Annotated in this window: 49 protein-coding genes and 1 pseudogene (1 of these 50 running past the window's edge); 3 read left to right on the top strand and 47 right to left on the bottom strand. The window is 48.8% G+C overall.

Features of this window, described 5'->3' with window-relative positions:
• The 6 genes from V8Q34_RS24270 to eda all read right to left on the bottom strand — a co-directional run.
• Window positions 1-469, bottom strand: partial view of an alpha-N-arabinofuranosidase gene (locus V8Q34_RS24270; protein ID WP_103731711.1) — the beginning only. Its footprint begins 1,034 nt before the window's first position; only the first 469 of its 1,503 coding nucleotides appear in the window; it begins with the start codon at window positions 467-469; its stop codon lies beyond the left edge, outside the window.
• 136 nt (window positions 470-605) lie between these two features.
• The gene (locus V8Q34_RS24265; RefSeq protein WP_335836479.1) at window positions 606-2,138 is read right to left on the bottom strand and encodes a glucosyltransferase domain-containing protein; all 1,533 of its coding nucleotides are present in this window, start codon (window positions 2,136-2,138) and stop codon (window positions 606-608) included.
• A 78-nt stretch (window positions 2,139-2,216) separates the two neighbouring features.
• Window positions 2,217-2,471, bottom strand: coding sequence for a YlmC/YmxH family sporulation protein (locus tag V8Q34_RS24260; protein ID WP_018598391.1), 255 nt, complete (start codon window positions 2,469-2,471; stop codon window positions 2,217-2,219).
• Window positions 2,472-3,001: 530 nt separating this feature from the next.
• The gene (locus V8Q34_RS24255) at window positions 3,002-4,024 is read right to left on the bottom strand and encodes a sugar kinase (RefSeq protein ID WP_335836478.1); all 1,023 of its coding nucleotides are present in this window, start codon (window positions 4,022-4,024) and stop codon (window positions 3,002-3,004) included.
• A 195-nt stretch (window positions 4,025-4,219) separates the two neighbouring features.
• Window positions 4,220-5,245: a sugar kinase gene (locus V8Q34_RS24250; RefSeq protein WP_148393319.1), complete on the bottom strand. Its 1,026-nt coding sequence runs from the start codon at window positions 5,243-5,245 to the stop codon at window positions 4,220-4,222.
• A 73-nt stretch (window positions 5,246-5,318) separates the two neighbouring features.
• Window positions 5,319-5,954 (bottom strand): bifunctional 4-hydroxy-2-oxoglutarate aldolase/2-dehydro-3-deoxy-phosphogluconate aldolase, encoded by a 636-nt coding sequence (gene eda, locus V8Q34_RS24245; protein ID WP_103732364.1) that lies wholly within the window; start codon window positions 5,952-5,954, stop codon window positions 5,319-5,321.
• 250 nt (window positions 5,955-6,204) lie between these two features.
• Between eda and V8Q34_RS24240 the strand changes: the two genes are divergently transcribed.
• Window positions 6,205-6,960 carry an IclR family transcriptional regulator gene (locus tag V8Q34_RS24240; RefSeq protein ID WP_335836477.1) on the top strand — a complete coding sequence of 252 codons (756 nt, stop codon included), beginning with the start codon at window positions 6,205-6,207 and terminating at the stop codon, window positions 6,958-6,960.
• Between the two features lie 176 nt (window positions 6,961-7,136).
• Here the strand turns inward: V8Q34_RS24240 and V8Q34_RS24235 are convergent, their stop codons facing one another.
• The 5 genes and pseudogenes from V8Q34_RS24235 to aroD form a co-directional block, all read right to left on the bottom strand.
• The gene (locus V8Q34_RS24235; RefSeq protein WP_256139434.1) at window positions 7,137-7,541 is read right to left on the bottom strand and encodes a PD-(D/E)XK nuclease domain-containing protein; all 405 of its coding nucleotides are present in this window, start codon (window positions 7,539-7,541) and stop codon (window positions 7,137-7,139) included.
• Between the two features lie 621 nt (window positions 7,542-8,162).
• Window positions 8,163-8,749, bottom strand: a pseudogene (locus V8Q34_RS24230) (AAA family ATPase); the annotation flags it as partial.
• 83 nt (window positions 8,750-8,832) lie between these two features.
• Entirely contained in the window at window positions 8,833-9,537 is a 705-nt protein-coding gene (sigE, locus tag V8Q34_RS24225) for an RNA polymerase sporulation sigma factor SigE (protein ID WP_225305410.1), read from the bottom strand.
• Between the two features lie 113 nt (window positions 9,538-9,650).
• Window positions 9,651-10,517: a sigma-E processing peptidase SpoIIGA gene (locus V8Q34_RS24220; protein ID WP_256139380.1), complete on the bottom strand. Its 867-nt coding sequence runs from the start codon at window positions 10,515-10,517 to the stop codon at window positions 9,651-9,653.
• A 198-nt stretch (window positions 10,518-10,715) separates the two neighbouring features.
• A complete protein-coding gene (gene aroD, locus V8Q34_RS24215; protein WP_227211760.1) occupies window positions 10,716-11,477 on the bottom strand; it encodes a type I 3-dehydroquinate dehydratase in 762 nt (253 codons plus the stop codon).
• Between the two features lie 399 nt (window positions 11,478-11,876).
• On the opposite strand from aroD, the gene V8Q34_RS24210 reads away from it, so the two are divergent.
• Complete coding sequence (locus V8Q34_RS24210) at window positions 11,877-12,743, top strand: shikimate dehydrogenase (protein WP_033139053.1); 867 nt, start codon at window positions 11,877-11,879, stop codon at window positions 12,741-12,743.
• A gap of 385 nt (window positions 12,744-13,128) precedes the next feature.
• Here V8Q34_RS24210 and V8Q34_RS24205 read toward each other — a convergent pair whose 3' ends face one another.
• The 33 genes from V8Q34_RS24205 to V8Q34_RS24045 form a co-directional block, all read right to left on the bottom strand.
• Entirely contained in the window at window positions 13,129-14,280 is a 1,152-nt protein-coding gene (locus V8Q34_RS24205; protein ID WP_033139054.1) for a DUF4179 domain-containing protein, read from the bottom strand.
• A gap of 12 nt (window positions 14,281-14,292) precedes the next feature.
• Window positions 14,293-14,787 carry an RNA polymerase sigma factor gene (locus tag V8Q34_RS24200; protein WP_033139055.1) on the bottom strand — a complete coding sequence of 165 codons (495 nt, stop codon included), beginning with the start codon at window positions 14,785-14,787 and terminating at the stop codon, window positions 14,293-14,295.
• A gap of 263 nt (window positions 14,788-15,050) precedes the next feature.
• A complete protein-coding gene (locus tag V8Q34_RS24195) occupies window positions 15,051-15,542 on the bottom strand; it encodes a MogA/MoaB family molybdenum cofactor biosynthesis protein (RefSeq protein ID WP_033139056.1) in 492 nt (163 codons plus the stop codon).
• Between the two features lie 57 nt (window positions 15,543-15,599).
• Entirely contained in the window at window positions 15,600-16,082 is a 483-nt protein-coding gene (gene moaC, locus V8Q34_RS24190; protein WP_033139057.1) for a cyclic pyranopterin monophosphate synthase MoaC, read from the bottom strand.
• A gap of 175 nt (window positions 16,083-16,257) precedes the next feature.
• Window positions 16,258-17,445, bottom strand: coding sequence for a cell division protein FtsZ (gene ftsZ / locus V8Q34_RS24185; RefSeq protein ID WP_033139078.1), 1,188 nt, complete (start codon window positions 17,443-17,445; stop codon window positions 16,258-16,260).
• Window positions 17,446-17,812: 367 nt separating this feature from the next.
• The gene (locus V8Q34_RS24180) at window positions 17,813-18,793 is read right to left on the bottom strand and encodes a cell division protein FtsQ/DivIB (RefSeq protein ID WP_054352284.1); all 981 of its coding nucleotides are present in this window, start codon (window positions 18,791-18,793) and stop codon (window positions 17,813-17,815) included.
• A 12-nt stretch (window positions 18,794-18,805) separates the two neighbouring features.
• A complete protein-coding gene (gene murA, locus V8Q34_RS24175) occupies window positions 18,806-20,053 on the bottom strand; it encodes a UDP-N-acetylglucosamine 1-carboxyvinyltransferase (RefSeq protein ID WP_033139058.1) in 1,248 nt (415 codons plus the stop codon).
• Between the two features lie 61 nt (window positions 20,054-20,114).
• Window positions 20,115-21,176: an FtsW/RodA/SpoVE family cell cycle protein gene (locus V8Q34_RS24170; RefSeq protein WP_052098752.1), complete on the bottom strand. Its 1,062-nt coding sequence runs from the start codon at window positions 21,174-21,176 to the stop codon at window positions 20,115-20,117.
• A gap of 142 nt (window positions 21,177-21,318) precedes the next feature.
• The gene (gene murD / locus V8Q34_RS24165; RefSeq protein ID WP_103732707.1) at window positions 21,319-22,689 is read right to left on the bottom strand and encodes a UDP-N-acetylmuramoyl-L-alanine--D-glutamate ligase; all 1,371 of its coding nucleotides are present in this window, start codon (window positions 22,687-22,689) and stop codon (window positions 21,319-21,321) included.
• 16 nt (window positions 22,690-22,705) lie between these two features.
• Window positions 22,706-23,665, bottom strand: a complete 960-nt coding sequence (mraY, locus tag V8Q34_RS24160; RefSeq protein WP_033139081.1) for a phospho-N-acetylmuramoyl-pentapeptide-transferase — start codon at window positions 23,663-23,665, stop codon at window positions 22,706-22,708.
• 120 nt (window positions 23,666-23,785) lie between these two features.
• Window positions 23,786-25,510 carry a peptidoglycan D,D-transpeptidase FtsI family protein gene (locus tag V8Q34_RS24155; RefSeq protein WP_033139060.1) on the bottom strand — a complete coding sequence of 575 codons (1,725 nt, stop codon included), beginning with the start codon at window positions 25,508-25,510 and terminating at the stop codon, window positions 23,786-23,788.
• A gap of 100 nt (window positions 25,511-25,610) precedes the next feature.
• Entirely contained in the window at window positions 25,611-27,731 is a 2,121-nt protein-coding gene (locus V8Q34_RS24150; protein WP_335836476.1) for a peptidoglycan D,D-transpeptidase FtsI family protein, read from the bottom strand.
• Between the two features lie 28 nt (window positions 27,732-27,759).
• Window positions 27,760-28,242 carry a septum formation initiator family protein gene (locus tag V8Q34_RS24145; RefSeq protein WP_033139062.1) on the bottom strand — a complete coding sequence of 161 codons (483 nt, stop codon included), beginning with the start codon at window positions 28,240-28,242 and terminating at the stop codon, window positions 27,760-27,762.
• Window positions 28,243-28,271: 29 nt separating this feature from the next.
• Window positions 28,272-29,216: a 16S rRNA (cytosine(1402)-N(4))-methyltransferase RsmH gene (rsmH, locus tag V8Q34_RS24140; RefSeq protein WP_033139063.1), complete on the bottom strand. Its 945-nt coding sequence runs from the start codon at window positions 29,214-29,216 to the stop codon at window positions 28,272-28,274.
• A 22-nt stretch (window positions 29,217-29,238) separates the two neighbouring features.
• Window positions 29,239-29,670, bottom strand: coding sequence for a division/cell wall cluster transcriptional repressor MraZ (gene mraZ / locus V8Q34_RS24135; RefSeq protein ID WP_033139064.1), 432 nt, complete (start codon window positions 29,668-29,670; stop codon window positions 29,239-29,241).
• 275 nt (window positions 29,671-29,945) lie between these two features.
• A complete protein-coding gene (locus tag V8Q34_RS24130; protein WP_118593809.1) occupies window positions 29,946-30,116 on the bottom strand; it encodes a Spo0E family sporulation regulatory protein-aspartic acid phosphatase in 171 nt (56 codons plus the stop codon).
• Between the two features lie 2 nt (window positions 30,117-30,118).
• A complete protein-coding gene (gene lgt, locus V8Q34_RS24125; RefSeq protein ID WP_033139065.1) occupies window positions 30,119-30,985 on the bottom strand; it encodes a prolipoprotein diacylglyceryl transferase in 867 nt (288 codons plus the stop codon).
• Between the two features lie 15 nt (window positions 30,986-31,000).
• Window positions 31,001-32,098, bottom strand: coding sequence for a redox-regulated ATPase YchF (ychF, locus tag V8Q34_RS24120; protein ID WP_033139082.1), 1,098 nt, complete (start codon window positions 32,096-32,098; stop codon window positions 31,001-31,003).
• 131 nt (window positions 32,099-32,229) lie between these two features.
• Window positions 32,230-32,880, bottom strand: coding sequence for a thiamine diphosphokinase (locus V8Q34_RS24115; protein WP_227246518.1), 651 nt, complete (start codon window positions 32,878-32,880; stop codon window positions 32,230-32,232).
• 30 nt (window positions 32,881-32,910) lie between these two features.
• A complete protein-coding gene (gene rpe / locus V8Q34_RS24110) occupies window positions 32,911-33,582 on the bottom strand; it encodes a ribulose-phosphate 3-epimerase (RefSeq protein ID WP_103731676.1) in 672 nt (223 codons plus the stop codon).
• A gap of 1 nt (window position 33,583) precedes the next feature.
• Window positions 33,584-34,462 (bottom strand): ribosome small subunit-dependent GTPase A, encoded by an 879-nt coding sequence (gene rsgA / locus V8Q34_RS24105; protein ID WP_033139068.1) that lies wholly within the window; start codon window positions 34,460-34,462, stop codon window positions 33,584-33,586.
• The gene (gene pknB / locus V8Q34_RS24100) at window positions 34,462-36,579 is read right to left on the bottom strand and encodes a Stk1 family PASTA domain-containing Ser/Thr kinase (protein WP_148393328.1); all 2,118 of its coding nucleotides are present in this window, start codon (window positions 36,577-36,579) and stop codon (window positions 34,462-34,464) included. The genes rsgA and pknB overlap by 1 nt, the downstream gene beginning before the upstream one ends.
• Entirely contained in the window at window positions 36,573-37,319 is a 747-nt protein-coding gene (locus V8Q34_RS24095) for a Stp1/IreP family PP2C-type Ser/Thr phosphatase (RefSeq protein WP_033139070.1), read from the bottom strand. Before V8Q34_RS24095 ends, pknB begins: the two co-directional genes overlap by 7 nt.
• 1 nt (window position 37,320) lies before the next feature.
• Window positions 37,321-38,367 carry a 23S rRNA (adenine(2503)-C(2))-methyltransferase RlmN gene (rlmN, locus tag V8Q34_RS24090; protein WP_103731675.1) on the bottom strand — a complete coding sequence of 349 codons (1,047 nt, stop codon included), beginning with the start codon at window positions 38,365-38,367 and terminating at the stop codon, window positions 37,321-37,323.
• Window position 38,368: 1 nt separating this feature from the next.
• Window positions 38,369-39,721, bottom strand: a complete 1,353-nt coding sequence (gene rsmB / locus V8Q34_RS24085; RefSeq protein WP_033139072.1) for a 16S rRNA (cytosine(967)-C(5))-methyltransferase RsmB — start codon at window positions 39,719-39,721, stop codon at window positions 38,369-38,371.
• A gap of 12 nt (window positions 39,722-39,733) precedes the next feature.
• Entirely contained in the window at window positions 39,734-40,669 is a 936-nt protein-coding gene (fmt, locus tag V8Q34_RS24080) for a methionyl-tRNA formyltransferase (RefSeq protein ID WP_335836475.1), read from the bottom strand.
• Window positions 40,666-41,145, bottom strand: a complete 480-nt coding sequence (gene def / locus V8Q34_RS24075) for a peptide deformylase (protein WP_033139074.1) — start codon at window positions 41,143-41,145, stop codon at window positions 40,666-40,668. Before def ends, fmt begins: the two co-directional genes overlap by 4 nt.
• Window positions 41,146-41,176: 31 nt before the next feature.
• Entirely contained in the window at window positions 41,177-43,402 is a 2,226-nt protein-coding gene (priA, locus tag V8Q34_RS24070; protein ID WP_335836474.1) for a replication restart helicase PriA, read from the bottom strand.
• Between the two features lie 29 nt (window positions 43,403-43,431).
• A complete protein-coding gene (locus V8Q34_RS24065) occupies window positions 43,432-44,892 on the bottom strand; it encodes a UDP-N-acetylmuramoyl-L-alanyl-D-glutamate--2,6-diaminopimelate ligase (RefSeq protein WP_033139076.1) in 1,461 nt (486 codons plus the stop codon).
• A gap of 762 nt (window positions 44,893-45,654) precedes the next feature.
• Entirely contained in the window at window positions 45,655-46,590 is a 936-nt protein-coding gene (gene arcC, locus V8Q34_RS24060) for a carbamate kinase (protein WP_335836473.1), read from the bottom strand.
• Window positions 46,591-46,835: 245 nt separating this feature from the next.
• Window positions 46,836-47,312 carry a threonine/serine exporter family protein gene (locus V8Q34_RS24055; RefSeq protein WP_081960510.1) on the bottom strand — a complete coding sequence of 159 codons (477 nt, stop codon included), beginning with the start codon at window positions 47,310-47,312 and terminating at the stop codon, window positions 46,836-46,838.
• Entirely contained in the window at window positions 47,309-48,094 is a 786-nt protein-coding gene (locus tag V8Q34_RS24050; RefSeq protein WP_033143127.1) for a threonine/serine exporter family protein, read from the bottom strand. Before V8Q34_RS24050 ends, V8Q34_RS24055 begins: the two co-directional genes overlap by 4 nt.
• A gap of 31 nt (window positions 48,095-48,125) precedes the next feature.
• Window positions 48,126-49,667, bottom strand: a complete 1,542-nt coding sequence (locus V8Q34_RS24045; RefSeq protein ID WP_158587229.1) for a helix-turn-helix domain-containing protein — start codon at window positions 49,665-49,667, stop codon at window positions 48,126-48,128.
• A 185-nt stretch (window positions 49,668-49,852) separates the two neighbouring features.
• On the opposite strand from V8Q34_RS24045, the gene V8Q34_RS24040 reads away from it, so the two are divergent.
• Window positions 49,853-51,832, top strand: coding sequence for an oxidoreductase (locus tag V8Q34_RS24040; RefSeq protein WP_103732097.1), 1,980 nt, complete (start codon window positions 49,853-49,855; stop codon window positions 51,830-51,832).
• Between the two features lie 111 nt (window positions 51,833-51,943).
• On the opposite strand, the gene V8Q34_RS24035 is transcribed toward V8Q34_RS24040, so the two are convergent.
• From V8Q34_RS24035 to V8Q34_RS24025, 3 genes are all read right to left on the bottom strand, one after another.
• A complete protein-coding gene (locus V8Q34_RS24035; protein WP_054352278.1) occupies window positions 51,944-52,816 on the bottom strand; it encodes an undecaprenyl-diphosphate phosphatase in 873 nt (290 codons plus the stop codon).
• Between the two features lie 110 nt (window positions 52,817-52,926).
• Window positions 52,927-56,124 carry a carbamoyl-phosphate synthase large subunit gene (gene carB, locus V8Q34_RS24030; RefSeq protein ID WP_033143131.1) on the bottom strand — a complete coding sequence of 1,066 codons (3,198 nt, stop codon included), beginning with the start codon at window positions 56,122-56,124 and terminating at the stop codon, window positions 52,927-52,929.
• Entirely contained in the window at window positions 56,124-57,197 is a 1,074-nt protein-coding gene (locus V8Q34_RS24025; protein WP_033143132.1) for a carbamoyl phosphate synthase small subunit, read from the bottom strand. The genes carB and V8Q34_RS24025 overlap by 1 nt, the downstream gene beginning before the upstream one ends.
• Between the last annotated feature and the right edge of the window lie 474 nt (window positions 57,198-57,671).

Raw genomic sequence — 57,671 nt, 5'->3', positions numbered from 1 at the left:
TTTCTTTTCTCAGGTCTGCCATGGGAGAAACACCGTCAAAGGTCATATACTCCACCCACTCTGACATTTCCTGCACAGTTCCGCTCCCCACATTTCCGTTTACATAGGCCTCACAGCCAAGCTGGCGGCACAGTTCAAAAAACTCATGGGTTCCAAAGCTGTTGTCCTCCACAACACCACCCCAGTGGGTATTGATAATTTTCTTCCTGCTCTCTTTCGGCCCGATTCCGTCCTTCCAGTGATACTCATCCGCAAAACATCCCCCCGGCCAGCGCAGCACCGGAATCTTCATTTCCTTCAGGGCTTCCACTACATCCGTCCGCATACCGTTCACATTTGGAATCGGGGAATCCTCTCCCACATACAGCCCCTCATAGATACATCTTCCCAGATGTTCAGAGAAATGTCCGTAAATCTCCTTATGTATTTTACTCTTCTTTACCTTTGGGTTAATCACCAGTTTTGTCATCCTGAATGCTCCTTTTCCTCATAAAGTTCTTACCTATAGAGTATCACTTGTATGCACTTCAATACAATTTGTTTTTTATTCATTTCCGAAAAAAATAACCGCAGTGCGTTTGTTCTTCACACTGCGGTCATCCGCATTATTCTGTCACTACATTATTTACACTGTACCATTTTTCCGTGGGCTGTGAGAATTTTACAATGATCATGTCATCCACTTCCCGGATACTGCCCTCCTGCGGCCATGAGGTCATGGATTCCGCCTCCGCTGCGGCTCTTCCGATCATCTCTGCAGATGCCGCTGTCACTGCGTACCCCTGTGTTCGGAGAAAGTCCTTCATTCTGGATACATTTCCCTCATCCCAGGCGAAAATGGAGCCGCCCAGTGTATCCGACTTCTGAACAGGCAGCTCGTCCGGCTGTACCATCCCCACAAAAGCTATGGGCTTTGCATGGTAGTCCATGCCTGCTCTCTGGATGTCATACATGAGCTGGGACGCTGTGGTCACATCCCTCTGATAGGCAATACTTCCATAATAATAGATCATATTCATATTCCTCGCGTTCAGAAACAGCAGATAAGACACAAGCACGATCATGGCCTTCTTTACCACATTTCTTCTGATCGCACTGAATATAAGATAAATCTGCACAGCACCCGCCAGGGGAATTGCCAGAAGCATCCTGCCATGGGTCTTGTAGGTTGCCAAAAGCAGATACATAACAAAGGGTGCAATACAAAGAGCAACCGTATAGAAAAATACCCCAAGCTTATCCTTTGCCCCTCTGCGCCTAAAAAACAGCCAGACAGCATAGATTACAAAGAGCACTGTCACACAGCGGATCACCTCTCCGCCGTAAATATATTCTCCCTCATAGGGAATGGAAAAAGAGACCCTGCCCACATTGAGAACGGAAGCCGCGAACATTGCCTTCCAGTTCTCACTGAACCAGCCGATATAATTCTCCTCCAGATACCCGGCAGTCCCTGAAAAATGCCAGATGATCATATCAATCCCATAATATACCGCAGCAGCCGCAGCGCAGAGCACCGCACAGGTCACAATAAACCGCAGCAGCCCCTTCTCTTCCCTCTTCACAAATTTCAGAAGACAATAAGCCACCACCCCTGTCACATACACACAGATCAATGCCTGATAAATAGCAAAACTGTACAGCAGCAGCAAAAATGCAAGACCTGCATCCTTTTTCCCCCTGCCCTCCACAAACCGGATACTGTACACAAACCCAAAAGCCACAGCCACCATTGCTGTACACACCTGCAGATTGAACATGGAAAAAGAAAGAATCTCTCCCACCACAAACGGCAGTGACGCATAATAGGCCGTAAAGAAAAACATCTGCCACTCTTTGACCTTTTCCTTACCCAGCAGCGCATAGACAAATACAACCCCTGAAAAATGCCAGCACACCACCGAAAGGAAATCCCAGAGAAACGGAGCAAAATTCCCTTCCCTTGTAAAAACCAGATCAAACAGCCAGACTGAAAATCTCCCCTGCAAAAGCCACAAAAGCGACGGCTGATTTGCCAGAATCCAAGTTTCCTCATCGATCGTTATGGTAAAATGCGTCAGCATAAACCCAAAACAGACAAGAGAAAACACCAGTGAGAACAGAAACGCTCTCTTATACTTCACCAAAAATCCCTTCATTGGTTCCCCTCCTTATTACTGCCCTCTATCATACTTCAACAGAAAAAGCGTGTCAAGGAACCACCTCCGCGTAAATTCTTATTCTTTCTTTAGAAACTTATCCTCCTTGATCTCCACCAGAATGATATCCTCCCCAATCTGCTTAATACACTGCCAGGGAATCACATACTCACTGGCCGGCCCAAACAGTCCGCAAAGCTTCCCCGGCACCGGCACAATGATCGCCGTCAGACACCCCGTCTTAGGATCAAACTCCACATCCAAAGGACACCCCAGACTCTTACAAGTACAGATATTAATAACTTCCTTCTGCCTCAAATCACAAACCCGCATAATCCCACCAAAATTCACCCTTATTACCTATCCTATGCCCCCCACCCCGTCCAATTTCCACCTTTTTCTCCCGAATAACGCTCTCTCTTTTCCTTCCGAACGGTTCTCCGACTTTTCCTTCCAAACGACGCTCTCTCTTTTCCTTCCAAGCGACGTTCTCTCTTTTCCTCCCGAACGACGCTCTCAGGCCAAAGGGGAAGACCGGCAGGGGCAGCAGGCCCGCAGGGGGTTCTCCGGCTGGTGTTCCGTAGGAGGCGTAGACTTGCTTAGGAAAAAATGAAGCCCCGGACAAGGAGAAATTTCGGTTACCATCCGAAATTTCAGGGCAGTTGAGCAGTTCAGCCATAAAGGCTGGACTGCGGTTCTGCCCGGTGCCTTGTCCGGGGCTTCATTTTTTTCTTAGCAAGACTAGCCGACGAAGGCATCAGCCGGAGAACCCCCTGCGGGCCTGCTGCCCCTGCCGGTCTTCCCCTTTGGGCGTCCCCCTTCGACCATCTTTCGTTTTGTGTCTCCTTTTATACGTCCCTACATCATCGTTCCATTTCCACCTGCGCCCCCATCCCCATATGATTCCGAATAATCCGATCAATCTCCTTCAAATCACAAGAAGGCAGATCCCCCGGAATCGTATTCTTCACAGAACTGGTCGCATTCCCATACTGAAGCGCCTTCTGACAGTCAAACTCATGTGCCAGCAGCCCATAAAGCGCTCCGGAAATATAAGCATCCCCACTCCCAATCCTGTCCACAACCTCAATATCCCGATACGGCTCCTCCTCATAGCATCTGTCTTCCTTCGCATTATAGATCACAGACCCAAACGTATGCACCTTAGGACTATGCACAATCCTCTGCGTAGAAGCCACAATAGAAATCGGATATTCCTCCGTAAAACTCTTCATCATAGACTTCACATCCCCATCTTTCAAAAATGTCAGCCTTGCCGTATCCTCAGAACAGAAGAAAACATCCACATAGGGCAGAATCTTCTCAATACATTCTTTCGCCTCCGCCCCGGTCCAGAGATTTCCCCTAAAATTCACATCAAAAGAAATAATCGCCCCATTCTCCTTAAACTTCCTGATCATCTCCACCGCTGTATTCCTGGTATTCTCCGCCAATGCCAGTGTGATCCCGCTGGTATGGAAACACCTGGTGCTTGCAAACATCTCCTGCGGCAGCTCTTCCACCCCAATCTTACAGAAAGACGCATGCCGCCTGTCATAAACCACACTTGGTTTCCTGGGATATGCTCCGTTTTCATAATAATAGATACCCAGCCTTGCATCCGGCTCCTCGTCATACACCAGATAGTCATCACTGACTCCGCAGAAACGAACCCTGTTCTTGGCATAAACACCCAGAGCATTATCCGGCAGCTTGGATATGATTCCTGTCCTGAGGCCCAGAAGAGACGCACCTGACACCACGTTTAACTCAGCGCCGCCCACCTGCTTCTGAAATGTCTCACCGCGCACGATCCTCTCATTATCCGGCGGTGACAGCCTCAGTAAAATCTCTCCTAATGAAAGCAAATCAAAATCTTTTTTCATCCTAAAACCCTCCCTGATTCTCTTATCTATCAATAACCATAAAACTGCTGTCCAGCCCAATCTGCTTCAGCAGAGAATACTTTCCAAATGGTCTGCTGTTATAAACAATGGGATGCTGTTTTCACAACATCCCATTTTTATTTAAATGTTCACCCATGGCAAAAGGGCTATCATTTATAACTATTTATTCTGTCCTTATCTCTGCACACGTCCTGAACCGTCTCCGCCTGCAAGTTTGGAAACCTCATCCATAGAAACCATGTTGAAGTCACCTTCGATCGAGTGCTTCAGGCAGGAAGCTGCCACTGCGAACTCGATGGTGGCCTGTGCGTCATAGCCGTTTAAGCATGCGCAGATCAATCCGCCGCCAAAGCTGTCGCCGCCGCCTACACGGTCAACGATGTGCATTTTGTATTTTTTGCTGAAGAAGTAATCATTTCCGTCATATAACATAGCGGACCAGTTATTGTCATTTGCAGACAGGGACTCTCTCAGTGTAATGGCAACCTTTGAGAAGCCAAAACGGTCAGCAAGCTGTTTTGCAACATCTTTGTATCCCTCGTGGTTTACAGTACCTGCAGTAACATCTGTGTTGGCTGCTTTGATGCCGAATACATCGGCAGCATCCTCTTCGTTTGCGATGCAGACATCCACATATTTGCAGATCTCACCCATAACCTGTCCTGCTTTTTCCTTGGACCACAGTTTATTTCTGTAGTTTAAGTCACAGGAGATGGTCAGGCCTGCATCTTTGGCTGCTTTGCAGGCTTCCAGACAGATAGCTGCTACTTCATCATTTAAGGCCGGTGTGATTCCCGTAAAATGGAACCAGTCAGCGCCGTCGAAAATGTGCTTCCAATCGAAGTCAGAGGATTTTGCTGTAGCGATAGAGGAGCCAGCACGGTCATAAATAACCTTAGAGGGTCTCTGGGATGCACCTTTTTCAAGGAAATAAATTCCCACACGGTCGCCGCCGCGTGCGATTTCCGTTGTATCTACACCATATTTTCTTAAAGAATTGATAGCAGCCTGTCCGATTTCATGTTTTGGCAGCTTTGTAACAAATGCTGCGTCGAATCCGTAGTTAGCAAGGGAAACAGCTACGTTAGCCTCTCCTCCGCCGTATGTTGCGCCGAAAGTATCTGCCTGTACAAAACGATAGTATCCTTCCGGAGCCAGTCTTAACATGATTTCACCAAATGTGATCACTCTTTTTGCCATTTTTTTAATTCTCCTTTGAAATAATATATTTCCGTAACTGTCAGGGTAATGGACAGTTACATATCTCCTGTATTTATCTTACTTCCTTTACCAGGGCAACGGCTTCCTCGGTCAGGGATTTGATCTTGTCAAACTCTCCTGCTGCGATCAGATCACCTTTTACCATCCAGCTTCCGCCGCATGCGAAGATTTTGTCGCAGGTCAGGTAATCTTTTACATTCTTAGGATTGATGCCGCCAGTAGGCATGAATTTGATTCCCACATAGGCTGCTGCCATAGCTTTGATCGTGGATACTCCGCCGTACTGCTCAGCCGGGAAGAATTTCAGAACTTTCAGGCCGCGTTTCACGCCTTGTGCCACTTCAGAAGGAGTTACGCATCCGGGCAGAACCAGAATGTCTTTATTCAGGCAGTAGTCCACAATCTCCGGATCAAATCCCGGGCTTACAATGAATTTGGCGCCTGCTGCAACTGCACGGTCCACCTGCTCTGTGGTCAGGACTGTACCGGCACCTACCAGCATCTCCGGAAATTTCTCTGTCATGGTACGGATAGATTCCTCGGCTGCCGCGGTACGGAATGTTACCTCCGCACAGGGAAGTCCTCCCTCACATAATGCTTTTGCCAGCGGCTCTGCATCTTTGACCTCGTTTAATACGACTACCGGTACAACACCGAATTTTGAAAGCTGTTCTAAGATTGCGTTCATAACTTCCTCCTTGAAATGAATGATTGATTTTTCGTTTTATGGGCCTTGCTGTGTTTGCCTATTCGTGTTTATTCATTCCACATTATGAAACTCCGTTTCGTATTGTGGTATCTTTATCTTGAATTATACTCTTCTCGCTCAGATTGTCAAGAGTAAAATGAAAAAAAATTCCGGTTGTTTCCTGAATGGGAAAGTGTTACAATAACGCCAAAGCCTATTCGTGAAAAATAACCAAAGGCAGGAATATATTATGGAAGAAAAGAATCCCATCCAGGTGGCTGACAGGCTGTTTCTCGTCCTGGAAACCCTGGCATCTGACGGCCCCATTGCGCTGGCAGACTTAAGCCGGCAGCTTGCGCTCAACAAAAGCACAGTGCACCGTCTGCTCTGCTCCCTTATCTATATGGGATATGTAAAACAGGATACGGACACACAAAAATATGACTTGTCCCTGAAATTATTAAGCCTCTCCAACCGTCTGTTAAGCCGTATGGACATTTTGGAGGTTGTGCGCCCTCATCTGAAAAAGCTCTCCGAAAAGACAGGGGAAACCGTGCATTTTGTCCAGCTTGACGGCGCGGAAGCTGTATATATCTATAAAGAAGAATCCTACCAGAATTCTGTCCGCATGGTATCCAAGGTAGGCAACCGAATTCCCCTTTACTGCTCCGGTGTTGGAAAAGCCATGGCTGCTGATATGGACGAGGAACAGATACGCCGTTTCTGGGATGCAAGCAGTATTGAGCGCCTGACCCCCCATACGATTACGGAATTTTCCCGTTTTCAGGAAAAAATAGAAGAAGTGAGAAAAAAAGGCTATGCCCTGGACGATGAGGAAAATGAGCTTGGTGTGCGCTGTATCGCGGTAAGTCTCCCTGATTATAAGGGACGTGCCCGCTACGCCTTCTCCATCTCCGCCCCAGCTGCCAGAATGTCCGATGAACGGATTGCCCAGCTCGCAGAGATCATTTTGAAAGAAAAACAGGAGATACAGCAGAATATGTAATTCAGCAGAATCATTAAATATATGATTTTGATGAACAGCAGTATATATGATTGCAGAAAAACGCATTAAAAATGAACGCAAATAAAACAGCCGTCCCATAACCGGAAGCTGCAAATCCCATTGGATATGTCTCCCCGTGTTACCAGACGGCTGTTTTATATTTTAAAATTTATCCCCTAAATATTTTCCCTCACGGCCTGCCCGCTGCCCGTGACAGTTATAGATTCCCACGTAAGCGCACACTGCTTTTTGTCATGTGCAATGCCTACACACAGGACTTCTCCTGTCAGACCGCTGTAATACTGCTTTTTTAGTATTTGTTTCAATGCAGATTTTTTCAGTGTCTCCACATCACTTCCCTGCTTAAATTCCAAAATGATATGCGGACGTCCCGGTTCCAGAGCCTTCAGCGTAATATCACTGCGTCCATGCCCCTGTTCCAGATTACTGCTCACCTCGTAGATTCCTCTTACACTGATACACATTCCCAGAAACAGCATATGATAGGCATTCTCCCTGGCATCAAAATAGCTGGTACAGGATATGACAATATCCCGATAAATTTTCAGGAATCCCTCCATATCTTTTTCCAGCAGGCAGCGGAACATTCCCTGCAGGTCCATATCGGAAATATTCGCCTGCTCCGCCAGGATTTTACGAAACTCAGCGCACACCTCCTCATTCGGAATGCGGACTTTCATAAAACTTTCGTCCTCCACATCCTCCACGGTCACATATCCTGCGTTTACCAGCAGGCCCCACAAACTGTAATTATCCTGCAGTTCTATAAATGAAGTCTCCAAATTAATTCCAACCCGTACGGTTTTCTTTTCGATCAGCTCATCAAATTCCCTGCGAAACCGTTCATCTGCCTTTTTCACAGCCTCTTTTACCAGATAATTGGTGGAGGTATTCACCCAGAAATTCTCAGCCCTGCCCTTCCTGATATAGCATAACAGGGACCACGGATTATAAATGTCATATCTCCCAAACCGATATCCATCATACTTTTCTTTCACCACTGCAGACAGTTCCATGCCAAAATCACAGAGCAGTTTTTCTGCCTCTCTTTTTGTGATGCCGAATTTGTCAGAATAACATTCATCTATCACTGTATAGATACTGATATTATTCAGTTTGGAAAATATACTCTCTTTTGCCACTCTCTGGATTCCTGTAAGCAGCGCCTGGTCCATGTACTCATTTCCCTTCAGGGCAGACCCGTAAAAGCTGGAAAAGAAATCTCCCAGTTCCTTTCTGTATCCATTTTCATAGCTGGATAAAACCGGCTGGTCATATTCATCGATCAGCAGAATCGGAGCAGCCCCATAATGATCATGTACCACCCTGATAAGTTCTTCCACATAGGCAGACAACTCTGCAAATGACATAGAACATGAAATTAGTTTTTCAAGATTGTTGTAGAATATCCTTACATATACATCTCTTTTATCCTGGCTGCCGCTTTCAAAAATGACTGCATATCTCTGATATTCTTTTAGGATTTCCTTCGAGAGACGCACCTTCAGCTCATCCTGTGTCTTACCACTGCAGTCTTTAAAGGAAAAATAAATGACAGGAGATTTCTGCTGTCTCTTGTGATATCAAAAAATTCCCGGAGCATGGTCATATTTAGTGTTTTCCCGAATCTTCTCGGTCTTGTGATCAGGGAAGCCGTATCCCTCAGCTCTAAAAATTCTTTTATAAGAAGTGTTTTGTCAATATAATAATAATCTTTTTCTCTTACTATACGAAACTGGTCATTTCCGATTGGCAGAGCCTTCTGCATCCTCATCACCTCATTATCAACTCTTCGTGTTGTCACTAGTAAGTATAGCCTTAATGAGGTTCCCCAGTCAACCCGGTAATGTGTTATTCGTATCTTACGATCTCTTTTTTCAGTCTCTTCATGATCCGCTTTTCCAGCCTGGATATGTAGGACTGGGAGATTCCAAGAAGGTCAGCGACTTCCTTCTGTGTCTTTTCCCTGCCATCCGGCATATTGATGCCGAACCGCAGCCGCACAATGGTCTGTTCCCTTTTGGTCAGCTTGCCGATCGCCTTCCCCAGAAGGGACCGCTCCACTTCACTTTCGATTCCCCTATAGATCACATCCTCATCCGTCCCCAGAATATCGGATAAAAGCAGTTCATTTCCATCCCAGTCCACGTTCAGCGGCTCATCAATGGAAACCTCCATCTTAGTCTTGCTGTTGCGCCTGAGATACATAAGGATCTCATTTTCAATACATCTGGATGCGTAGGTTGCCAGCTTGATCTTCTTTGTGGGGTTGAATGTATTGATGGCTTTGATCAGGCCAATGGTTCCAATGGAGATCAAATCCTCCACCCCTACCCCGGTGTTGTCAAATTTCTTGGCAATGTAAACGACCAGACGCAGGTTATGTTCGATCAGACGTGATTTTGCGTCTGCATTGTCCTCTGTCTGTAATTTTCCTATCATTTCCGCCTCTGCTTCTGCGTCCAAAGGCGCCGGAAGGACCTCTGCTCCTCCGATATAATGAATTTCTTCCCCTCTTCTGAATATAATATTGGAAAACCCCGAAAAAACAGGCATCTGTACTTTTCTCTCTGCTGCTGCTTCCATATTCATTTATGCTCCTCCCTAAAACTGTCAAAGCAAATCCTGACTTTTGCTCTGCTGTGTGCCCGGAAATGCAGAATACCATTCTATTCTGCGTTCACAATGCACGGATTGACGATTATCTGAAAGTTTCCGGCAGTGGAAAGCTGGTTCCCTGCAAGCCCTAAAACTGCATGTTTTACCACACTGCCTTCTTCTCCTGCTGATACATATAGTTCATCTACAGTGACGGCAAGCATTAGTCCATTATCCTGCCCCACGCTGCGATAGGAAATGTAATGAGGATGAAACTTAAGCACCGATTGGGCACAGATGTCCTCCGTGCTCCCGGTTCCGCTGAGAAGCCTCTCAAAAGAAGCCTTTTGGTCCTCGCCAAGAAGCTCCTCAAACCTCCCGTATTCCACAACGCTCACCGGTTTTCTGGTGAGTGTGTCACGCAGCCTGTTGCCAGTATCATACAGTCCTTTGACTTTCACTGATTTGCCGCCCGCGCGAATGATAACTTCGCAAATGGCGGAGCTTTTTCCTTTTAAGTATTCCAAGAGTCGCATTCCTAAGATGAGAATCCAGTAAGTGGCTGTGGTGATGAAACAAAACGTAAGTAAGCCTTCCTTTGTGCCGCCCGGCAGGGCCGTAAGTATCCCTCCTGTGAGAAAGGAAAAACCGTACAGAAGTAAAATCCCTGTAAACAGTTTTCTCCATGACCTGCAGCAGCAGCCCACCCACACCATGAGGATGCCCAGGACGCCGTGTGAAAGCAATACCCTTATGTAGGGGGACGATAAAGGCAGCAGTGTGATCACACAGATACCGGCAGCTCCCAGCACTGCACCTGCCAGAGAACGAAGAGGAGTGGCAGTCCCCTTCAGCACCCGGTTCACCAGACGCAGCAGCAAAAAATCCATTACCAGATTGACTACGAAAAAAACGTCAATGTAAAATTCGTAGTACACAAAACACCCCCTAAACCTTGTATGACTCATTCATGTCAGCAGAAAATCCGCTAAGTGCGTTTTCTGCTGCATACTTATCTGGAATAAGTAATGTTCATTATAGGTGATAGGGGGTGTTTATTTTGTCAAAACCGCTTGGACGAATCAAAAATCTTTTCGACAGTTTTGGTCCCGTTTTTTCTTGTTATGTTATCCTCTTTATGTAAAGCTTTCATGGAGAAGCTGCAGGGTTCTGCGCATCCTTTCCGCCGGGATCTGGCCCGGTGCAGAGGCCTTGATGCCCGCCGAAAATGTGACGGCTGAGCCTGACGCCTCTCCGCAAAGACGGCTCAAAACTCCTGTTTTTCCCATGGACATAGTGATGACCGGTTTCTCTGTTCTGCGCTTCATCATGACGGTTGCTGTCAAAAGAGACATGAGGTCCTCGTCACTTTTTGGCATAACAGCCAGTTTCAGAATATCTGCCCCGAAACGGTCCATGGTCTCCATCCGTTTTACCATCTCTTCTATAGAAGGTGTCCTGTCAAAATGATGGTTGGAAGCAGCCACATAAACGCCGCATTCTTTCAATCTTTTCATCAGAGATTCTGTCCTGTCCGTGTCAAAAAAAGCTTCCACGTCAATCAGGTCCACAAAGCCGGTTTTGGCGGCATTTTCCAGAAGATTTACATAATCCTCACAGGTAATGGACTGACTGCCTCCTTCTTTGTCGGTTCTGAAGGTAAAAAGAAGGGGAATCTTGTCTAAAACGCAGTGAATGGTTTTCAACATTTCCAAACTATTTTCGCTGTTCTTTCCCTCCTCATAACAATCTGCGCGCCATTCGACGAAATCCGGTTCCATGTTTTTCACTGTTTCTGCTTCTTTTATGATTTCTTCTCTTGTTTTTCCTGTGAGGGGAATACATATTTTCGGAATTCCCTCCCCGATCTTTATGCCTTTTATCTCTACGGTTTTCATGTTCCTTTTTCCTCCTGGTAAATGTTACTGTTCACTGCGTGCCCAGCAACACGCTTCGTGATACACGGATATGAAGCATTCTGCTCCATATCGCGCTGGCTGCCTCGGGATTTTCATGCTTTTGGTCTGAAAACACCCGGCGGGACAGTGGTGTGTGAACAGTAACTGATAAATTACTGCCGCTATTATAACACACTTTTTCTCTTGACACCACGAAAGTTTCCTTTTACACTTTAAATTAATGCAGGTGCAGGTTATGGTTCGGTTTTATTGAATCATTACGGGTGGCGGCCTGCGAAAAAAGGCGGCGGACTGCATGGATTCATGTGACAGGCAGAAGACTGTTCAGATTCATGTAACAGAAAGATGGCCGCCAGGTTTCAGAAAGGATGAAAAATCATGATACCAATTACGGGACAAACACAGCTTACCGGACTGCTTGGAAGCCCGGTGAAACACAGTATTTCACCTATGATGCATAATACAGGCTTTCAGGCTCTGGGGCTTGATTTCGTTTATCTTTGTTTCGATGTAAATGAAGGAACTTTAAAAGACGCCGTAAAAGGACTGCGCGCACTGGGTGTAAAGGGATTTAATCTGACTATGCCCAATAAAAATAAGATATTGGACTATCTGGATGACTTGTCCCCCGCTGCAGGTCTGATCGGAGCTGTGAATACTGTGGAGAACAGGGATGGGAAACTGGTCGGGCATAATACGGACGGAATCGGATTTATGCGGGCTGTGAGGGAGCAGGAAATCGATGTAAGAGGAAAGAATATAACACTTATGGGTATCGGAGGAGCCGCCACGGCTATCTGTACACAGGCGGCGCTTGACGGGGCAGGAAAAATTGATGTGTATGCCAGAATGACGAGCAGGTTTCTGCCTCGGATGAAAGACTTGATCGGGCGGCTGGAAAAGGAAACCGGATGTGTGATCTGTCTCTGTGATAATGAGGATAAGGATGGGCTGAAAAGGAGTCTTGAGGATAGTGTGCTGGTTGTGAATGCCACTTCTGTGGGGATGGCACCGGATGAAGATGGTTGTATTCTGCCGGGAAAGGATTTTCTGCATGAGGGGCTGGCTGTGGGGGATATTGTTTATAATCCATGGGAGACAAAGCTGCTGCGGATGGCGAAGGAGATGGGATGTAAGGGGTTTAATGGGTATGCCATGTTGTTGTATCAGGGGGCGGAGGCCTTTCGGATATGGACGGGGCGGGAGATGCCGATGGAAGTAGTCAGAGAACGGCTGGGGAAATAGGTGGCTTAGCGGACGGGGAAAGAAAGGGCCGGAGGCCGGGATGCCTCTTTCGTCCTGCTCGAGGCTCCGTGCGTCTCAGCTAACCTGCTCCCAGTCACTAGGTTCGTCAGCAATGGCTTCCTCACCAAGTGTCTGGGGCAGGTGGATCTTCGACTCACTCCGCTTAACCTCGCCTGACGAAAGAGGCATCCCGGCCTCCGGCCCTTTCTTTCCCCTGACAGTGGCAGCGGTTATTTTTCTTATTGTTCTGTTGAAATTTACTCCCACAGAGCATTGTTAATGATATTGCAGGCGGAAGGTTATATAATTTAAGATGAGCTGTCTCCCGGAAATAGGGGACAGCTCATTTTTAATAAAACTGTTGGTTCGTTTGAATTGTTGTTGGTTATTCGTTTACATCGTAAACGTTGTCGTTGATGAGGATCTGGGTGATGTCTTCCGGGTTTACGATGCGGTTGTAGGTCAGGCGGAATTCGGTGTCTACGCCGCAGATGTAGCCTGTGTTGTCGAGTTCGTCCTGATCGTAGATGACGTAGCTGGTGCCGTCTTTGTATTTGAGTTCAATGTATTTGATGCAGTACGGGTCCTGGGCCTCTTCTTCGGGGGCCTGAGCGGACATGTTGATGTTCATGGAGATGGGGGAATAGGAACATATCCAGGTATCATCCCGGGACAGGGACTGCATGGAGACGGTTTCGCACTGGGGAAGGTCCACGTAATCTTCTGTCACTTCTATCTGATTTCTCTTTTCCGGGTCTGTCTCGTTCATCTCCTGAAGCTCGCCGAAGGTAACGGGATAGGTGTAAATGTGCAGTCTGGGCTGGTTTGAGGTGTTTTCTGCACTGCCCCATATCATGTAATCATAAATATAGTATTTATCAGGTGTGCTCTTTTCTGTGTCTACATACATGAATTCACCGGCAGGGTTTCCTTCCTGATCTTCAAAACAGAAGGAGAAGTTGGATTCCTGGGAGAAATAGGCACCTTTTGTGCGGTTTGTCTCGTCATCCGCGTACAGTGCAGTGACTCCTCCCTGTCTTTCCAGGGTCATAGACATGAGCATGCCGTTGCCGTCTGTGACAATGTTCTCTATGGTAAGGGTGTGATCACCAATCTCTTTGGTGATGTTCACCTCGGTTATATTGCCGCCTATGAGGGCGTCAGCTTTTTCCTCATCTACCGGAACGTATTCTTTGCCTGGGAGGTCAGCCATCATGCCGTCCTCTTTATCCGGGTCCGCAAGAATCTGGGTGTGTTCCTGGGAAGATTTTGTGGTGTTTCCGAACATGCCCTGGAAGAAATCCGTGTGCTCGGAAAGGTAAGCTGCCGCTGCTGTGCCGCCGGTTACGGTGAGGGTGAGGACTACGGCTGCCGCTGCTGCCGTGATCTTGCGCCAGGACTTTTTGGCATAGTTGGTTCTTGTCTTGTTCTGGCTGCGGATCCGGCTGTAAGTGTCCTGCAGGCGTTCATCCACTTTTTTCGGTATCTCTACTTCCTGTTCCAGGATCTGTTTCATTTCATTTTCTGTATAATTCATAGTGTGCCTCCTTTATTGATGCTGTAAGATATCACTTAACTTCATCCGTCCTCTTCTCAGACGGCTTTTTACTGTATTTTCACTGATGTCGAGAAGTTCTGCTATCTCTCTGGTACAGAAACCCTCCCCATAGTACAGGACAAAAATCATCCGGAAATCCTTCGGAAGCTCCTGTATCAGATCTGTGAATCCACTGTTGCTCTGCATCTCTTCCACCGCTCCTTCTTCAGGCACCTGTTCCACTACGGTGCATCTGCCCTGCTGCCGCAGGATGTCTTTGCAGCAGTTGATCAGGATTCTGGTAAGCCAGGTTTTGAAATACGCGGCGGACTTAAGCTCTGCCAAATGCTCATAGGCAGAAAGCACTGCCTCTGACATGGCGTCGGCAATATCTGCCTCACAGCTCAGATAGCTTCTGGCTACTTTGTACATTGCCTGTTTGTTCTGCTCGATCAGCTCCACAAAAGCATCGGCGTCCCCTCTCTGGGCCTTTTTTACAAGCCACATGCTGTTCTCCTCTCTGTCAGCGTCCTGCCTAAGCATTTCCCTTTTGGGGAGTGGTACACTGGCTGTATATTTTGAACCGGTTCATTGTCTTTTACATACATTAGACGAATCCGAAGGGTATTTGGGTGCACATATGAAATAATTTTAAATTTAAAAAGGGACGTTCTACGGCTGATCCTGGTCTCCGTATCACATCCCTGTCTGTTTTCAAGCTTATTATACCGTTTTGTTCTGACCGTCCTGCAGATGCCTGTCCTCTATGGTCACGTTCTGGCACAATTGTGTGCGGTTCCCTGCAGGATATCCAGGCCGTGTTCCAGTTCCGGCAGAATATACTCCAGGCATTCTCTCACCGCCTTCGGGCTCCCCGGAAGATTGATGATCAGTGCCTGTTTTCTGATGCCTGCTGCCTGACGGCTCAGCATGGCCCGTTTCGTGATCTGCATGCTGTATGCCCGCATAGCCTCAGGAATACCCGGTACCTGTCTTTCACAGATGTCCATGGTAGCCTCCGGCATGCAGTCTCTGGGCGAGAAGCCCGTTCCGCCTGTGGTGAGGATCAGATCTGCGATGTTCTCATCTGCCAGCCTTGCCATCTCACGGCTCAGCATGCCCCTCTCATCAGGGAGCAGTATCTTGTATGTAATCTGATAGCCGGCTTTCTCCAGAATCTCACAGATGACAGGCGCACTCATATCCTCTCTCTCTCCTGCATATCCGCTGTCACTCGATGTTATCACTGCTGCTCTTCTCATAAAAATTCCCCCAATCCTTTTGATTGCAATAAAAAGCATGTTTATATGGAATATTTGTCATTTGAAATAAAAATCCCCGCTTTTGCCGCCCTTTTTCTCCACCAGATGAATCCCCGACAGGACCATGCCTTTGTCAATGGCCTTGCACATATCATAGATGGTGAGAAGCGCCACACTGGCTCCTGTGAGAGCTTCCATCTCCACACCGGTCCTTCCTTCCACTTTTGCTGTGCAGATGGCTGTAATGGTCAGGTTTTCCTGGTCTGTCTCAAAGTCCACACTGCATTTGCTGATCAGCAGTGTGTGGCACATGGGAATCAGGGATGACGTCTGTTTCACTGCCATGATGCCGGCCACACGGGCCACACCCAGCACGTCACCTTTTTTTGCTGTGTGGTTCACCACCGCGTCCATGACTTCACGGTTTACATGAATGCTGCCCTTTGCTGTGGCTGTACGGCTTGTCACATCCTTGCCGGACACATCCACCATGATCGCATTTCCTTCCCCGTCAAAATGGGTCAGTCCATTATTATCCATAACTGTTCTCCTCTACTGTATCGTTATACGGTCCACGCCATGCCCGAAAGCACCATCTACGGTGAACAGTACCCTGTATCTGCTCTCCCGATGCAGAAATACAGCTCTTTTGATACACGAAAGGCAGTCCGCAATAATTCCCGGACTGCCCTTTTATCCTGTGTAATTTTAACGCTTATCTTCTGTTTTTCAGGAAATCCGGAATCTGGATATCCTTTTTCGGCACATTGCTTGTGAATGTACCCTGCTGTGTACTTCCGAAGCCCTGCTGCGGCTGGAAGGACGGCATCTTGAATGCCGGCTGCTGCTGAGGCTGGCTGTATGCCGGTGCCTGCTGCTGCGGCTGTACCGGTGTCTGCTGCTGTACCGGTTCTTCCTGTCTCGCTGCTTTCTTATCTCTGCTCACGCTTGGTTTCCTTGCTGTCTCATCATCAAGTCCTGTAGCGATCACAGTGATTCTGACATAATCAGCTTCTTTATCATCATACAGGGCACCGAAGATAATATTGGTATCTTCTCCGGTAAGATCCTGTACATAGCTGGCTGCATCGTTGGCATCCATAAGAGAGATATCTCCGGATACATTGATGATAACATGGGAAGCGCCCTCGATAGTGGTCTCCAGAAGCGGACTGGATACGGCTTGCTGTACAGCTTCCATAGCCTTGTCGTCGCCTTTTCCTTCACCGATACCGATATGTGCAATGCCCTTGTCGATCATGACGGTCTGAACATCCGCAAAGTCGAGGTTGATCAGTGCCGGCAGATTGATCAGGTCAGTGATGCCCTGTACGGCCTGCTGCAGAACCTCATCTGCTTTTCTGAGCGCTTCCGGCATGGTTGTCCGGCGGTCTACGATCTCCAGCAGACGATCATTTGGGATAACGATCAGTGTGTCCACATTCTCTTTTAATTTTTCAATACCTGTCAGTGCGTTTGTCATACGGGTCTTAGCTTCAAAACGGAAAGGTTTTGTGACAACGCCGACGGTCAGGATACCCATTTCTTTTGCCAGGCCTGCCACGATCGGTGCGGCACCTGTTCCGGTTCCGCCGCCCATACCGCAGGTAACGAATACCATATCTGCGCCCTGCAGTACCTGTTTGATCTCTTCGATGCTCTCCTCAGCCGCTTTCTCGCCGATCTCCGGCTTAGCGCCTGCACCAAGACCTTTTGTCAGCTTCTCACCGATCTGCACTACAGTCGGTGCCTTGCATAAGGTCAGAGCCTGTTTATCTGTATTGACTCCGACGAATTCCACTCCGCCGATAGCCTCTTCCACCATTCTGTTGACTGCGTTATTACCAGCTCCACCTACACCAATCACTATAATTTTTGCAGATGATTCAGCTTCGTTTGTCATTATCTCTAACAAAGTACTTCCTCCTTTAGCTTCCCTCGTATGTTGTAAAGCGGGTTGTTGTATCCACTTCGCTGCTTCTTCATGAACACAGATATCTGCATCTTATCCGCATTCGGATACACTGACGTGTATGATTTTCTGTAATCAGGTTTATCTGTCTTTGTTTCTTTTCATGTTCTCATGGGTATTTATGATAAATACCCGAAAACCCAGGTACTTTAATTCTAAGTACCTTTATGATGCATATAGATATATAATATAGTCTTTTGGAAAATTAATCAACTGGTAAATTTATTTTTTCACAAAAAATTTAAAAAAATTATCAAAATTTCCCGATTTGTGTCCCATAAAAAACAAAATTCCTCTGTCATTCTTCCCCGGAACCATCATCTGAACCATAGTCTTCATACCCGGAACCGTCCCCGTAGCCGGAATCTTCCTCGTTATAATCCATATCCCCGTCTCCTGAGTCCTCATATCCGGTGTCATACTCCTCATAACTGCCCTCATCCGAATCCTCATAGCCGGACTCATCATCGGAACCGTCAGAATCCTCATCACCGGTATCCGATTCATCTGTGCCATGGCCGCTTTTGTTCTCCTTGTCCTCCAGCGCCTTTTGCTCCGCCTCACTCAGAACCTTGTCAAAGACCACGTTTTTTGAAGTCTCGTCCACATTTTCCAGATGAAGGACACCTTCCATTCCCTCAAGCTGAGGTATGATTCCCATAAGTCTGCTCATTTTTTCGTCCATATTTTTGTCAGAGCCCATGCGGGCTTCCACCTTGCCGTAATAGAGCACAAGCTGTCCTTTTTCATCCAGTACCAGCCTGTCCGGCTTCCTGTCCCCCTTCTCCATCATCTTGGTGACGCTTAAGATCAGGCTCAGACTGCCTTTTTCAAGCCCGGGAATTTTCTCGCCTACCCCTACCTTGTCAAGCGTAAGGCCCTCCACATTCGGTATATTCTCCAGTTCCTCTGTGGTACTCACCTGCACGATACCGTTTCTGTCAAAGTATAAGTTGCCGTCCAGAAATTTCACATAGCCGATCAGTTCTTTTTCCCTGACATGGATCACAAGACTGTGACGGCCTGTCCTCTCCAGCCAGACTTTATTGATAAATTCCTCATCTTTTGTTCTTTCATCAGGATTGAGAAACCGCACCAGCACTGAATTGCCCGAAAGCGGGCCTGACAGCACCATTTTTTTGATTTCATCTTCCGTATAATTCTGATTTCCTTCTACTTTAACACTGGTAATCTGAAAGCAGGTAAAGAATACCGCAATGGCTATTAACACGGCCGCTGCCAGGCAGCCCCAGAATATCCTGTGTTTTTTCCTGTCCATACATGTTCCCCTTTAATCTCTCTCAATTACGGCGCCGAGCTGTGACAGATCACGGCAGATATCCTCATATCCCCGCTCAATGTACTGCCTGTTTCTCACACGGGTCTCCCCCTGCGCCGCCAGCCCTGCAATGACAAGGGCTGCTCCGCCTCTCAGTTCCTGTGCCTCCACAGCCGCGCCCCGAAGCGTCCCGCCGCGGATAACAGCTTTTCTGCCGTCCACCCGGACATAGGCTCCCATGCGCAGAAGCTGTGATGCTGTCTTAAATCTGTCCTCAAAAATCGTTTCCACCAGGCAGCTTTCTCCCGGTATGGTACACAGCACCGCCATGAGCGGCGACTGCAGATCCGTGGGAAATCCCGGATATACCTCCGTACACTGCCTTCTTAACGGAACCTGCACCCATTTGCTGCACAAAGACAGTTTACCACCGATTGCTTCATATTGTCCACCCATTTTCTCGTACACTCTCATGAGGGCTTCCATTTCCTCCAACGGCGCGCCGTCCAGGATAATCTCTCCTCTGGTAGCCGCGCAGGCGCACACATAAGTACCTGCCACAATCCTGTCCGCAGGCACAGTGAACTCTGTCCCATGCAGTTCCTCCACTCCTGTGATGGTCAGGGTATCACTGCCTGTTCCCTCGATTCTGGCACCGCAGGCATTTAAAAAACGGCACAGCCATACCACTTCCGGCTCCCTGGCACATCCCTCCAGGTGTGTGGTTCCTCTTGCAAGCACAGAGGCCAGCACTGCGTTCTGGGTAGCTCCCACACTTACCTTTGGAAAATGAATGGTGCTGCCCACAAGCCCATCTGTCCTGGCAGTGAGAACACCCTCTTTCTCCTCGAATACGGCACCCAGCCGCTCCAGAGCGTACAGATGCAGGTCAATGGGGCGTTCCCCTATGACACAGCCTCCCGGATGAGGCACGGACGCGTTTTTGAATCTGCCCAGCAGACTTCCCAACAGAATGACAGAGGAGCGCATTTTCTGGCCCTCACAGCAGTCAATCTCTGTTTTCTCCACATGGGCAGGGTCCAGCGTCAGGGTATCTCCCTCATGCCGGATCTGCATGCCCAGTTCCCGCAGGATTTCTTCCATAACAAAGACATCTGCGATCTTCGGGCAGTGATGCAGTACACTTTTCCCTTTATGCAAAAGAGCGGCAGCCATCATTGGCAGCGCCGCATTTTTAGAACCTTGTATCCTTACTTCGCCTGTGAGCGGATTTCCGCCTTCTATCCTAATTTCATTCAAGTCTTACCTTTCCTCCCGCCTCCTGGCTATACACTATTGTATGCAGAGAGGCGAAAAAGGTTCAGGGCGAACGCGTCCGGCTCACAGACAGCGCCAGACCCATCTCTCCCATCAGAAACAGTACAGAGGTTCCGCCGTAGCTGACAAAGGGAAGGGTAATTCCCGTGTTAGGTATGGTGTTAGTTACAACCGCTATGTTGAGGATCACCTGGATTGCCATATGCCCCATGATCCCCGCAGCGATCAGAGCACCGCACAGATCTCTGGCATGTGTAGCAATCACCATAAGCCTCCAGATCAGCAGGGCGAAGACCAGGATCAGCAGGCAGGCACCGATAAGACCTGTCTCTTCACAGATAATGGAAAATATCATGTCATTCTGCGCCTCAGGGACAAATCCCAGCTTCTGCAGGCTGCTCCCCAGACCCTTTCCGAAAATGCCGCCGCTTCCAATGGCGTACAGACCCTGGATGGTCTGAAAACCCTTTTCATATTTTTCGGGGTTTCTCCAGATGGCGATACGCTCCAGGCGGTAGCTGGCCATACTCAGGAAAATACCGATAAAAAGCACCCCCACCCCTCCGATTCCCACAAACGGAAGGTATTTGGGATTGGATACAAAAATCAGAATTACGCCAATGCCCAGAATGATTATGGCAGTGCTTAAGTTGTTGGTCCCCACAAGCCCCACAATAGGGAGGAGCAGGGCCATGGTTCCCGCCATATGCAGAAGACTGTCCTGCCGCTTTTCGGAATTTGTTATCACATAGGTGAGCAGCAGGATGACTGCCACCTTGGCAAACTCCGAGGGCTGGAACGACAAAGGTCCAATAGACAGCCAGCGTTTGGAGCCGTTATATTCATCTCCGAACAGAAGCACTGCCAGGGACAGCCCCATGGATACCACATAGAGAAATGGCGCCATCCTGGTAAGGATATGATAGTCCATACAGGATACCAGATACATGCCCATCATTCCCAGGGAGGTTGCAAAAAGCTGCTTTTTAAAATAATAGGCAGGGTCATGAAACTTCACCCTGCCATTATATGCACTCGTGCTATATAGAAAAATCAGACCGCAGACCACCAGCAGCAGTACGAGAATCAAAAGCGTTCCATCCATGCGTCTTTTCTGCCCGTTTACCTTATCATCCGCAGCACTTGCTGCCGCACCCGCCACGGGATGCTTTTTCAGGTATCTCTTCTCCACACGCATTTCCCTTTCCTTTTTGCTCATACTGCATTATATTGTCTGACGGTTTATATTATTCCTTACGATTTCTCACGTATTCTTTGAACTTATCGCCCCTCTGCTCATAGTTGTCAAACTGGCCCCAGCTTGCGCAGGCCGGTGAGAGAAGGACCGCGTCTCCGGGATTTGCCTTCTCCGCACAGATTTTAACGGCTTCCTCCAGATCCTCCGCCAGAATGGTACTCATAAAGCCGCAGCTGTGGGCAGCTTTTTCAATCTTCTCTTTTGTCTGCCCAATGAGGACCAGGTACCGCACCTTGCCGTCAAATGCCCGGATCCACTCCTCATAGGAGGACTCCTTGTCGTAACCGCCGCCGATCAGCAGGGTAGGCCGGTTCATGGCCTGAATACCCTTGATGGCCGCATCCGGGTTGGTTCCCTTGGAATCATTATAATAGGCCACACCGTCAATCTCATCCACAAACTCAATCCTGTGGGGCACTGCTGTAAAGCTTTGTATCACCTGCCGGATGGTTTCCATGGGAACACCTGCACAGTAGGCCATAGCAACAGCCGCCATGACATTTTCATGGTTATGGCGTCCCAGCAGCTTAAGCCCACTGGTCTCTGCCACCAAAATCTCCTCCGTCCCGGTGCGCAGGATGATCTGCCCGCCGTCCAGGAAGATTCCATGATCCAGCTTATGTAAGCTTGAGAAGAAGAGAGTCTTAGCCGGACATACCTCTGCAAACCGGCGAAGCTCCTCATCCTCATAGTTGAGAACACAGAAATCCTCTTTTGTCTGGTTTCCCGCGATCATCTCCTTCACCCGGATATACTCCTGCATGGTGTGATGGCGGTTTAAATGGTCCTCTGTAATGTTCAGGACAGCAGATACCTTGGGGCGAAATGATATGGTGGTCTCAAGCTGAAAGCTGCTGATCTCCGCTACGGTATAACTCTCTTCTGTCATGGAGAGAGCTGCGCCTGTATAGGCATTTCCGATGTTGCCTACCACAAAGACGGATTTGGCATACGCCCGCATGATTTCTCCCAAAAGTGCCGTGGTCGTGGTCTTTCCGTTGGTGCCTGTTATGGCAAGAACCGTGCCCGCTCCCATGCGGTAAGCCAGCTCCACCTCGCCCCATACCGGAATGCCCGCGCGCTTAAGGGCCTCCACAGGTGGAATGTCAAGAGGCACCCCCGGACTCATCACTGCCAGGTCAAGGGTTGACGGCAGGTCTTGGGGCATATCTCCCAGAACAATATCACACAATGAATGTTCCGGCAGGCGTTTTTTAATCTCCTCTTTGTCCAGCTTTTCATTTCCGTCATATAATATCACATCAGCCTGTACTGCCTCCAGCAGGCGCACCGCGCCGATGCCGCTGATTCCCGAACCAAATACAAGCACACGTTTTCCTTTTAACTCTGTTCTGTCCATTTCTCTTTTTCCTTTCTTATAATGCCAGCAGTGCGATCAGGCACAGGATGGCTGTAATAATGGAGAATACGGCAACGACCCTTGTCTCGGACCAGCCGCACAATTCAAAGTGATGGTGGATAGGCGCCATCTTGAAAATTCTTTTGCCGTGGGATATCTTGAAGTACGTCACCTGCATCATGACAGAGAGCACTTCCACCACATAGATCAGTCCCACGATCAGCAGGAATAAGGGCATCTGCAGCATATACGCCGTGCCTGCCACAAATCCGCCCAGGGCCAGGGAACCGGTATCTCCCATAAAAATCTTGGCGGGATAGACATTGAACAGCAGAAATCCCATGAGCGCACCCACTACCGCACAGGTGATGGGTTCAATGCCGCTCTTTGTACCAATGGCAACCACGGAAAAGAAGGTGGCAACCATGATTGTGACCGAGGAGGCCAGTCCATCCAGACCGTCCGTAAAATTCACACCGTTCACTGTGCCGATGACCACAAAAAATAAAAGCGGAACCGTAAGAAATCCCGGATTTATCTCATATCCTGCCGCAAAAGGCACCTTGATCGTCATGGATACATCCGTGAATTTCATCAGATAAAAGGCAAAGATTCCCGTCACCACAAGCTGGCACAGCATCTTCTGCCAGGCCAGAAGCCCGTCCGACCGTCTAAGGACTACTTTCAAATAGTCATCCCAAAAGCCGATCAGTCCGAATCCCAGCGTCAAAAACAGTACAGGGATGATTTTAGGGTAATCCTTCACATAAAACAGGGATGTGACCACTGTGGAGAGCAGAAAAATAATCCCTCCCATGGTAGGCGTCCCCGCTTTTTTCAGATGAGACTGCACACCGTTTTCCCGCTCAGTCTGTCCCATTTTCAGCTTTCGTAAATAGGGAATGATAATAGGTCCCAGAACCACACTGACTATGAATGCTGCCAGTACAGGCAGCACCATCTTATACTCTGTCATAACACACCTCATTTTTATGTATTTTTGTATCATGCCCGGCAGCCCGGCAAAAGACAGGGCTGCCGCCATATGCCTGTGTCGGCAATACTGGTTATAGTATAAAGCTTTTATAATCAATTATCAACCTTCAATCCCCATGTAAGGGAGGATATTCTCATAGATATCCCGGATGACAGGAGCTGCTATGGTGCCTCCGTAATAGACCCCCTGAGGATCATGGATCAGGCAGATTCCCAGTATCTGTGGCGTCTCAGCCGGTGTAAATCCCAGGAAGGAGGAGATATACCGGTTGGCACTTCTCGGCAGTGTCTGGGACGTGGCTGTCTTGCCTCCTATGGTCCTGCCCTCGATTGCCGCGTTCTTGCCGGACCCCTCAGAGACTACCTTTTCCAGGATGTAGCGCACTTCCCCGGACACCTCTTCTGTCACCACCCCTTTCTCCACAGGGTACTGAAGGGTCTCCACCAGATTTCCGTCCTCATCTGTCACCTTCACTCCAAAGTGGGGCGTGATCCGGCTGCCGCCGTTGATGATGGAGCTTACCGTTGTGGCAAGCTGGATGGGGGTGATCTGGAAGGACTGACCGAAGGAAATAGTTGCAAGCTCCACCTGCCCGATGTTTGATTTTTTATGCATGATGGTTGCAGCCTCCCCGGGTAAGTCAATCCCGGTTTTTTTGAGGAGTCCGAATTGCTTGAAATATTTATAGTAATTATCCACGCCAAGCCGCAGCCCCACCTCGATAAACACCGGGTTGCAGGAATTCATCGCTCCCTGTACAAAGTTTTCCGCGCCATGTCCTGTCCTTTTATGACAATGGATCCTACGGTCCTCCACGATTTTAAATCCCGGACAGGAAAAGGTGTCATTCATGCTGACCACTCCCTCGGAAAGCCCTGCCGCCATGGTGATGATCTTAAATGTGGAACCGGGCTCATAAGTATCGTTGATGGTCAGATTTCTCCACATCCGGTTGCAGGCATCCTGTTTCTCCTTATCTGTCATACCGGAAGTATCTGCGTCTGTGTTCAGGGTAAAGGGTTCATTCAGATTGAATTCCGGTACGTTCACGTCCGCGTAAATCTCCCCGTTTTGGGGATTTATGAACAGGATGGAGACGGCATCCGCCTGCTTTTCCTCCATCACCTTCTCCGCGGCCTGCTGAGCGTACATCTGAATGTTTTTATCCAGACTGATGTGCAGGTCATATCCCGCCACCGGCTCCACACGGCTTTCCCCAAGCTCGTCGATCTCTACACCCCTGGCATCCGTGGTGGTGAGGATCTTGCCGTCTATGCCTTTTAAGATATCATCATACCACACCTCCAGCCCGATGATACCCTGGTTGTCTCCACCGGTAAACCCAAGTACCTTGGAGGCCAGCTCATTGCATGGATAATAGCGCTTGAAATCCTCATCCACCTTGACCCCTGCAAGACCGTATTCTCGAATCCTGTCTCCCACCTCCTTCTCCACATTGGTCTTTACCTTTTCAATGGAAGAAACTTTCTCCACTCTTTTTCTGGCAGTCTCCTCGGAAAGCCCCAGCTCTTTTTGGAGCATGGCAATGATCTTATCCGGTTCCTTTACCTGGCTGTGGATCACAGATATGGTACAGACTGCCTTGTTGTCGGCCAGTATCTCCCCTTTTGCGTCGATGATCCTGCCCCTGGCTGCCTTAATGTCACGTTCTCTCTCGTGGAGCTGTTCCGCCTTCTTTGCATAGTAGTCAGACTTTATCACCATGAGATAGACCATACGGCCCATAAGCCCTGCAAGCATCAGCACACAGGCGGCAAATACGATCACGGTTTTCTTCTTGTGGTATGTTCTGTTTTTCTTCATTCCCGGTTCCCCTGCAGCTTATCCTTATAAATATATGCAAAGCCCTGTGGAAAAAAGAAGGGAATGCTGCACAGATTTCTCATCTGTACAGCATTCCCGCTTATTCTTCCATATCATCCTCGTCGAACCCGGCATCCTCATTGGTAATGCCGTCGCTCTCCGCATTGTTGCTGTCAATCCCTTCTTCTTCCGAATCATCCTGGGGCGGTTCCGGCATATCCGGATTCTCTGTGCCGTCAATGACTACACCGGAGGGGCCGTTGCCATCCTCCCCGTTGACGCTCTCATCCATCCTTGTGGTTCCCGTGAATTCATCCCAGAGCTGAAGCTTCTGGTCTGTCTCCTGGTCCGGATATATGTTCAGATACGGAAAGATTTCTGAGAGGATCGCCTGTGCAATATACTGGGCATATGTGCTGCTTGCCTGTTCCTCCACATTCGGCTCATCCACCACAACATAAATCACAACCTCAGGATTATCAAGAGGGGCAAATCCCACAAAGGATACCAGGTATTTATGATTCCCCCTGGGCACCTTCTCAGCAGTTCCGGTCTTGCCTCCCATGGAGTAACCCGGTATCTTTGCTGTCTGGCTGGTACCGCTCTCCACACTCATTCCCATATATTTTCTGATATCCGCGGAGACCTCCTGGGAAATCACTTCCTTTAAGACATTTCCGCTGATACTCTTTATGGTATTGTTGTCCTGGTCCTTGATCTCTTTCACCAGATGGGGCTGATAATAAGTGCCGCCGTTGATGCAGGCACTGATTGCCGCAACCTCCTGGATCATGGTACAGGTAAATCCCTGTCCAAAGGTGGTGGTTGCAAGTTCTGTGTCAAACATGTTGTCCAGGCTGAACAGGATTCCTGTCCCCTCGCCCGGAAGGTCAATCCCTGTCCTTGTCCCGAAATTAAACTTATCCTGGTAGGAAAGCAAGGTCTCCTTCCCCATTTTCCGGCCGATGGCCATGAGGGCATCATTGCAGGAATTCTGGATGGCCTCCCCCACGGTCTCCGTTCCATGGGAATCCGGATAGACCGCGCAGTTGATATACCGGTCTGCCACCTGTTCCCCGCCGTCACATACAAAGGTGTCCTCCTCTGTGATGCTGCCGGACTCCAGAGCGGATGCCACGGTGATGGGCTTTACCACAGATCCCGGCTCGTAGGCATCTGTTATGCAGTAATTCCTCCACATTTTGTAGAGGGCTTCTTTTGTCTGTTCATCATTCATGGCTTTGAGCTCACTGTCGGAATACCGGGAGGTGAGATCTCTGGGTTCATTCAGGTCATAGGGATCGTTGCTGCCCATAGCCAGGATTTCCCCGTTCTGGGGATTTGCCACGATCACACCTATATTCTTGGCACCGCGGTAATCGGTATTGGGGCCGTCCTTCAGGTTCTCCATAAAAGCCTCAATATATTTGTCCACCACACTCTGGATATTCACATCCAGGGTAGTGACCAGGCTGTTTCCGTTGACCGGGTCAATGATGTTCTGTTCCAGGGAAGCGTCATCGTTGAAATAACCGATCTTTCTGCCGTCTGTACCATTCAGGGTGCTGTTGTAGTAGCCCTCCAGTCCCCAGTCCGCGGTGTTCCCGGAATAAGTAAAACCTATCACATCACAGGCCAGCTCATTGAGGGGATAGGTTCTCTTGTAATCCTCCTCAAACCACACGCCCTGTGTGTTATTCCTGTGGACTGTTTCCTCCTCGGAGAGTGCCTCTGCCTCCTTCTTATCCGCCGGAATTTCTGTCATCTTTTCAAAATTCTTCTTTTCATCCATGGAGATCTGCTTCTTTAAGATCTGGTAAGGGCTCTCTTTTGTCTCCGCGCTGGTGAGCAGATCTTCCACCGTATCCTCATCAATCCCCAGATACTCGGACAGTGCTTTTTTTGTGGGCTCTTTGTAATTCTCATTGGAGTTCACCACCTGGCAGTCCAGGATCACATTGTAGACCTTTATGCTGGTAGCCAGGATATTTCCGCTTCTGTCCAGAATATCTCCCCGTTTGTAGGGGATGGTGGTGCTGTCGTACTGCTGCTGGGACTGGGCCAGCACCTGTTTGGTGTATTTGTCACCACTCTTGGCATTGATAATGGTAATCCCGATAACCAGAAATACGAAAGCCAGCAGAATCAACACAAACAATCCCGCCAGCTTTTTCTTCATGGTGCCTGTCATTTTTCTTTTCTTTGATTCCTGTTTATTCAATCTATCACCTGCTTTGTCCTATGTACCGTCACTTTTCGGGCACATCCTGATACTGTCTCACATAGCTGCTGCCGCCCGGTGTATAATACTTGATCTGATCCTCAGTGGGAAATTTCATTCCCAGCTCTTCAATGGCTTTTTTTCTGATGGCATCCAGGTCCACACTGGAAATGGTCTCACTGTAGTACGCGTCGTTTTCAGCCTTTAACTGGCTGTATTTGAGTTCTTCTGCGGTAAGCTGGCTCTTCTGCTCTGTCAGTTCGGATTTCAGTTTCAGAAAATGTACGCATGCAAACAAGACAGCCACACACATCACTGCCAAAAACATAACATACCCTTTGCTCATCTGCATGTTTCTGGCTCTGTTCTTCTGTGCGGCTGTACTTACCTGCTTTTTTTTACGCTGGGGTACTTCCTCAACACGGCGGACCGTGTTCCCATCCACATAATACCCGGTGCCTCTATTTACTTTTCTGCTGTCATATCCCTCACTCCCGGATACTTTTTTCATGAAATCAACCCCGATTCAGATTTCTCCGCCTATTCATTTCTGGTCCGTTCAAAGACACGCAGCTTTGCGCTCTTGGAACGCTTATTTACAGCAATCTCCTCCTCATCCGGAAGTATTGGTTTCCTGGTTATGACTCTCCCCATCGACGTCTTTCCACAAACACAGACCGGAAAATCCGGCGGACATGTGCATGGGTTCTCATTCCTTCTGAATATAGTCTTCACAATGCGGTCTTCTAAAGAATGGAACGTGATAATGCAGATACGTCCGCCGTCATTTAATAGTTCAATCATATCATCCAGGGAATTTCTCAAGACTTCCAACTCCTGATTCAGCTCGATACGAATTGCCTGAAATGTTTTTTTCGCAGGATGTCCACCCACTGCTCTCATTTTCATGGGAATGGACTGTTTTATAAGTTCAATCAGTTCTCCGGTGGTCTCTATAGGCTTCTCACTCCTGGCCGTACAGATATTTCTGGCGATCTTCTTAGCGAATTTTTCTTCCCCATAGTCCCGGAGTACACGATACAGTTCGTTTTCAGTATAAGTATTTACAATATCTCTTGCGGTACGGCTTCCTCTTCGGTCCATACGCATATCTAAGGGCACGTCCTCCCTGTAGGTAAACCCACGCTCAGCGTTGTCGAGCTGGTAGGACGAAACACCCAGATCCAGCACGATCCCGTCCACGGACGAAATCCCTATTTTCTGCAGTTCTTTTTTCATGTTGCAATAGTTGCTGCGGATAATCGTAACTCTGTCTCCAAATTCCTGTAACCGTTCACCCGCAGCCTCGATTGCAGCTTCGTCTTGATCTATACCTATCAAGCTCCCCTTGGCAGATAATTGCCGGCACACCTCATAGGCGTGGCCGCCGCCTCCTAACGTTCCGTCAACATAAATCCCATCCGGTTTTACCTTCAGATTCCGGATCGTCTCTTCTAACAATACGGATTTGTGTTTAAATTCCATAGTTTCCTCGACCTTCCTGCAATTATATTAAGATACCCATTGCCTGCATCCCTTCTGCGATGGCATCCATATCTTCACAATTGCTGTTCTCCATCCATTTTTCTTTGCTCCAGATTTCAATCCTGGTGAGGTTTCCTGTGAGCACTACGTCCTTCGACAGACCAGCAAACTCCCGCAGCGTTACCGGTACGAGAATTCTCCCCTGCTTGTCCAGTTCACACTGTGTTGCACTGGAAACAAAAAAACGTACGAAGGCCCTTGCATTTTTATCATTAAGCGGTAAAGCTTTCAGCTTTTCTTCGAAATCCTTCCATTCATTGTTTGGGTAGATAGACAGACAACCGTCCAGACCTTTTGTCAGCACAAAATCCTCGCCTAATTCATCGCGGAACTTAGCCGGAATGATCAGCCTTCCTTTTGCGTCGATCGTATGACTATACTCTCCCATGAACATATGAATGTCACCTTCTTTCGTGAAGATGCGAGTCTCCCCTTCGCACCCTCCATGGGACAACGGGCGCTTCTGCCACTAGCTCCCCATTTGCCACCACTTTTCACCACTTTCTACCACTTACATGCCCATTCTATAACACAACCGGGAAAAAAGCAAGAGGAACATATATTCTTTAGAAATATTAAAAGAATCGAAAAATGGCGTAAAATCAAGGATTTTACGCCATTTTGCCGATTCTTTTCAAGAGTTTCCAATATATGGCAGAGGTGGTGGGATCAACCCACAAGTTCTGCGTTTTTCTGGTCTATACAAATATGTTCTTCTATCAAACGGTCCAATACCAGGCTGAGTCCCATAATGGTCTGCATGCCTCGTTTTTCTGTGATTGCTCTGTCCAGTCTCTGCCGTGCGTCTTCTATTCGTATTTCTAACTCTTTATCTCTCATCGCTACACTCCTTGTTCTTTTTGCCTCTTCCTCCTGTTGTGTACGATAAGCATAAGGGAACATACCACGAGAACGGCGGATAACACCTGTGATACCGGAATTCCTATCCCCGGAATCAAAAGCTGATCCGTACGAAGTCCTTCTATCCAAAGCCTTCCGGCTCCGTAACCTGCCAGGTAGCATAAAAACAGTTCTCCCTGGAATTTTTTCTTTTTCCGGAACCAGAACAGGAACAGCAGGACTCCCAGGTTCCACACTCCCTCATAGAGGAATGTGGGATGGACCTGGATGTATTCCACACCGCCTATCGTTACCAGATGGTCCCACATAGCAGATGTGATCTCACCCTTCCGCACCGCGGAGACCGGCAGCTGCATGGCAAGAAAGCTGTCCGTGTAACCTCCGAAAGCCTCCCTGTTGAAAAAGTTGCCCCACCGTCCGATGATCTGGCCGGCAACAAGCCCCATACATACCGTGTCCGCCACCTGAGGAAAGTTCATCTTCTTTAATCTGCCAAAGACGTAGACCGTAACAGCACCGACTATGATCCCCCCGTAAATTGCCAGTCCGCCGTTTCTGGTATTGAAAATCTGTAACAGGTCGTCTTTATAGTCTTCCCAGCTAAAGATGACATAATAAGCTCTCGCCCCTATTACAGAAGTTACCATGGTAATCATTAGCATATCCAGATAAGTGTCCGGATTTTGTCCTGTGCGCTTCGCCTCTTTCATGGCAATGGAGATCCCAACGATCATAGCCAGTGCGATAACCATTCCGTAATAGGCAATATCAAAGCCAAAGACCGTTATTGTTTTTCCCACATGGGGAAGCGTGATCCCCAGGTGCGGAAAGCGAATGGACATATCCATATAAGTAAGCCTCCTTTAAACGTTAAAGCGGAATAAAATCACATCGCCGTCCTGCACAACGTAGTCTTTTCCTTCCATGCGGACCAGTCCTTTTTCCCTGGCTCCCGCATAGGAACCACAGTCAAGCAGATCCCTGTAATTCACAACCTCAGCTTTGATAAAGCCTCGTTCGAAATCCGTGTGTATTTTTCCTGCCGCCTGCGGCGCTTTTGTTCCTACTTTTATGGTCCATGCTCTCGTCTCATCTTCACCGGATGTGAGGAAGCTAAGAAGTCCAAGCAGCCTGTAGCTGGCTACTATCAGTTTCTCCAACCCTGACTTCTCTATTCCCAGATCCTCCAGGAATTCCTTCTTCTCATCATCATCCAGTTCCGCGATTTCCTGCTCTATCTGAGCGCACAGGGCGAATACTTCACTTCCTGTTTCTTCTGCATATTCCCTTACCTTTTGTACATGAGGATTGGAGACCGCATCGTCTGCCAGGTCATCTTCGGATACATTGGCCGCATAGATAACCGGTTTTCCGGTGAGGAGGTTATACTCTTTCATAAACCCTTCCTCATCCTCGTTATCGGGTTCAAATGTGGAGGCCGGTTTTCCGTCCTCCAGGTGAGCTTTCAGTCTCTTTAAGAGTTCCAGCTCTTTTGCTGCCTCTTTATCCATACGGGCAGACTTTGTTGTTTTAGCAGTCCTTCTCTCCAAGATCTCCAGATCCGAGAATATCAGTTCCAGATTAATGGTTTCAATGTCGCGCAGCGGGTCAATACTTCCGTCAACATGTACTACATTTTCATCTTCAAAGCATCTTACAACGTGTACAATGGCATCCACCTCCCGGATATTGGCAAGGAACTGGTTTCCAAGGCCCTCACCTTTGGAAGCCCCCTTCACAAGTCCTGCGATATCCACAAATTCAATCACCGCCGGCGTCACTTTTTTGGAATGATAAAAATCCCCTAAGAGTTTCAATCGCTCGTCCGGCACAGCCACAATGCCCACATTGGGATCTATAGTACAGAACGGATAGTTTGCTGATTCCGCCCCAGCTTTTGTCAGAGAGTTAAAAAGGGTACTCTTCCCTACATTCGGTAAACCGACAATTCCTAACTTCATTTTTATGTCCTCTTTTCTTCTGTATTCCTTCACATGACCTCATTCTAACACACCTAAAAAGGCGAATCAAGCCTTTGACCCGCCTTGTTATTCGACATCTATTAAAAAAATATCGACTTTTTTCGTTCTTTCTACCTGTCTTTTGACATGACCATCAGCAGAAATCCCTGTCGAAATTCCACTAATGCTGTATCTTCGGCCAGCTCGTTGCTCACACCGATTCCGTCGAAATTTGTCATATCATACTCTTTCAGGGGGTATTTAAACCCGGAAAGAGTGATTCCGCGCACTTCATCTCCCATGGAAAAAAAAGAGATATATTTGCCGAAAGCACACTCTTTTTTGATCATTCTGCTGCCGAAAAGCACGGTGATGGCATTCTGCTCATCCAGGATCCAGGCTTCTTTTTCTTCCTTTGCCGGAACAATCAGAGACTGCAGATTCCCCATATAATGGTCCAGGCGGCCGCCGGTAGCTCCAAACAGGAAAATCCGATCACTGCCAAGCTCCATTGCCAGTTCCATTCCCATACGGGTATCTGTGGCATCCTTCTCCGGTTTGTATTCCCGGATGGGGATTTCCTTCCGGCTTCTGTACCAGTTGATCACCTCCGGACTGATACTGTCAAAATCGCCCAGGATATACTGGGGAACGATCCGGTTCCTGTAACAGAATTCCAGCCCTCTGTCAATGCCGATGATGCAGTCCGGGCCGATGTTCTCTATGCAGCCGAGTACAAACGTGTCATCCATATGCCCGCCGCACAAAAGTATTGTGTCCATATTTCCTGTCCCTCTCTCAGAACGTGTTTATTACTGCCTGTTCCTGAATTCTTCTATATGATTGGTCAGAACCTTGATATTTGCCTCAATATCCCCGCCGAACACGGCTGAGCCGGCTACCAGAATATTGGCGCCTGCCTCCAGGACCCGGTCAATGGTGTTGGCGGAAATGCCTCCGTCCACTTCAATATCCGTATCCAGACCTCTCTCATCCAGCATTCTCCTCAGTCTTCTGATCTTGTCACCGGAGTAGGGAATGTATTTCTGTCCGCCAAACCCAGGATTCACAGTCATAAGAAGGACCATGTCCACCAGCTCCAGCACCTGCTCCACCATCACAAGGGGTGTTGCAGGATTCAGGGCAACACCTGCCTTCATACCAGCCTCCCGGATACAGTTAAGCGTCCTGTCCAGATGAGTACATGCCTCGGCATGTACAGTGAGCATATCTGCACCTGCCTTTTTGAAGTCCTCAATATAACGCTCCGGGTCCTGCACCATCAGATGGACATCAAAGAACATACTGCTCTTTTTTCTGATGGATGTGATGACAGGCATTCCCAGGGAAATACTGGGCACAAAGCTGCCGTCCATCACATCAATGTGCAGCCATTTTACCCCGGCCTGCTCCACCCTGCTTATCTGTTCCCCCAGACACGCAAAATCCGCTGCCAGAATGGACGGTGATAGTTCATATCTCATCTCAATACCTCCTCTTGTCTGCAAGCTCCCGGTAAAGCTCCAGATAACTTTCATATCGTTCTTTCGGGATTTCTCCCGCCTCAAGTGCTGCTTTTACGCTGCATCCGGGTTCATGGGTATGGGTGCAGCCCTGGAACCGGCAGGTTCCCTCGTATTTTATAAATTCCCGGAAATAATGGCGCAGCTCTTCCTTATCCATATCTTCCACATAAAAAGAAGTAAATCCCGGCGTATCCAGAAGGTACGTGTCAGGCTCCACCTCAATGATCTGGGAATGTCTTGTAGTATGGCGTCCTCTTCCCAGCTTTTTACTGATCTCTCCTGTCTCCATCACCACTTCCTGCTGCAGAAGATTGGTGAGAGAGGATTTCCCCACTCCGGAAGGACCCGCCACGGTCGTGGTCTTTCCTCTCAGGATATTTCTGAGCGCCTCCGTGCCTTCCCCCTGGGCGGCACTTGTGAGCAGAACCTGATAACCACAGGAAGTATAGATTTCCTGCATCCTGCCTGCTTCCTCAGCGTCAGCCAGGTCCTGCTTGTTAAAACAGATGACCACGGGAATCTCCTGACGTTCCATAATAACCAAAAAGCGGTCCAGCAAAGAGAAATTGGGTTTCGGCTCCCTGGCGGCAAATATCACCAGCGCCTGATCCACATTGGCAACTGCCGGGCGGATCAACTCATTCTTTCTGGGAAGGATATCCACCACATTTCCCAGCTTTTCCTCTTCATTCAGGACCTCAATCTCCACATTGTCACCCACAAGGGGTTTTATTTTTTCTTTTCGGAATATTCCTTTTGCCTTACATTCATAAATTCCGGATTCTGCTACTTTTACGTAGTAGAATCCGGAAATTCCTTTGATAATCTTTCCCTGCATTAATCTACCTTCTGGAATGTTACATCGTACTGGTCGATGATCTGATAGCTGTCACCAATCCACTCATAGAGGCCTACCGTGCCGGTTGCGATTCCCGGACGTCCCGTCAGGTCGCTGATAGACAGCGGGAACTCCGGATTTTCCACTTCCATGGACTGGTCAGAGTAGGTATTCCCCTGGTCATCTGTCTGGACCAGCTCTATTTTGACTTTACCGCCTTGGTAGCTTGCCGGCTGTCCAAGCGCCTGGCCTTCTGCTTTCCAGGTCCCACCTTCATCTGCAGGTGTTTCACCGGCGGCATCTTGGCTTCTCACATATATGGTGACTGTTGTACCTGAGTCCACTCTTGTTCCCGCAGCAATACTCTGGTCATATACTTCACCTACGTCCACAGTCTGGTCAGAACCGGTCTGTACTACAGGTACGAGACCTGCCTCTGAGATTGCACTTTTAGCATCTTCCTCTGCCCATCCGCGCACATCCGGTACCCTTGCAGCCGTATCCCCTTCACCGGTACTGATGGTCAGGGTGACTGTGGTGCCTGTCTTTACAGATGTTCCTGCAGCAGGATCTGTGGATATGACATTTCCAATGCTCACAGAACTGCTGTTTGCCTTGCTGATCTGTGTCAGCAGTCCCAGTTCCTTTAACGTTGCCTCTGCGGAGGTCTGGGTCTCATTTTCCAGGTCAGGGATTTCCACCTCCTGGGTTCCTGTGCTGATATAGCATACGATTTCTGTATGAGGATCCACTTTTGATCCGGCCTCTGTCTCCTGGCGGACGATCTTACCTGCTTCCACAGTATCGGACGGCTCCTCGCCGCCTTTTTTGTAACCAAGCTTCAGGTTATTGAGGGCTGTCCGCGCCTCATCCGGGGTGCTGCCGGTCAGGTCAGGAACCTCCACTTTTTCGGTGCTTTCTTTATCTGTGCCGCCTGTATTTTCAACTTTTTTATCATTGTCTTTATCTTTATTGTTAAACTTCAGCCCGCCCGATGCGAACACAATGAAGTAAACCAGAATACAGATGATAATAGCTCCCACGATCAGTCCGCCGATGGTCATTGCCTTCTCCAGCTTTGTGCTGATTCCTTTGCCGTTATCATCATCCTCATCCTCGTCATCATCGTCGTCATCATAACCGTAGTCGTCATCATCCTCATCCTCGTCATTGTAGCGGCTGGAATTGGAACCGGACGGCGCATAGGCCGCATTCTTGATCTCTTTCATCTCATCCGGTGAAATGACCACAGTCTGTGCGTGATTGCTCAGAGGCGCCAGATTGACAAAGCTTCCGTTGGGATCGATCAGGGAATGCTTCAGGTCGTTGATCAGCTCCGCAAGGGTGCTGTAACGTCTGTCCGGGCTTTTCTGTGTACATTTCAGAATGATCTCCTCCAGGCTGTGGGGAAGCTCCGGCACAAACTCAGACGGAGGAAGCATCTCATCCTGCAGATGTTTGATGGCAATTGCCACTGTGGTATCCCCGTCAAAGGGAACCTTGCCTGTCACCATCTCATACATGGTGATGCCCAGGGAATAGATGTCACTCTTGTAATCACTGTAGCCGCCGCGCACCTGCTCCGGTGAACTGTAATGTACAGAACCCATGGCGTTGGTGCTGATGGTATTGGAGGACGCTGCCCTGGCAATACCAAAGTCTGTGACCTTTACCTTGCCGTCCGTAGAAATAATGATGTTCTGGGGCTTGATATCCCGGTGCACGATATTTCTGTTGTGAGCAGCTTCCAGTCCCATTGCCACCTGAATGGCGATGCTGGTTGCCTCTTTTACAGTCAGTTTTCCTTTTTTGGAGATGTATTCTTTTAATGTAATGCCTTCCACCAGTTCCATAACAATGTAGTTAATTCCCTGGTCCTCTCCTACGTCAAATACATTTACAATATTGGGATGGGCGAGACCTGCAGCAGCCTGCGCCTCCCTCTGAAACTTTTTAATGAAGTTCGTGTCAGCGCTGAACTCCGGCTTCAGAACTTTCATGGCCACAAAACGGTTTAATTTATGATCCTTTGCCTTGTAGACATCGGCCATACCGCCGGAGCCTACTCTGCCGGCAATCTCATACCGCTCTCCTACGATAACTCCCACATTTAACATACTTCCACCTCTTTTGTTTCTGGTTCTACCAGAACTACTGCTATATTATCTCTGCCTCCGTTGTCGTTTGCCATGGAAACAAGCCTGCGGCCAGTCTCCTCCAGCGTTTCGCTGGTCCGTATCACCTGCCTGATATCCTCGTCCGGCACCATATTGGAAAGGCCGTCTGAGCACAGCAGCAAAATATCACCCGGAGTAAGACGAATGTCAAAGAAATCCACATCCACATCTCTTCCTGCTCCAAGTGCCCTGGTAATAATATTTTTATCCGGGTGATTTCTTGCATCATCCCTGGATATCTCTCCCATGCGGACCATCTCCTCCACAAGGGAATGGTCTTTGGTAATCTGCGATATCTTATTTTCATCAACCAGATACAGCCTGCTGTCTCCCACGTTGGCCACATATGCATAATGTCCTACAATGGTCACCAGCACCATGGTGGTACCCATACCGCTCATAGTCTCATTGTCCGATGCTTCTCTAAGAAGCTGGGTGTTGGCATTCTCAATAGCAGCCCGTATGATCTTCACCGGATTGCTGTTCTCATCTTCCCGGATGGTAGAGAGCAGAACCTCTACCGCATAACTGGAAGCGAAATCTCCTGCCTTGTGTCCGCCCATGCCGTCCGCAACTACGAAGAGGTTTGGCAGATTGCCCACAGGGGTCTCAGACGTGAATACGAAATCCTGATTCACTGTCCGCTTCTGTCCCACATCCGTGATAGAATATGACTTCATCCTACGAATCCTCTTTCTTATCGATATAACTTTTTCTTAATTGTCCACAGGCCCCATCGATATCCCGGCCCATTTCTCTTCTAATAGTAACATTAATTTGGTATTTTTCAAGTTTATTTTGAAAATTCCCGATAACTTTTTTATCAGAACGGACGTAACTGCGCTCTTTTATGGGGTTCACAGGTATGAGATTCACATGACAGTTCAGGCCTTTGAGCAGCTGTGCCAGGCGCCTTGCATCCTCCTGGGAATCGTTCTCGCCGCCCACCAAAGCGTATTCAAATGTGATGCGCCGCCCGGTCTTTTCATAGTAATTCCTGCAGGCGTTCAGCACCTGTGTGATGGTATATTTTTTAGCGATGGGCATAAGAGCTTCCCGCTTCTCCTGGCTGGACGCGTGGAGCGATAAAGCCAGTGTGATCTGCAGCTTTTCATCTGCCAGCGCCTCCATCTTGGGTACGAGCCCGCAGGTGGAGACTGTAATGTTTCTCTGACTGATATGAAGACCGTTTTCATCGCTTATCATATGTATAAAGCGAAGCAGGGTATCATAATTGTCAAGAGGTTCACCGGTACCCATGACCACCACATTGGATACCCGCTCGCCGCTGGTTTCCTGAATCCGGTATACCTGCTCCAGCATCTCTGCAGGCGTCAGGTTCCTGGTCCATCCGCCTATGGTGGAGGCACAGAATCTGCAGCCCATCTTACACCCCACCTGTGAGGAGATACATACACTGTTCCCATGCTTATACCGCATGAGCACACTTTCCACCACATTGCCGTCATGGAGGGCAAAAAGGTATTTCTGTGTGCCGTCTATCTTAGATGTCTGCACATCCAGAGCCGTAAGCGTGGTGAGAATACAGGACTCCTTTAATTTCCCGCGGAACGTCATGGAAAGGTTTGTCATCTCCTCAAAGCTCTTGGCCAGTTTTACATGCATCCACTCATAGAGCTGTTTTGCCCGGAATGGTTTTTCTCCCAGAGCTTCCACAGTCTTTTTCAGTTCTTCCAGGGACTGAGACTTTATATCTGTTGGTTCCATTCTACTCTATCCTTCTAAGCCTTGCCAAAAAGAATCCGTCACACTTATGGACTCCCGGCAGAAGCTGTAAATATCCTTGTTTTGTAGTTTCGCTTCTCAATTCCTCGCAGAGAAAATCATCGATACTCTCCAGTTTATACGGGTACTCCCTGGTAAACCAGAGCACATTTTCCAGATTCTCCTCCCTGCATACTGTGCAGGTGCTGTACAGAAGTATACCGCCGGGTTTTACATAGCAGGCTGCCTGTTCCAGAATCTTCCGCTGAAGCTCCACAAGCTCCTCCTGCTTTCCCGGCGTGATCTTGTACTTGATATCCGTCTTTTTTCCCATAACACCCAGACCTGAACACGGAACATCTGCCAGGACAAGGTCAGCTTTTTCCACAGACTCATGGTCAAACACGGTAGCGTCGTGTACGGAGACACTGATGTTAGCCATGCCCATACGCTCCACGTTTTCACGGATCAGGTCCGCTTTCTTCTCACTTACATCCCTGGAATCCACCATACCGGTTCCCCGCATTTTATCTGCCACGCAGAGGGACTTTCCTCCAGGAGCTGCACAAAGGTCAATGACAAAGCTGCCTTTCTGCGGATTGGCTGCCTCACCGGCCAGCATGGAGCTTACATCCTGCACCTGGATATTTCCCATGCGGAAGGCAGTCAGCGCAGGCAGATAATCATAACCGCTCAAATAATAGGCATTGTCTGCATAGGGCGCTTTCTCCACCTTCACGCCCTCTTTTTTAAGGCTCTGTATCACCTGCTCCCGGTCCGTGAGATATTCTTTTATACGGACGGTCACCGGGCGTTCTTCCATAGAGGCCTGAAGCATTTTCTCCGTATTCTCAAACCCGAACTGGTCCATAAAACGAACGACCAGCCACACAGGCATGGAGTAGGTCACGGAAAGGTACTCCACCTTATTCTCCCTGCCCGGAAAGGGGATTTTTTTGTAATCTCTGGCAATTCCCCTGAGAACTCCGTTCACAAATCCTGTCAGATTGTAAAATCCCTTTTTTCTTGCCAGCTTAACCGCCTCGTTGCATACCGCGCTGTCCGGAACGTTGTCCATATAAATAAGCTGGTATACACTGCTTCGCAGAAGCTCCCGGATCAGAGGTTTCATCTTCTCCACCTTCACTTTTGAGAAGTAATTGATGATATAATCAATCCGTATCTGGTTCTCCTGGGTTCCCTCACATACTCTGGTGATGAATGCCCGTTCTGTCTTCTCCAGATACTGGTATTTATCCAGCGTGCCGCGTATGGCAATGTGACTGTACTGCCCCTCTTTGTTTATTTCTAATAGTATTCCTAAGATTAACTCCCTTATATTCACTCTGCCTGTCATTTGTTTTCCTCTTTACTCCCCAAGGATACATCCTTTATCTACTGTATATCCCCGCAGAAAAGCTGCGGTATCCATTCTTTTCTTTCCTTCCAGCTGCAGCTCCTGAATGAGCAGAAGCCCATCTCCTGTTTTTACCAGCAGCCCCTCTTTCCCGGCCTCCAGAATTTCTCCCGGAACGCCATTGCCTGCCTCGTGGACTACAGAAGCGGTCCACAGCTTCATGTTTTTACCGTTCACGGATGTGTATGCGCTGGGCCATGGATTCAATCCGCGGATGAGCTGCTCAATCTCTTTTGCCGGGCGCTCCCAGTTGATCTTTCCCATCTTCTTGTCAATCATGGAAGCATAAGCCGTGGTACTTTGTTCCGGCTGCTTTTCAAAGACGGCAGTGCCATTTTCCAGTTTAACCAGCACCTCTGCACAGAGTGCGGCACCTGCTTTGCTTAACTTGTCAAACAGACTGCCGCCGGTCTCCTTTTCCTCCAGAGGGACTACCACTTTATCTATCATATCACCGGTGTCCAGGCCTTCACTCATACGCATGATCGTGACGCCTGATTCTTTGTCCCCATTGATGACAGCCCACTGAATAGGCGCTGCCCCCCGGTAAGCGGGTAAAAGAGAGGCATGCACATTGATGCAGCCATATCTGGGCATATCCAGAATTTCCTTTGAGATGATCTGCCCGAAAGCAGCCACCACGATCACATCCGGTGCGATCGTCCTGAGGGTTTCCACAAACTCCGGGTCCCGTACCTTTTTCGGCTGAAATACAGGGATCTGATGGGCAAGGGCTACCTCCTTCACCGGAGTGGGCATCAGGCTTTTTCCTCTGCCCTTGGGCTTATCCGGCTGTGTTACCACGGCTGCCACCTCATGACCGGCTGCAATCAGGGTTTCCAGCGTACCCACGGCAAAATCCGGGGTACCCATAAAGACTACTCTCATTCTTCATCCTCCTCATAGCTGTTCCTGCGAAGCTCGCCCTCCACCAGTTCTGTATACATTTTTCCCTGGAGATGGTCTGTCTCATGGCAGATGGCCCTTGCCAGCAGCTCTGTTCCCTCCAGTTCATATTCTTCCATATCCTCATTGAGCGCTCTCACCTTCACGTAATTGGGGCGTGTCACAGTACCTGACATTCCCGGAAGGCTCAGACAGCCCTCGTCCCCGGTCTGGGTGCCGGATGTCTCAATGATCTCGGGATTGATCAGCACGTGAGGGTCCTCCCCTGTGGTGTCGATCACCACGATCTGTTTCAGCACGCCCACCTGGGGAGCTGCCAGGCCCACTCCATAGGCGTCATACATAGTCTCAAACATATCTTCAATGAGTTCTTTCAGCTTTGGTGTCATAGCCTCCACTTTTCTGCATTTCTTTGTCAGTATACTGTCTCCCTGTGTTCTGATATTTCTCAGTGCCATATCTCTTTTTTCTCCTTTTCATTCTGACTGATCATATATTAAAATCAAACTGGATAAACATTTTGTCAAATCCCTTATTTACCGCAATATACCGTTCCAGACAGTCCTTGATCTGTACCAGAGTCCTGCGGTTTCGGTGTCTCATATAGAGCACCATCTTATACATATCCTGGACCTTTGACACGCTCTCAGGCGCCGGTCCGATGAGGATCAGATCCTCTCCGGGATATATCTTCTCTATATATTTTTTACAATAAGAAAGCCCCTGATACAAAAGATTTTCATCTGCGCAGGCGCCCCGCACAGCCGCCATGGCTCTTGCGGGGGGATAGCCCATGAGCATCCGGTAGGAGATCTCCTCTCTGTAAAATCCGGGATAGTCCTGTCCGGCTGACGCCCGGATACTGTAGTGCTCCGGCTGGTATGTCTGTATCACTGCTTCTCCGGGCTTTCTTCCTCTTCCCGCACGGCCCACAGCCTGGGTCAGGATCTGGAAAGTTCTCTCTCCTGCCCGGAAGTCCTCCCCATTTAGGGAAAGATCCGCTGCAAGAACCCCCACAAGAGTCACATCCGGAAAATCGTGGCCCTTTATGATCATCTGGGTACCCACCAGCACATCTGCCTCTTTTCTGGCAAAAGCGGCCAGTATCTTCTCATGGTCGTCCTTCTTTCTCGTGGTATCCGCGTCCATTCTGAGCACCCGGGCCTGTGGGAACAGACGGTGTACCATCTCCTCGATCTGCTGAGTCCCCGCCTTGAAGCCTCCGATAAAAGGAGAACCGCAGGAGGGACATTTCTGCACATCCGGGATGGTGTAGCCGCAGTAATGGCAGATCAATTTTCCGTTTCTGTGGGAAGTCAGTGAGACATCACAGTGAGGGCATTTCATCACGTGCCCGCAGGAACGGCAGCTTACAAAACCGGTATATCCCCTGCGGTTCAAAAACAGGATCACCTGTTCCTTTTTCTCCAGCCTCTCCCTGATCTTTTCCTGGAGAAGTGTGCTGAAGATGGAACGGTTCCCTGCCTTCAGCTCCTCCTTCAGATCCACAGTGTACACTTTTGGCAGCGCCCGGTTTTCATACCTGCTGTCCAGGGTCAGAAGCTGGTAGGAACCGTTCATACCTTTCTCATAGCTCTCCAGAGAAGGGGTGGCGGAACCCATGACAATCCTGGCATTTTCCACCTGTCCTCTTTGGACTGCCACTTCCCTGGCATGGTAGCAGGGTGTCTTCTCACTTTTATAGGAAGACTCATGCTCTTCGTCAATGACAATCAGCCCCAGGTTCGGAAATGGGGTAAACAGGGCCGAGCGCGGCCCCACCACAACAGAAATCTCTCCCTTTCTGGCCAGCTCAAACTGGTCAAAACGCTCTCCGGCTGACAGGCGGGAATGCATAAAAGAGACACCCGAGCCGAATCTCCGGCTGAAACGTTCCACCGTCTGATAGGTAAGGGCAATCTCCGGGATAAGGACAATGACCTGCTGTCCTTTTGCAAGGACCTCCTCGATCAGTTCCATATAGACTTCCGTCTTGCCGCTGCCTGTGACACCGTAGAGCAGTGTGGGACGCGGTGTCTCTGATTTCCACTCATCCAGAATCTGATCCACCGCTTCTCTCTGGCAGGCGTTCAACTCTTTTTTGATGATATCCTGCTGTTCTGTATGCACCGGATTTCTCCAGATCCGCTCACTCTCCACGGAAATCATTCCCTTTTCTTCCAGGCCGCGGATCACAGAAGGGGAGGCCTTCCACACACTCACCGCCTGTTCATAGGGCATAGGAGACTGTTCGAGAAGACCTGTCATGAGACGTGCTTTTGCTATAAAATGCTTTTTTTCACACGCCTCCAAAAACAGTCGTGCCTCCCCGGGGGAAGCCTTCAGTACCAGAAATTTCTTCTCCTGTTTTTTCTTTTTCTCCTTAACCGGAAGCACCGTTTTAAGGGCCTGGTTCATGGTGGAGCCATAATTTTTGGCGATCCATGATGCCAGGGATATGAGCCGGGATTCAATGGGAATCCCCTGGCTCTCAGGCCCCAGGATCTGTTTCATCCTGGAAGCCTCCACCTTGGGCTGTCCGGTTATGTCTATGACATAGCCGGTAATCTCCCTGCCGCCGTTTCCGAAAGGGACTCTTACCTTGGTTCCTATCTGAATGTCGTCCTGCAGATGTTCCGGAATCTCATACTGAAACGTCCGATCCAGCTTTTCCTGGGAGATATCCACTATGATATCTGCATATAATCTGCTCATATATCCACTCCGTATTCCGGCCGGCCCCTTCAGGCCTGCTCTGCCAGAATATCCCTGATCAAATCCCTCTCATCCATGGGATATTTCTTTCCTTTGATTTCCTGGTAATCCTCATGGCCTTTGCCTGCAAGCACAATGATATCACCCGGCTGTCCGTGACGGATCGCATAGGCAATGGCTTCTTTTCTGTCTGCAATCTCCACATAATGGCCCGCTGTTTTGCTGATCCCGATCTTAATGTCATCTATAATGGCCTGCGGCTCCTCATCCCTTGGGTTATCTGAGGTTATGATGGTCAGGTCAGCCAGACGGCCGGATACTTCCCCCATTTCATAACGACGGAGCTTGGAACGGTTTCCGCCGCATCCGAACAGACATACGAGGCGCGCAGGCTCATACTCCCGCAGGGTGGTCAGCAGGCTCTCCAGACTCATAGCATTATGGGCATAATCAATCATAAGGGTAAAGTCATCGGAGACTTTGACCATCTCAATCCTTCCCTTTACCTTAGCCGCTTTCAGGGCTTTCTGGATATTTTCCACACTGACTCCGAAATGACGGCAGATGGCAATGGCCGTCAGGGAATTGTACACGCTGAATTTGCCGGGAAGGTCAATCTCCACCGGAAAATTCATGAGCCCTTCTGCCTGATAGGCAATGCCCAGCGTGCCCTTTCCTGTGACCAGGTGCAGGTCTTTTGCCCGCAGGTCAGCCTTCTCACTGAATCCAAAGGTTTCCAGACTGCAGGTATGGCCCTCCAGTACCTTTTCCAGATGTTCATCATCCGCATTCACAATGCCGACTCTGCACTGTTTGAACAGCATGCCCTTGCAGTGCATATAATCTTCAAAGTCTTTGTGCTCATTCGGGCCGATGTGGTCCGGTTCAATATTGGTGAAGATTCCCAGGTCAAACAGAAAGCCCGCGGTTCTGTGGAGCATCAGGCCCTGGGAGGAAACTTCCATGACCACGCTGTCGCATCCGGCCTCCACCATCTCTGCAAAATATTGCTGTACCACATAGGATTCCGGAGTCGTATTGGCTGCCGGGATGACTTTGTCACCGATAATGGCTTCAATCGTGCCGATCAGACCCACTTTGTGGCCTGCATTTTCCAGAATGGATTTTACAAGGTAGGTGGTTGTGGTCTTTCCCTTTGTTCCTGTGATGCCGATGACTTTAAGCTTCTCGGCCGGATGCCCGAACCATGCCGCAGAGATGCAGGCCATGGCATACCGGCTGTCCGGCACTTTGATCACAGTCACGTGCTCCGGTACAGCCACATGGTCCTGTACGACCAGAACAGAGGCGCCCTTTGCAGCAACGTCCTCCGCGTATTTGTGTCCGTCGGACACGGCGCCTTTGATACAAATAAAAAGAGAGTCTTTATCCGCTTTTCTGGAATCAAAGACTACACTCCTCACTTCTGTGTCCAGGCTTCCCTGTACACATATATATTCAAGGTTTTGTAAAAGTTCAGTCAGTCTCATTCTCAATCTGTCCCCTTTCATAATTGTTCAATCAGATCTGCGTAATTTACTGCGCTGATTGTATATAAGAGCAGCCGCAGCAGGTATTTGCCCCATCGCAAAGCGATTTTAGACGGGCTGATATCCGTAATGATTCAGACAGATGAATCGTCTGCCCTTTTCATGGATACCGGAAGCAGGTATGCTGCTGCCGGGAATGGTGAGGTGTACGGGGTGCCCTTTGGAATATAGAATAACATAGGGGTTGTTGTGGAGGCAAGGGTTTTGTGGAAAATGGGTGGGTGGGGGAAGTAAAGTCTTGTGGCTGGGGGACGGGATGAGGGGAGGGGAGGCGTGTATGTTTGTGGCCGCTCGACGTTGCAGAACCTGTGAGCTAACCGCCAACTGCGACTAAGACGCTCGCCAATGGGCTCTCGCCTAAGTCTCCGTAGGCGGTGGATCTCACAGAACCTTCCACTTAACCTCGCTGCCACAAACATACACGCCTCCCCTCATCCCTGGTTTTCTCAGGCGGAACATAGGAACAACTTTCTTCGCAGCGGTGGTAAAAAGATGAAAAGAAATAAAAAAGAAGAAAAGAACTAAAGCTGGAGATTCTGAACGGTAACCGGTAAATTGGGGGCGGCGGTTCAGGGATTGGGCTTTAGTTCTTTTGTATTATAGTATGGGTCTTATGAGGACTCGGTCATAACTTTGGTATTTGTCTTACTACATAGAAATTTTAATGGGTGAATATCGGTAACGATTTGGTTCACCACATCGTTACTTATTTTCTATGATGGTGCCGGTTTTGCCCAGGTAGGCGGGCTTGGCTTTTTCTATGGAGGTGATGACTGCACGGCGGCCTTTTTTCTTTTCGACGAAGTTTACGGAAGCTTCTATTTTGGGGAGCATGGTGGAGGGCTCGAACTGGTCCTCTGACATGTATTGTCTGGCCTGGGCGGTGGTGATGTGGTCCAGGTACTGCTCGGTGTCGGATTTGTAGTTTAAGGACACTTTCTCTACGCTTGTGAGGATGAGGAGCTCATCTGCGTCCAGCATCTCTGCAAGCTTGCCGCTGATCAGGTCTTTTTCGATGACCGCACTGGCTCCGTGAAGCTCTTCACCCTGTTCCAGGACGGGGATTCCGCCGCCGCCGCAGGCAATGACGATCTGGCCCGCATCCGCCAGGGCCCGGATGGCATCAATTTCCACAATGTCCTGAGGCTTCGGTGCTGCTACGATTCTGCGGTAGCCGCTGCTGGTCTTTGTCACGTAGTTTCCTTTTTTCTCCTCCGCTTCCGCTTCCTCCTCGGTCAGGGTCCTTCCGATCACTTTTACCGGTTCGTGGAAGGCGTCATCGTAGGGGTCTACTGTGACCTGGGTGAGGACTGTGCTCACCGGTTTGTAGATGCCGCGTCTTAAAAGCTCTGCACGGATGGCGTTCTGTACGTCATAGCCGATGTAGCCCTGGCTCATTGCCGCGCAGACAGACATGGGCACTGCGGTGTAGTCAGGATGTACCTTTCCGAATTCGTTCATTGCTGTATGGATCATCCCCACCTGGGGAGCGTTGCTGTGGGTGATGATCACCTCTGCTCCAGCTTCCACCAGATTGGCGATTATTTTTGCTGTTCTTTTCGTTGCATTTTTCTGTTCTGGCAATGTGGTACCTAATGCTCTGTGTCCCAATGCCACTACTACTCTTTTTTTTGTCATATTAAAGTACCCCTTTTCAAACTGGTGTGATGATATTATTATAACAGGGCGCCGAAAAAAAGCAACCGTGGAAAAGAAAAAACCCGATACTCGCGTATCGGGCCTTTTCAACTTGAGGGGGGAGATAGTGAGTGGTTTATCAACTATCCAAGACCTATTATAGGGAAAAAATGTGATGAAACTATGACGATTTTCTAAAATAAAACGAAAAACTCTAAAGAAATTTTAAATGAAACTGGAAATAATCAGTTTTTCCTCCTGTTTTTTCCCTTGAATATCCGGTTGACCCGGTTGATGGTTTTCTGAGGTATCTCAAATACAAACACGATTCCAAGCACCATGGCCAAAGCGATTCCGAGGGTCTGTCTCCCGTAGTACAGGCTCTGGGCACTCTCCTGCATCAATGTATAGTAGACCGTTCTGTAGATGCCGATTCCCGGTACAAGTGGAAATATGCCGGCAATGAGAAACAGTGTGACCGGGCATTTTCTCACAGTGCTTCCGATGCGTGAAGCTGTCACAATAAAGACTGTGGCGATAAAGCTTCCCGTCACGGCACTCATATGGAAGGGATTGGTGCAGATCCAGCAGATCAGCCATCCCAATCCGCCTATGGTCCCGCACAGGGGATAATGTTCCTTCGGGACGGAAAACAGCACGGAAAAAGCCACAGTACCCAAAAACGCAGCCACGAACTGCGCAGCACCTTGTATCATGATCATAAAAGTACCCCTCCTGTCACTTTGTAATAGAGCATGTACATAAGGCCCACCCCAAGGGCAATGCCCAGAGCCACCAGCAGGGTATCCAGCATCCGGACACCGCCTCCGATATAATCACCGTCCGCAAAATCCCGGATGGAGTTCACAAAAGAGACACCCGGTACCAGGGGCATGATGGAACCCACAAGGATGCTCCCGTAATTTTCTCCGATTCCCAGACGGTAAAAGACCACAGCCAGAAAGGAAGCCCAGAATCCTCCCAGTAAGTTCAGTACGATTTTTGATGTCTTCTTCTCTCTTTTTTCCAGCGCAACCAGAAGCACGTACAGTAAAAAACCTGACAAAAAGGCTGCCGCTGCATCCCAGATGCCGCCGCCCAGCACATAGCAGAAGCTGGCAGAGCCTACGCCTGATGCCAGAATCCTTGTAATATTCTTTTTACCCGGCATCTGCTTAATGGCTTCCAGACGCTCCCAGGCCTCCTCCACGGTATATCTGCCCTCCACGATCTCCCTGGAGAGCTGGTTCACGGCTGCCACCCGGTTAAGTCTGGCAGAATTGATGGGAATATGCCTGACCTGGGCATAAATGTCCTCCCCTTTGCTCTCCGCAGTCAGAAATATCCCGGTGCTCATCACAAAGGCACTGCATTTTTCTATTCCATAGGCTTTGGCGATTCTCTGTATGGTCTCCTCCGCCCGGAAGATTTCCGCCCCGGCATCCAGCAGGGTCTTGCCGGCCTCCATAGCCAAATCCAGGATCTGTTTATCTCTGCTCTCCATAAATGCACTCCATCTCTATTTCCTCTTCTTCTCATTTTTCCCCGCTTTTGGAACCGTATTCCTCCATGATCCGGAAGGATAACAGCAGATACAGCCTCTCCTCCGGATCCTCCAGGTTCAGATGTATCAGTTCCCGTATCCGCTCCATCCTGTTTATAAAGGAGCTTCTGTGTATGTACAGCGCCTTGGCGGATGCCACTGCATTATACTGCAGACGCGCATAAGTTAAAAGTGTTTTATAATAGGAAGTTTCATTTTCCCTGTCATACCGGTACAAGGACAGCAGCTCCCTGCTGCAGAGCTGTTCCGGCAGAAAATTTCCCACACCGTATTTTAACAGAAAATCCAGGGCATAATCATCAAATTTGTGATAACAATAGGTAAAATTTTTTCTAAGACCCATCTCCATGGCAAACTCTGCCTGCCGGTAAGCGCTGCGCATGCAGGAAATATCCGTGAACTCCCGGCTGCAGCCGGCTGCCAGCACACTCTCCCTGAGAAAATACACCATTTCCTTGTGAAATTCCAGGTCCGTGGATTTTGAAAACATATTCCGGTTAAACAGCATGGCAATGTCCCCGTTATGCGTCACACAGTATGCCCCGGGCCACATCCGTTCCATCTGTGAACAGAGATACCTCATATTATATGCCTTTCCTCTTTGAAGGATATTCTCACGGATGGTGAGCATATAGTAAACGTCTCCCGGCAGATTTTTGTTAGCCCACAAAAGGCGCAGAAGCTCGCCCTCGTCCGCCCCGTCTGTCTCCAGACATTTTTTCATCATGTGATGCAGGTCAGCCAGTCGCGGAGACCCAAGCTCAAACCCTCCGCACTGGTCATAGAGCTGTTCCACATAACCGGCAAGGTGGTTAAAAACCGCCTTCTCATATTCTGTCTTTTCCTCACTCTGGCCCTCCTCGATCAGAAGGGACAGGCGGCCCACATAAGCACCCTCATGATATATATTTTTATAGATCACCACTTCGCCTGCCGTATAGACAAAAGCCTCTTTTCTCTCCTCCAGTTCCTTGAACCCCGGCATGCTGGTCAGATCATTGACATCATCCAGGGGAAGCTGGTTCATATCATCCACGAATTTGCGGCGCATACCCTCATCGCTTGTGTATGCGATATATTTAAAATCCCCGTCCATAAGTGCAGCCGGTTCCGGAAGCACACTCCGGCAGCTGTCCAGGATCTCCTGATATCCCACATTTCCGCCTACTATCCTGCTGAGCTTTTCGTCCCAGGTATCAAAGGTATCAAATATCTCTGTCAGCGCATTGAACAAAGTCCGCTCCGATATCCCTGCATCCAGAAAGACTGCGTCGTTCCCCCCACAGTCAAAGCTCCCGTTAGGATAACCTGCCAAGAGAAGGACGCAGCCTGTCAAATGCCTGACACAATGTAGAGCATTCTCCGCGTCCACAATGACAGCCCTCCCCTCCGTATAGACAGAAGGCTCATAAAAGACAGGGCGTCCCACAGAATATTGTTGTGAATATTGTGCATGATTTATTTTAAACCGTTTGGACAACTGGTAATATATCATAATACTGTTCAGTCTCATATATACTTCTCCTTTTTTCAACCCATCATACACATTGTACACCATCCGACAAAAAAAGCAATCAGATTCATGGATTTACACTTTACGGATTCCGGGATACTATTAAGACAGAGCATCCTAACTCTCTCCTGCCAGCCTCCCAGGCTTCGCGCTGGCGGGAGCCATGTGAAAGGAGTATATCCTTAATGAAAAAATCAGATTTTAAATACCCTCATCTGTTTGCCCCCATTCAGCTCGGCAACGTTCTTTTCCGTAACCGAATCTTCGCCTCCCCGACCGGTTACCAGAATCTGAATGGCGATGGCTATTTAAACGACGGCGCTGCAGCCTACTATGGCAGAAAAGCTATGGGAGGCGCTGCCAGCGTTGCCACCTTCGAGGGAATTGTAGACGGGGAGCTTGGACGAGGCGGGGCAACACACATTGCTCTCGACACTCCCAATATAGACCGGGGCATCTCCAGGATTGCCTACGGCATCAGCCAGTACGGCGCCGTAGCCACTTTGGAACTGCAGCATACCGGCATGTTCGCCAACCGTGACCTGTCCTTTTTCGGTGCGGAGGCCAAAGGCATAGCCTACGGCCCGGTGGAGTGTGAATGTGCGGGCAGAAAGATCCGCCCTATGACAGAGGAAATCATTGAACGCACCATCCAAAAATACATAGACGCTGCTCTTCTCGCAAAGAAATGCGGCTTCGGCATGGTTCTGGTACATGCCGGACACGGATGGATGCTGCACCAGTTCCTGTCCCCCATCACCAACACCAGAACGGACAAATGGGGCGGACCGGACATTGAAAACAGAAGCAGACTGCTGCTCTCCATCGTAGACGGTATTCACAAAGCCTGCGGGGCCGGTTTCCCCGTGGAAGTCCGCATAAGCGGCTCTGAATGCTATGATGGAGGCTATGACATAGAAAACGGCATTGCCATTGCCAGACAGCTTGACGGACATGCGAATCTGATCCATGTCTCCGCCGGCAATCATGAGGTGGAGGAAGTCTTCGCTGTCACCCATCCCAGTATGTTTCTGGAGGATGGATGCAATGTGCATCTGGCCGCAGAGATCAAAAAACACGTAAACACTCCGGTAGCCACCATCGGCGCGCTCTCAGACCCTGAGCTTATGGAAGACATCCTTGCTTCGGGAAAAGCCGATATTGTGGAACTGGGCAGAGAATTGCTGGCGGACCCGGATTTTCCCAATAAAATCCGTACCGGGCATGAGGACAAGGCAAGAAAATGCATGCGCTGTCTCTCCTGCTTTTCCAGCGAACTGACCAACGGGGAACCCTACTGTGCCATCAACCCGGAATCCGGCCGTGAACTGGAACTGCGCCATGCGCCTGTCTGTGCGCAGGTAAAGAAAAAAGTTCTGGTAGTGGGCGGAGGCGTGGGCGGCATGCAGGCAGCCCTTACCTGTTCCAAAATGGGACATAAAGTCATTCTCTGTGAAAAAAATGAGCGGCTGGGCGGTGTACTTCGCTGTGAAGAAAACGTCGCCTTTAAGAAAAACCTGGATTACTATTTAAACCAGCAGGCGAAATGTGTTGAGGAAGATAAAAATATAGAACTTCGCCTGCAGACGAAAGTGACGCCAGAATATGCGGAGGACTTAAACGCAGACGTCATCATCGCAGCCCTGGGTGCAAAAGCAGCCCGGCCGCAGGTACCAGGTATAGACAGTAACAACGTGTTGTCTGCCCAGGAGGCTTATCCTCTGGCAGACAAGCTGGGTCCCAAAGTGGTCATTTTGGGAGCCGGCCTGGTAGGAATTGAACTTGGACTGCATCTCATACGCTATGGAAAACAGGTCACGATCCTGGAGATGACAGACCACATGAGCGACGGAGGCAATTTTCTCCACATGCTCGGGCTGCATACAGAAATCAAAAAGCGCGGCCTTAAGATTTTCTTTCACACCCAGGCTGTACAGATCACAGACGAAGGGGTTGCCTGCCGGACACCGGAGGGCGACAGCTTTTACGAGGCAGACCAGGTTGTCTATGCCGCCGGTCAGAAGCCGCTGAGGGAGGAGACCACAGCTCTTGCCTGCTGCGCACCTGAATTTTACATGCTGGGGGACTGTGTTACCCCGCAGAATATCACGGCAGCTACATCTACTGCCTATATGACAGCCAGAAATATAGGCAGGGATTACTGACATATTGTTTCCCATTTCTCTATTGTCTGTAAAATAGCTTACCCCTATTTTACAGACAACAAAAGGGCATTGCAGCTGCAATGCCCTTTTAACACGTCTTCAGACTGCCCCTTAACCGGCAATCGTAAAATAGAGGAGCACAATAACGCCCAGTACGATCCGGTACCAGCCGAACACCTTGAAATCGTGCTTCTTGATATATCCCATAAGAAATTTAATAGCCAGAATGGAAACCACAAAGGAAACCACCATTCCCACAACCAGTATCATGAGCTCCGCCCCGGTAAAATGCAGGCCGAATTTGACCAGCTTCAAGAGACTTGCGCCAAACATGGTGGGTATTGCCAGGAAAAATGTATACTCCGCCGCCACGGTTCTGGAAGCCCCCAGTAGGATTCCGCCAATAATGGTAGCTCCCGAACGGGAAGTCCCCGGGATCACGGCCAGAAGCTGGAATACACCGATGAGAAGGGCCATCTTCCAGGATATCTCAGCAATGGAGTTTACCGCCGGCTCTCTTTTCTTGTTGTAGTCCTCAATGAGAATAAACAGCACACCATACACGATCAGCATGACAGCCACCACAAAATAATTATTGAACTTCTCCTCAATAAAATCATTAAAAGGAAGCGCCACGATGATAGCGGGCAGACAGGACACAACAATCTTAAACCACATGATCATTTTATCAATCTGGACAAAACGGCAGATAAAACCGGCTGCTTTCTCTATCTTTGTCACATTATGATGTTTTGGTCTTCTGTTGTGGAATGGCCAGAGATCTTTAAAATACAGCACCACCACTGCCATGATGGCGCCAAGCTGGATCACCACCATGAACATTTCCCAGAATTGTTTACTCACATCCAGCTTTACAAATTCCTCCACCAGTATCAGGTGGCCTGTGCTGCTGATGGGAAGCCATTCCGTGATGCCCTCCACAATTCCAAGAAAAATAACCTTCAGTAATTCAATAAAATCCATTACACCCTCCCTTATGTAAGAAACTGCACAGTCATGCGCAGACCTGACAAAATACTCAAGAAACCGCCGCAAAATTTCATACGGCGGTTGTCTCTCATTATGTCACAGTATTATATTGCTGCGATATCGATCAGCTCCAGCTTCTGGATATCTGTATTCTCCAGACTGGTCACAAGCGCCTCAGCCGTATCTAAGGCAGTCAGCACATTGACACCTGTCTCAATGGCATTCCGGCGGATAATAAACCCATCCTTTGCCTTTTCCACGCCCTGAGACGGTGTATCGATCACCAGATCGATCTTATGTCCGAGAATCAGGTCCATCAGATTAGGGGATGCCTGCTCAATCTTATTTGTGCGGACAGCCTTCACACCGTTCTCATTCAAGACTCTGGCAGTGCTTCTGGTTGCATAAATGCGGTATCCCAGTGCCTCAAAACGCCGGGCGATCGGTACGATATCCTGCTTATCCTCATCCCTCACGGTAATGATCATATTTTTGTACTTCGGCAGATTGATGCCTGCCCCTAAAAATGCCTTGTAGAGTGCCTCATTGAAAGACTCTGCAATGCCCAGGCACTCACCTGTGGATTTCATCTCCGGTCCCAGGCTGATGTCAGCCCCACGGATTTTTTCAAAGGAGAACACCGGCATCTTGATGGCAATATGCTTTGCCTCAGGCTGCAGGCCCGGCTCATATCCCAGTTCTCTTAACTTATATCCCAGGATCATCTTGGCTGCCAACGGTACGATAGGAATGCCAGTCACCTTGCTGATATACGGTACCGTACGGCTGGAACGGGGATTTACCTCGATCACATACACATCCTCGCCGCACACGATAAACTGTATATTGATCATACCGATAACATGCAGGGATTTTGCCAGTCTCCTGGTATACTCTTCAATGGTTTTCTTTGCTGTATCGCTGATGGTACGCGCGGGATATACGGAAATACTGTCGCCGGAGTGAATACCCGCACGCTCAATATGTTCCATAATACCGGGGATCAGAATGTCCTCACCGTCACAGATGGCATCCACCTCGATCTCCTTGCCCTGCAGATATTTATCTACCAGGATCGGATGTTCCTGGGCAATTCTGTTGATGATGCCGATATACTGGTCCACGTCCTCATCGTTTATGGCAATCTGCATGCCCTGTCCGCCAAGCACATAGGAAGGACGGACAAGCACAGGATATCCCAGTGTATTTGCCACACGGATCGCCTCGTCTGCCGTATATACTGTATGCCCCTGAGGTCTCGGAATATGACATTCCTCCAGAATCTTATCGAAAAGTTCCCGGTCCTCCGCAGCATCCACATCCTCCGCAGATGTTCCCAGAATTTTCACACCCATCTTCATCAGGGCTTCTGTGAGCTTGATAGCCGTCTGTCCGCCAAACTGCACGACAGCGCCGTCCGGTTTTTCTATATTTACCACATTCTCCACATCCTCCGGAGTCAGCGGTTCAAAATACAGCTTATCTGCAATGTCAAAGTCCGTACTTACAGTCTCCGGATTGTTGTTGATAATGATCGTCTCATAGCCCTCTTTTTTGAATGCCCAGGTACAGTGCACGGAACAGAAGTCAAACTCAATTCCCTGGCCGATACGGATAGGACCGGAACCCAGAACGAGAACTTTTTTCTTATCGGACTTCCCATCCGCCTCATTTTCCCCACCGTAAACAGAATAATAATACGGTGTGGCAGCTGCAAACTCAGCCGCGCAGGTATCTACCATTTTATAAGCGGCAGTGATGCCCCACTCCCGGCGCAGCTCTCTGATGTCCTCTTCCCTTTTACCGGTCAGGCGCGCGATCACATTGTCCGGGAATTCAATCCGCTTTGCCTCACGGAGCAATTCTTCCGTAAGTTCCTTTGAAGCCAGCGCCTGTTCCATCTCCACAAGGATTGCCAGCTTGTCAATGAACCACAGATCAATCTTCGTGACTGCATGGATCGTTTCATAGGAAATCCCTCTGCGGACAGCCTCAGCAATCCTCCAGATCCTCATATCGTCCACGATCTTCAGCTCTTCTGTCAGTTCCTCCTCGGTAAGCCCGGTAAAGTCATAAGACATAAGGCTGTCCACATGCTGTTCCAGAGACCGAATGGCCTTCATAAGAGCACCCTCAAAGTTATTGCAGATACTCATAACCTCACCGGTTGCCTTCATCTGTGTCGTCAGGGTTCTCTTTGCGCTGATGAATTTATCAAAGGGCAGACGCGGGATCTTCACAACACAGTAGTCCAGCATAGGCTCAAAGCTGGCATAAGTCTTGCCTGTGATGGCGTTCGGGATCTCATCCAGTGTATAACCCAGGGCGATCTTGGCCGCAACCTTGGCAATGGGATATCCGGTAGCCTTGGAAGCCAGTGCAGAGGAGCGTGATACACGGGGATTTACCTCAATGACGCAGTATTCAAAGCTGTCAGGATTCAGAGCGTACTGCACGTTACAGCCGCCGGTGATTCCCAGCTCTGTGATGATATTTAAAGCAGAGGTACGCAGCATCTGGTATTCCTTGTCGCCCAGCGTCTGGGAAGGTGCCACAACGATACTGTCACCTGTATGCACGCCGACCGGGTCAATATTTTCCATATTACATACGGTAATGCAGTTGCCTGCACCGTCGCGCATAACCTCATACTCAATCTCTTTCCATCCTGCGATACAGCGCTCCACCAGCACCTCACCCACACGGGAGAGACGAAGGCCGTTTTCCAGGATTTCCACAAGCTGCGCCTCATCATAGGCAATACCGCCGCCGCTGCCGCCCAGAGTATAGGCAGGGCGCAGAACGACCGGGTAGCCGATCTTATTTGTAAAATCAATACCATCCTTCACGGTTTTTACAACCAGGGAAGCTGCCACCGGCTCACCGATCTTCTCCATGGTATCCTTAAATTCCTGACGATCCTCCGCCTTCTTGATCGTCTCAGAGGTGGTACCGATCAGGCGCACATTCTGTTCTTTTAAAAAGCCTCTCTCTTCCAGCTCCATAGCCAGATTCAGTCCGGCCTGTCCACCCAGAGTGGGCAGTACGCTGTCCGGTTTTTCCTTGATGATAAGCTGCTCTACCACTTCCACGGTCAGAGGCTCAATATATACCTTATCCGCGATATCTTTATCTGTCATAATGGTAGCGGGATTGGAGTTCAGAAGAACGACCTCTATTCCCTCTTCCTTCAGGGAGCGGCAGGCCTGCGTTCCCGCATAGTCAAACTCTGCTGCCTGACCGATGATGATCGGGCCTGAACCGATCACAAGCACTTTTTTAATATCCTGAATCTTCGGCATTATTCGCTCACCTCCATCATTTTCATAAATCTGTCAAACAGGTATCCGGAATCCTGGGGTCCCGGACAAGCCTCCGGATGGAACTGTACGGTAAAAATATTCTTTCCTATATATTTTAAACCCTCGTTTGTTTTGTCATTGACATTTTCAAATGCCGGTACAGCCACCTGAGGGTCCAGAGTGTCCGTATCTACCATATATCCATGGTTCTGTGATGAAATATATACCCTTCCGGTTTCCAGGTCCTTTACGGGGTGATTTCCGCCTCTGTGGCCGTATTTCATCTTCCTGGTATCCGCGCCCGTTGCAAGTGCCATGAGCTGATGTCCGAGACAGATCGCGAAAACCGGTACCTGGGAATCATAAAGCTTTTTGATTTCTTCTATTATAGACGTACACTCTTTCGGATCACCAGGACCGTTGGAGAGCATAATGCCGTCAGGATCATCTCCCAGAATCTCCTCTGCTTTTGTAAATGCCGGATATATGGTAACCTGGCATCCGCGCTTGTTCAGGGAACGGGCAATATTATCTTTTGCCCCAAAGTCCATAAGAGCCACCTTGGGTCCGCTGCCCTTCAGCACTTTCTTCTCCTCACATGTCACACGCTCCACGACCCTGCCGGTGGTATAAGCTTTTAATTTTGGAAGAACCTCCTCCAGTTTATAGTCTGCATTGGTAGTGATCATGCCGTTCATGGTTCCTTTTTCCCTCAAGATCTTGGTAAGGGCCCTTGTATCAATCCCTGCGATCCCGGGGATATCATATCTCTTCAGAAAATTCTGTATGGTGTCTTCACAGCGGAAGTTGCTTGGAATACGGGATAATTCCCTGACAATGTAGCCATCCGGCCACGGTCTTAAAGATTCCTGGTCCTCATGGCAAATGCCATAATTACCAATCAAAGGATATGTCATGCAGACTGCCTGTCCGGCGTAAGAAGGATCTGTAAGAACTTCAAGATAACCTGTCATCGAGGTATTAAAGACGATTTCGCTGATAATTTCTTTCTTCGACCCTATGCTGGTCCCGGTAAAGACGGTGCCGTCTTCCAGTATTAAAAATGCTTTCATGCTTTCACCTGTCTTCCTTTCTATAGCGTACTGTTAATGGTTCCCCAAATTTTCCCCAAATTGTAAAAAGTGTATCACAACATCTGGTGTTTTTCAACCTTTTTTTCTTGTTTTTTCGCGGTTGTATTTTAAAAAATTCGACAGCCCGAAAACCGGATAATAATAAACAGGAATTTCGGAGCAGAAATGCGGTTTATGTATTTGGCATTTCCTTATTATGATGGGAATATATACTGATTTTATTCTGGGGTGTTTTTGTCATTTTATAAGGAAAGAACAAGGCCGGAAAACGTGGAAAAACCTTCGGAATATGTCGGGAAATAGAATTGCGTTAATTTTTTTAAAAACTTTGAAAATTAGTGTTGACATTTCCTGTAAAATCGTGTAATATATGTCTTGTGCTTGAGAGAGCACGAACTTAATAGAAGATGCAGGAGTGGCGGAATTGGCAGACGCGCAGGCTTCAGGTGCCTG

This window comes from Blautia sp. JLR.GB0024, assembly GCF_037000545.1.
Classification (GTDB): domain Bacteria; phylum Bacillota; class Clostridia; order Lachnospirales; family Lachnospiraceae; genus Blautia; species Blautia celeris.
The sequence above is the reverse complement of the archived record's forward strand: the minus strand, read 5'-3'. Positions and strand labels throughout refer to the sequence as shown.

Excerpts from the sequence above, each read along its gene's own strand:
- V8Q34_RS24265 (WP_335836479.1), bottom strand. The coding sequence starts at position 2,138 with ATGAAGGGATTTTTGGTGAAGTATAAGAGAGCGTTTCTGTTCTCACTG.
- V8Q34_RS24260 (WP_018598391.1), bottom strand. The coding sequence starts at position 2,471 with ATGCGGGTTTGTGATTTGAGGCAGAAGGAAGTTATTAATATCTGTACT.
- V8Q34_RS24255 (WP_335836478.1), bottom strand. The coding sequence starts at position 4,024 with ATGAAAAAAGATTTTGATTTGCTTTCATTAGGAGAGATTTTACTGAGG.
- V8Q34_RS24250 (WP_148393319.1), bottom strand. The coding sequence starts at position 5,245 with ATGGCAAAAAGAGTGATCACATTTGGTGAAATCATGTTAAGACTGGCT.
- eda (WP_103732364.1), bottom strand. The coding sequence starts at position 5,954 with ATGAACGCAATCTTAGAACAGCTTTCAAAATTCGGTGTTGTACCGGTA.
- V8Q34_RS24240 (WP_335836477.1), top strand. The coding sequence starts at position 6,205 with ATGGAAGAAAAGAATCCCATCCAGGTGGCTGACAGGCTGTTTCTCGTC.
- V8Q34_RS24235 (WP_256139434.1), bottom strand. The coding sequence starts at position 7,541 with ATGGAGGGATTCCTGAAAATTTATCGGGATATTGTCATATCCTGTACC.
- sigE (WP_225305410.1), bottom strand. The coding sequence starts at position 9,537 with ATGCCTGTTTTTTCGGGGTTTTCCAATATTATATTCAGAAGAGGGGAA.
- aroD (WP_227211760.1), bottom strand. The coding sequence starts at position 11,477 with ATGAAAACCGTAGAGATAAAAGGCATAAAGATCGGGGAGGGAATTCCG.
- V8Q34_RS24210 (WP_033139053.1), top strand. The coding sequence starts at position 11,877 with ATGATACCAATTACGGGACAAACACAGCTTACCGGACTGCTTGGAAGC.
- V8Q34_RS24205 (WP_033139054.1), bottom strand. The coding sequence starts at position 14,280 with ATGAATTATACAGAAAATGAAATGAAACAGATCCTGGAACAGGAAGTA.
- V8Q34_RS24200 (WP_033139055.1), bottom strand. The coding sequence starts at position 14,787 with ATGTGGCTTGTAAAAAAGGCCCAGAGAGGGGACGCCGATGCTTTTGTG.
- V8Q34_RS24195 (WP_033139056.1), bottom strand. The coding sequence starts at position 15,542 with ATGAGAAGAGCAGCAGTGATAACATCGAGTGACAGCGGATATGCAGGA.
- moaC (WP_033139057.1), bottom strand. The coding sequence starts at position 16,082 with ATGGATAATAATGGACTGACCCATTTTGACGGGGAAGGAAATGCGATC.
- ftsZ (WP_033139078.1), bottom strand. The coding sequence starts at position 17,445 with ATGACAAACGAAGCTGAATCATCTGCAAAAATTATAGTGATTGGTGTA.
- V8Q34_RS24180 (WP_054352284.1), bottom strand. The coding sequence starts at position 18,793 with ATGGACAGGAAAAAACACAGGATATTCTGGGGCTGCCTGGCAGCGGCC.
- V8Q34_RS24170 (WP_052098752.1), bottom strand. The coding sequence starts at position 21,176 with ATGGATGGAACGCTTTTGATTCTCGTACTGCTGCTGGTGGTCTGCGGT.
- murD (WP_103732707.1), bottom strand. The coding sequence starts at position 22,689 with ATGGACAGAACAGAGTTAAAAGGAAAACGTGTGCTTGTATTTGGTTCG.
- mraY (WP_033139081.1), bottom strand. The coding sequence starts at position 23,665 with ATGACAGAGTATAAGATGGTGCTGCCTGTACTGGCAGCATTCATAGTC.
- V8Q34_RS24155 (WP_033139060.1), bottom strand. The coding sequence starts at position 25,510 with ATGAAGAAAAACAGAACATACCACAAGAAGAAAACCGTGATCGTATTT.
- V8Q34_RS24145 (WP_033139062.1), bottom strand. The coding sequence starts at position 28,242 with ATGAAAAAAGTATCCGGGAGTGAGGGATATGACAGCAGAAAAGTAAAT.
- rsmH (WP_033139063.1), bottom strand. The coding sequence starts at position 29,216 with ATGGAATTTAAACACAAATCCGTATTGTTAGAAGAGACGATCCGGAAT.
- mraZ (WP_033139064.1), bottom strand. The coding sequence starts at position 29,670 with ATGTTCATGGGAGAGTATAGTCATACGATCGACGCAAAAGGAAGGCTG.
- V8Q34_RS24130 (WP_118593809.1), bottom strand. The coding sequence starts at position 30,116 with ATGAGAGATAAAGAGTTAGAAATACGAATAGAAGACGCACGGCAGAGA.
- lgt (WP_033139065.1), bottom strand. The coding sequence starts at position 30,985 with ATGGATATGTCCATTCGCTTTCCGCACCTGGGGATCACGCTTCCCCAT.
- ychF (WP_033139082.1), bottom strand. The coding sequence starts at position 32,098 with ATGAAGTTAGGAATTGTCGGTTTACCGAATGTAGGGAAGAGTACCCTT.
- V8Q34_RS24115 (WP_227246518.1), bottom strand. The coding sequence starts at position 32,880 with ATGGACACAATACTTTTGTGCGGCGGGCATATGGATGACACGTTTGTA.
- rpe (WP_103731676.1), bottom strand. The coding sequence starts at position 33,582 with ATGAGATATGAACTATCACCGTCCATTCTGGCAGCGGATTTTGCGTGT.
- rsgA (WP_033139068.1), bottom strand. The coding sequence starts at position 34,462 with ATGCAGGGAAAGATTATCAAAGGAATTTCCGGATTCTACTACGTAAAA.
- pknB (WP_148393328.1), bottom strand. The coding sequence starts at position 36,579 with ATGTTAAATGTGGGAGTTATCGTAGGAGAGCGGTATGAGATTGCCGGC.
- V8Q34_RS24095 (WP_033139070.1), bottom strand. The coding sequence starts at position 37,319 with ATGAAGTCATATTCTATCACGGATGTGGGACAGAAGCGGACAGTGAAT.
- rlmN (WP_103731675.1), bottom strand. The coding sequence starts at position 38,367 with ATGGAACCAACAGATATAAAGTCTCAGTCCCTGGAAGAACTGAAAAAG.
- rsmB (WP_033139072.1), bottom strand. The coding sequence starts at position 39,721 with ATGACAGGCAGAGTGAATATAAGGGAGTTAATCTTAGGAATACTATTA.
- fmt (WP_335836475.1), bottom strand. The coding sequence starts at position 40,669 with ATGAGAGTAGTCTTTATGGGTACCCCGGATTTTGCCGTGGGTACGCTG.
- def (WP_033139074.1), bottom strand. The coding sequence starts at position 41,145 with ATGGCACTGAGAAATATCAGAACACAGGGAGACAGTATACTGACAAAG.
- priA (WP_335836474.1), bottom strand. The coding sequence starts at position 43,402 with ATGAGCAGATTATATGCAGATATCATAGTGGATATCTCCCAGGAAAAG.
- V8Q34_RS24065 (WP_033139076.1), bottom strand. The coding sequence starts at position 44,892 with ATGAGACTGACTGAACTTTTACAAAACCTTGAATATATATGTGTACAG.
- arcC (WP_335836473.1), bottom strand. The coding sequence starts at position 46,590 with ATGACAAAAAAAAGAGTAGTAGTGGCATTGGGACACAGAGCATTAGGT.
- V8Q34_RS24055 (WP_081960510.1), bottom strand. The coding sequence starts at position 47,312 with ATGATCATGATACAAGGTGCTGCGCAGTTCGTGGCTGCGTTTTTGGGT.
- V8Q34_RS24050 (WP_033143127.1), bottom strand. The coding sequence starts at position 48,094 with ATGGAGAGCAGAGATAAACAGATCCTGGATTTGGCTATGGAGGCCGGC.
- V8Q34_RS24045 (WP_158587229.1), bottom strand. The coding sequence starts at position 49,667 with ATGAGACTGAACAGTATTATGATATATTACCAGTTGTCCAAACGGTTT.
- V8Q34_RS24040 (WP_103732097.1), top strand. The coding sequence starts at position 49,853 with ATGAAAAAATCAGATTTTAAATACCCTCATCTGTTTGCCCCCATTCAG.
- V8Q34_RS24035 (WP_054352278.1), bottom strand. The coding sequence starts at position 52,816 with ATGGATTTTATTGAATTACTGAAGGTTATTTTTCTTGGAATTGTGGAG.
- carB (WP_033143131.1), bottom strand. The coding sequence starts at position 56,124 with ATGCCGAAGATTCAGGATATTAAAAAAGTGCTTGTGATCGGTTCAGGC.
- V8Q34_RS24025 (WP_033143132.1), bottom strand. The coding sequence starts at position 57,197 with ATGAAAGCATTTTTAATACTGGAAGACGGCACCGTCTTTACCGGGACC.